At 61.9% G+C, this 56,108-nt stretch carries 59 protein-coding genes (2 of these 59 running past the window's edge); 35 read left to right on the top strand and 24 right to left on the bottom strand.

What is annotated here, in order from left to right; all coding sequences use genetic code 11:
- From ASU23_RS17085 to ASU23_RS17075, 3 genes are all read right to left on the bottom strand, one after another.
- Nucleotides 1-687, bottom strand: the 5' portion of a protein-coding gene (locus tag ASU23_RS17085; protein ID WP_058038325.1) for an ABC transporter ATP-binding protein. It extends 120 nt beyond the left edge of the window; the window shows 687 of its 807 coding nt (coding positions 1-687); the start codon lies at nt 685-687; the stop codon falls past the left edge of the window.
- 15 nt (nt 688-702) lie between these two features.
- Nucleotides 703-1,407 carry a FadR/GntR family transcriptional regulator gene (locus ASU23_RS17080; RefSeq protein WP_003943086.1) on the bottom strand — a complete coding sequence of 235 codons (705 nt, stop codon included), beginning with the start codon at nt 1,405-1,407 and terminating at the stop codon, nt 703-705.
- Between the two features lie 102 nt (nt 1,408-1,509).
- Nucleotides 1,510-2,070: a QsdR family transcriptional regulator gene (locus tag ASU23_RS17075; RefSeq protein ID WP_003943195.1), complete on the bottom strand. Its 561-nt coding sequence runs from the start codon at nt 2,068-2,070 to the stop codon at nt 1,510-1,512.
- A 157-nt stretch (nt 2,071-2,227) separates the two neighbouring features.
- Between ASU23_RS17075 and ASU23_RS17070 the strand changes: the two genes are divergently transcribed.
- The 6 genes from ASU23_RS17070 to ASU23_RS17045 all read left to right on the top strand — a co-directional run bounded on the left by ASU23_RS17070 (nt 2,228) and on the right by ASU23_RS17045 (nt 8,257).
- The gene (locus ASU23_RS17070) at nt 2,228-3,199 is read left to right on the top strand and encodes a phosphotriesterase (RefSeq protein WP_030536044.1); all 972 of its coding nucleotides are present in this window, start codon (nt 2,228-2,230) and stop codon (nt 3,197-3,199) included.
- Between the two features lie 3 nt (nt 3,200-3,202).
- A complete protein-coding gene (locus ASU23_RS17065) occupies nt 3,203-4,858 on the top strand; it encodes an AMP-binding protein (protein ID WP_058038324.1) in 1,656 nt (551 codons plus the stop codon).
- 250 nt (nt 4,859-5,108) lie between these two features.
- Nucleotides 5,109-6,500 (top strand): MFS transporter, encoded by a 1,392-nt coding sequence (locus tag ASU23_RS17060; RefSeq protein ID WP_058038323.1) that lies wholly within the window; start codon nt 5,109-5,111, stop codon nt 6,498-6,500.
- 68 nt (nt 6,501-6,568) lie between these two features.
- Nucleotides 6,569-7,243 (top strand): TetR/AcrR family transcriptional regulator, encoded by a 675-nt coding sequence (locus ASU23_RS17055; RefSeq protein WP_007730817.1) that lies wholly within the window; start codon nt 6,569-6,571, stop codon nt 7,241-7,243.
- A 38-nt stretch (nt 7,244-7,281) separates the two neighbouring features.
- The gene (locus ASU23_RS17050) at nt 7,282-7,914 is read left to right on the top strand and encodes an HAD family phosphatase (protein WP_042446307.1); all 633 of its coding nucleotides are present in this window, start codon (nt 7,282-7,284) and stop codon (nt 7,912-7,914) included.
- Nucleotides 7,915-7,969: 55 nt separating this feature from the next.
- On the top strand, nt 7,970-8,257 hold the full coding sequence (locus ASU23_RS17045) for a putative quinol monooxygenase (RefSeq protein ID WP_007730819.1): 288 nt from the start codon (nt 7,970-7,972) through the stop codon (nt 8,255-8,257).
- A gap of 52 nt (nt 8,258-8,309) precedes the next feature.
- Here the strand turns inward: ASU23_RS17045 and ASU23_RS17040 are convergent, their stop codons facing one another.
- Nucleotides 8,310-9,812 carry a class I adenylate-forming enzyme family protein gene (locus ASU23_RS17040; RefSeq protein WP_007730820.1) on the bottom strand — a complete coding sequence of 501 codons (1,503 nt, stop codon included), beginning with the start codon at nt 9,810-9,812 and terminating at the stop codon, nt 8,310-8,312.
- Nucleotides 9,813-9,949: 137 nt separating this feature from the next.
- On the opposite strand from ASU23_RS17040, the gene ASU23_RS17035 reads away from it, so the two are divergent.
- Nucleotides 9,950-10,630: a TetR/AcrR family transcriptional regulator gene (locus tag ASU23_RS17035; protein ID WP_007730821.1), complete on the top strand. Its 681-nt coding sequence runs from the start codon at nt 9,950-9,952 to the stop codon at nt 10,628-10,630.
- Nucleotides 10,631-10,703: 73 nt separating this feature from the next.
- On the opposite strand, the gene ASU23_RS17030 is transcribed toward ASU23_RS17035, so the two are convergent.
- Nucleotides 10,704-11,180, bottom strand: coding sequence for a MaoC family dehydratase (locus ASU23_RS17030; RefSeq protein ID WP_003942878.1), 477 nt, complete (start codon nt 11,178-11,180; stop codon nt 10,704-10,706).
- Nucleotides 11,181-11,337: 157 nt separating this feature from the next.
- Between ASU23_RS17030 and ASU23_RS17025 the strand changes: the two genes are divergently transcribed.
- From ASU23_RS17025 to ASU23_RS16970, 12 genes are all read left to right on the top strand, one after another.
- Nucleotides 11,338-12,159 (top strand): SDR family oxidoreductase, encoded by an 822-nt coding sequence (locus tag ASU23_RS17025; protein ID WP_003942864.1) that lies wholly within the window; start codon nt 11,338-11,340, stop codon nt 12,157-12,159.
- Nucleotides 12,156-12,959: an enoyl-CoA hydratase-related protein gene (locus tag ASU23_RS17020; RefSeq protein ID WP_030536038.1), complete on the top strand. Its 804-nt coding sequence runs from the start codon at nt 12,156-12,158 to the stop codon at nt 12,957-12,959. Before ASU23_RS17025 ends, ASU23_RS17020 begins: the two co-directional genes overlap by 4 nt.
- Nucleotides 12,946-14,166: an acyl-CoA dehydrogenase family protein gene (locus ASU23_RS17015; protein WP_019745701.1), complete on the top strand. Its 1,221-nt coding sequence runs from the start codon at nt 12,946-12,948 to the stop codon at nt 14,164-14,166. Before ASU23_RS17020 ends, ASU23_RS17015 begins: the two co-directional genes overlap by 14 nt.
- 1 nt (nt 14,167) lies before the next feature.
- Nucleotides 14,168-14,950, top strand: a complete 783-nt coding sequence (locus ASU23_RS17010) for an SDR family oxidoreductase (protein WP_058038322.1) — start codon at nt 14,168-14,170, stop codon at nt 14,948-14,950.
- Nucleotides 14,943-15,977, top strand: a complete 1,035-nt coding sequence (locus ASU23_RS17005) for a phosphotransferase family protein (RefSeq protein ID WP_039973187.1) — start codon at nt 14,943-14,945, stop codon at nt 15,975-15,977. Before ASU23_RS17010 ends, ASU23_RS17005 begins: the two co-directional genes overlap by 8 nt.
- 45 nt (nt 15,978-16,022) lie before the next feature.
- Complete coding sequence (gene fabG / locus ASU23_RS17000; RefSeq protein ID WP_042446291.1) at nt 16,023-16,781, top strand: 3-oxoacyl-ACP reductase FabG; 759 nt, start codon at nt 16,023-16,025, stop codon at nt 16,779-16,781.
- A 34-nt stretch (nt 16,782-16,815) separates the two neighbouring features.
- Complete coding sequence (locus ASU23_RS16995) at nt 16,816-18,009, top strand: acyl-CoA dehydrogenase family protein (RefSeq protein WP_058038321.1); 1,194 nt, start codon at nt 16,816-16,818, stop codon at nt 18,007-18,009.
- Nucleotides 18,006-19,103 (top strand): acyl-CoA dehydrogenase family protein, encoded by a 1,098-nt coding sequence (locus tag ASU23_RS16990; RefSeq protein WP_058038320.1) that lies wholly within the window; start codon nt 18,006-18,008, stop codon nt 19,101-19,103. Before ASU23_RS16995 ends, ASU23_RS16990 begins: the two co-directional genes overlap by 4 nt.
- A gap of 31 nt (nt 19,104-19,134) precedes the next feature.
- Nucleotides 19,135-20,118 carry an NADPH:quinone oxidoreductase family protein gene (locus ASU23_RS16985; protein WP_003943088.1) on the top strand — a complete coding sequence of 328 codons (984 nt, stop codon included), beginning with the start codon at nt 19,135-19,137 and terminating at the stop codon, nt 20,116-20,118.
- Between the two features lie 79 nt (nt 20,119-20,197).
- Nucleotides 20,198-21,397, top strand: coding sequence for an acetyl-CoA C-acyltransferase (locus ASU23_RS16980; RefSeq protein ID WP_058038319.1), 1,200 nt, complete (start codon nt 20,198-20,200; stop codon nt 21,395-21,397).
- A complete protein-coding gene (locus tag ASU23_RS16975; RefSeq protein WP_003942909.1) occupies nt 21,394-22,179 on the top strand; it encodes a RhlG family 3-oxoacyl-ACP reductase in 786 nt (261 codons plus the stop codon). Before ASU23_RS16980 ends, ASU23_RS16975 begins: the two co-directional genes overlap by 4 nt.
- Before the next feature lie 172 nt (nt 22,180-22,351).
- Complete coding sequence (locus tag ASU23_RS16970) at nt 22,352-23,551, top strand: DUF4185 domain-containing protein (protein WP_058038318.1); 1,200 nt, start codon at nt 22,352-22,354, stop codon at nt 23,549-23,551.
- A 6-nt stretch (nt 23,552-23,557) separates the two neighbouring features.
- Here the strand turns inward: ASU23_RS16970 and ASU23_RS16965 are convergent, their stop codons facing one another.
- The 6 genes from ASU23_RS16965 to ASU23_RS16940 form a co-directional block, all read right to left on the bottom strand.
- Nucleotides 23,558-25,597 (bottom strand): YhgE/Pip domain-containing protein, encoded by a 2,040-nt coding sequence (locus tag ASU23_RS16965; RefSeq protein WP_058038317.1) that lies wholly within the window; start codon nt 25,595-25,597, stop codon nt 23,558-23,560.
- Nucleotides 25,598-25,730: 133 nt separating this feature from the next.
- Nucleotides 25,731-26,327 carry an SRPBCC family protein gene (locus tag ASU23_RS16960; RefSeq protein ID WP_054800568.1) on the bottom strand — a complete coding sequence of 199 codons (597 nt, stop codon included), beginning with the start codon at nt 26,325-26,327 and terminating at the stop codon, nt 25,731-25,733.
- A complete protein-coding gene (locus ASU23_RS16955; protein WP_050655974.1) occupies nt 26,324-26,701 on the bottom strand; it encodes a helix-turn-helix transcriptional regulator in 378 nt (125 codons plus the stop codon). The genes ASU23_RS16960 and ASU23_RS16955 overlap by 4 nt, the downstream gene beginning before the upstream one ends.
- Nucleotides 26,702-26,763: 62 nt before the next feature.
- Complete coding sequence (locus tag ASU23_RS16950) at nt 26,764-27,447, bottom strand: GntR family transcriptional regulator (RefSeq protein ID WP_019745689.1); 684 nt, start codon at nt 27,445-27,447, stop codon at nt 26,764-26,766.
- A gap of 36 nt (nt 27,448-27,483) precedes the next feature.
- Nucleotides 27,484-28,260 carry an aspartate/glutamate racemase family protein gene (locus ASU23_RS16945; protein ID WP_225320168.1) on the bottom strand — a complete coding sequence of 259 codons (777 nt, stop codon included), beginning with the start codon at nt 28,258-28,260 and terminating at the stop codon, nt 27,484-27,486.
- Nucleotides 28,261-28,389: 129 nt separating this feature from the next.
- Complete coding sequence (locus ASU23_RS16940; RefSeq protein WP_030536029.1) at nt 28,390-28,893, bottom strand: PASTA domain-containing protein; 504 nt, start codon at nt 28,891-28,893, stop codon at nt 28,390-28,392.
- Nucleotides 28,894-29,102: 209 nt separating this feature from the next.
- Between ASU23_RS16940 and ASU23_RS16935 the strand changes: the two genes are divergently transcribed.
- The 5 genes from ASU23_RS16935 to ASU23_RS16915 all read left to right on the top strand — a co-directional run bounded on the left by ASU23_RS16935 (nt 29,103) and on the right by ASU23_RS16915 (nt 34,163).
- Entirely contained in the window at nt 29,103-29,729 is a 627-nt protein-coding gene (locus ASU23_RS16935; RefSeq protein ID WP_082661427.1) for a type 1 glutamine amidotransferase, read from the top strand.
- A gap of 119 nt (nt 29,730-29,848) precedes the next feature.
- Nucleotides 29,849-31,018, top strand: coding sequence for a DUF4185 domain-containing protein (locus ASU23_RS16930; RefSeq protein ID WP_050655976.1), 1,170 nt, complete (start codon nt 29,849-29,851; stop codon nt 31,016-31,018).
- A gap of 22 nt (nt 31,019-31,040) precedes the next feature.
- Nucleotides 31,041-32,303 (top strand): response regulator transcription factor family protein, encoded by a 1,263-nt coding sequence (locus tag ASU23_RS16925; protein ID WP_047269429.1) that lies wholly within the window; start codon nt 31,041-31,043, stop codon nt 32,301-32,303.
- 148 nt (nt 32,304-32,451) lie between these two features.
- Nucleotides 32,452-33,540, top strand: coding sequence for an S-(hydroxymethyl)mycothiol dehydrogenase (locus ASU23_RS16920; RefSeq protein ID WP_007730860.1), 1,089 nt, complete (start codon nt 32,452-32,454; stop codon nt 33,538-33,540).
- Nucleotides 33,537-34,163 (top strand): MBL fold metallo-hydrolase, encoded by a 627-nt coding sequence (locus tag ASU23_RS16915; RefSeq protein WP_007730862.1) that lies wholly within the window; start codon nt 33,537-33,539, stop codon nt 34,161-34,163. The genes ASU23_RS16920 and ASU23_RS16915 overlap by 4 nt, the downstream gene beginning before the upstream one ends.
- 49 nt (nt 34,164-34,212) lie before the next feature.
- Here the strand turns inward: ASU23_RS16915 and ASU23_RS16910 are convergent, their stop codons facing one another.
- Nucleotides 34,213-35,205, bottom strand: a complete 993-nt coding sequence (locus ASU23_RS16910; protein ID WP_058038315.1) for a phosphotransferase enzyme family protein — start codon at nt 35,203-35,205, stop codon at nt 34,213-34,215.
- Between the two features lie 82 nt (nt 35,206-35,287).
- Nucleotides 35,288-35,779, bottom strand: coding sequence for an Lrp/AsnC family transcriptional regulator (locus ASU23_RS16905; protein WP_007730865.1), 492 nt, complete (start codon nt 35,777-35,779; stop codon nt 35,288-35,290).
- Between the two features lie 137 nt (nt 35,780-35,916).
- On the opposite strand from ASU23_RS16905, the gene kynB reads away from it, so the two are divergent.
- Genes kynB through ASU23_RS16890 form a run of 3 tightly spaced genes read left to right on the top strand, consistent with a single transcriptional unit; the run spans nt 35,917 to nt 39,396 of the window.
- On the top strand, nt 35,917-36,648 hold the full coding sequence (kynB, locus tag ASU23_RS16900) for an arylformamidase (protein ID WP_058038314.1): 732 nt from the start codon (nt 35,917-35,919) through the stop codon (nt 36,646-36,648).
- The gene (gene kynU / locus ASU23_RS16895) at nt 36,645-37,910 is read left to right on the top strand and encodes a kynureninase (RefSeq protein WP_054187491.1); all 1,266 of its coding nucleotides are present in this window, start codon (nt 36,645-36,647) and stop codon (nt 37,908-37,910) included. Before kynB ends, kynU begins: the two co-directional genes overlap by 4 nt.
- Nucleotides 37,911-37,962: 52 nt before the next feature.
- Nucleotides 37,963-39,396, top strand: coding sequence for an amino acid permease (locus ASU23_RS16890; protein WP_003943087.1), 1,434 nt, complete (start codon nt 37,963-37,965; stop codon nt 39,394-39,396).
- Between the two features lie 13 nt (nt 39,397-39,409).
- Here the strand turns inward: ASU23_RS16890 and ASU23_RS16885 are convergent, their stop codons facing one another.
- Nucleotides 39,410-40,096 (bottom strand): dienelactone hydrolase family protein, encoded by a 687-nt coding sequence (locus ASU23_RS16885; RefSeq protein ID WP_058038313.1) that lies wholly within the window; start codon nt 40,094-40,096, stop codon nt 39,410-39,412.
- A gap of 56 nt (nt 40,097-40,152) precedes the next feature.
- On the opposite strand from ASU23_RS16885, the gene ASU23_RS16880 reads away from it, so the two are divergent.
- The 4 genes from ASU23_RS16880 to ASU23_RS16865 all read left to right on the top strand — a co-directional run bounded on the left by ASU23_RS16880 (nt 40,153) and on the right by ASU23_RS16865 (nt 44,616).
- Complete coding sequence (locus ASU23_RS16880) at nt 40,153-41,097, top strand: D-cysteine desulfhydrase family protein (protein ID WP_058038312.1); 945 nt, start codon at nt 40,153-40,155, stop codon at nt 41,095-41,097.
- Entirely contained in the window at nt 41,094-41,951 is an 858-nt protein-coding gene (locus ASU23_RS16875) for an AraC family transcriptional regulator (RefSeq protein WP_058038311.1), read from the top strand. The genes ASU23_RS16880 and ASU23_RS16875 overlap by 4 nt, the downstream gene beginning before the upstream one ends.
- A gap of 94 nt (nt 41,952-42,045) precedes the next feature.
- Nucleotides 42,046-43,029, top strand: coding sequence for an ABC transporter substrate-binding protein (locus ASU23_RS16870; protein WP_058038310.1), 984 nt, complete (start codon nt 42,046-42,048; stop codon nt 43,027-43,029).
- A 420-nt stretch (nt 43,030-43,449) separates the two neighbouring features.
- Entirely contained in the window at nt 43,450-44,616 is a 1,167-nt protein-coding gene (locus ASU23_RS16865) for an alkane 1-monooxygenase (protein ID WP_054827228.1), read from the top strand.
- A 37-nt stretch (nt 44,617-44,653) separates the two neighbouring features.
- Here ASU23_RS16865 and ASU23_RS16860 read toward each other — a convergent pair whose 3' ends face one another.
- Both ASU23_RS16860 and ASU23_RS16855 read right to left on the bottom strand, forming a co-directional pair.
- Entirely contained in the window at nt 44,654-45,571 is a 918-nt protein-coding gene (locus ASU23_RS16860; protein WP_253741375.1) for a nuclear transport factor 2 family protein, read from the bottom strand.
- Nucleotides 45,572-45,603: 32 nt separating this feature from the next.
- Nucleotides 45,604-46,242: an NAD(P)-dependent oxidoreductase gene (locus tag ASU23_RS16855; RefSeq protein ID WP_054827230.1), complete on the bottom strand. Its 639-nt coding sequence runs from the start codon at nt 46,240-46,242 to the stop codon at nt 45,604-45,606.
- A 167-nt stretch (nt 46,243-46,409) separates the two neighbouring features.
- Here ASU23_RS16855 and ASU23_RS16850 point away from each other — a divergent pair, with 167 nt between their 5' ends.
- The 3 genes from ASU23_RS16850 (at nt 46,410) to ASU23_RS16840 (ending at nt 48,739) form a co-directional block, all read left to right on the top strand.
- Nucleotides 46,410-47,381, top strand: a complete 972-nt coding sequence (locus ASU23_RS16850; protein WP_050655983.1) for a serine/threonine dehydratase — start codon at nt 46,410-46,412, stop codon at nt 47,379-47,381.
- Nucleotides 47,382-47,439: 58 nt separating this feature from the next.
- A complete protein-coding gene (locus ASU23_RS16845; protein ID WP_020971062.1) occupies nt 47,440-47,841 on the top strand; it encodes a hypothetical protein in 402 nt (133 codons plus the stop codon).
- Between the two features lie 61 nt (nt 47,842-47,902).
- Nucleotides 47,903-48,739, top strand: coding sequence for a DUF1206 domain-containing protein (locus ASU23_RS16840; RefSeq protein WP_058038308.1), 837 nt, complete (start codon nt 47,903-47,905; stop codon nt 48,737-48,739).
- A gap of 19 nt (nt 48,740-48,758) precedes the next feature.
- Here the strand turns inward: ASU23_RS16840 and ASU23_RS16835 are convergent, their stop codons facing one another.
- The 3 genes from ASU23_RS16835 to ASU23_RS16825 form a co-directional block, all read right to left on the bottom strand.
- Nucleotides 48,759-50,066: a serine hydrolase gene (locus ASU23_RS16835; protein ID WP_058038307.1), complete on the bottom strand. Its 1,308-nt coding sequence runs from the start codon at nt 50,064-50,066 to the stop codon at nt 48,759-48,761.
- An 82-nt stretch (nt 50,067-50,148) separates the two neighbouring features.
- Nucleotides 50,149-50,886, bottom strand: a complete 738-nt coding sequence (locus ASU23_RS16830; RefSeq protein WP_058038306.1) for an SDR family oxidoreductase — start codon at nt 50,884-50,886, stop codon at nt 50,149-50,151.
- A complete protein-coding gene (locus ASU23_RS16825; protein ID WP_058038305.1) occupies nt 50,883-51,587 on the bottom strand; it encodes a TetR/AcrR family transcriptional regulator in 705 nt (234 codons plus the stop codon). Before ASU23_RS16825 ends, ASU23_RS16830 begins: the two co-directional genes overlap by 4 nt.
- Before the next feature lie 175 nt (nt 51,588-51,762).
- Here ASU23_RS16825 and ASU23_RS16820 point away from each other — a divergent pair, with 175 nt between their 5' ends.
- A complete protein-coding gene (locus ASU23_RS16820) occupies nt 51,763-52,644 on the top strand; it encodes a DUF4190 domain-containing protein (RefSeq protein WP_058038304.1) in 882 nt (293 codons plus the stop codon).
- A gap of 13 nt (nt 52,645-52,657) precedes the next feature.
- On the opposite strand, the gene ASU23_RS16815 is transcribed toward ASU23_RS16820, so the two are convergent.
- The 5 genes from ASU23_RS16815 to ASU23_RS16795 form a co-directional block, all read right to left on the bottom strand.
- On the bottom strand, nt 52,658-53,206 hold the full coding sequence (locus ASU23_RS16815) for an SMI1/KNR4 family protein (RefSeq protein WP_228401412.1): 549 nt from the start codon (nt 53,204-53,206) through the stop codon (nt 52,658-52,660).
- A 99-nt stretch (nt 53,207-53,305) separates the two neighbouring features.
- Nucleotides 53,306-54,667 carry an HNH endonuclease signature motif containing protein gene (locus tag ASU23_RS16810; protein WP_058038303.1) on the bottom strand — a complete coding sequence of 454 codons (1,362 nt, stop codon included), beginning with the start codon at nt 54,665-54,667 and terminating at the stop codon, nt 53,306-53,308.
- A gap of 119 nt (nt 54,668-54,786) precedes the next feature.
- Nucleotides 54,787-55,215, bottom strand: a complete 429-nt coding sequence (locus ASU23_RS16805; protein WP_225320164.1) for a hypothetical protein — start codon at nt 55,213-55,215, stop codon at nt 54,787-54,789.
- Between the two features lie 21 nt (nt 55,216-55,236).
- Entirely contained in the window at nt 55,237-55,905 is a 669-nt protein-coding gene (locus ASU23_RS16800; RefSeq protein WP_007729798.1) for a FadR/GntR family transcriptional regulator, read from the bottom strand.
- 102 nt (nt 55,906-56,007) lie between these two features.
- Nucleotides 56,008-56,108, bottom strand: the 3' end of a protein-coding gene (locus tag ASU23_RS16795) for an MFS transporter (protein ID WP_051649716.1). Its footprint extends 1,105 nt past the window's final position; the window shows 101 of its 1,206 coding nt (coding positions 1,106-1,206); its start codon lies off the right edge, out of view; the stop codon is at nt 56,008-56,010.

The following is a 56,108-nucleotide window of genomic DNA, read 5'->3' as shown; positions in this document are numbered from 1 at the left end:
GCTGGCGGTCACGACGCCGTCCTTGATCAGAAGAGCATGTGTGGTGGTGCTGGGGATCTCCTCGATGTGGTGCGTCACGAGGATGCTGGCAAGTGACGGGTTCTGATTGCGGAGGTCGTCCAGTGCCGACAAGAGTTGTTCGCGTGCAGCAAGATCGAGCCCGGTCGCCGGTTCGTCGAGCAGAAGCAGGCGCGGTTCGACCATGAGTGCGCGGGCGATCAGGGTTCGTCCCCGTTCGCCTTGGGACAAGTTGGGCCACAGCGCGTCTGAACGCGGACTCATTCCGAGTAGATCGATCAGTGCGTCGGCATGAGCCTCTTGCTCCGGCGTCGGTGACCAGCGCGGCATCACCTCGGTGGTGTTGGTGAGGCCGGTGATCACGACGTTGCGGACGGTGATCGGAATTCCGATCGTGTGACGAGGGTTCACGTGCCCGATGTCCATCCGCAGTTCCCTCATGTCGACGCGGCCCAACTTGTGGCCGAGGACGTAAACGGAACCGCGAGTCGGGTGGGCGGTTGCTCCGAGCAGGCTCAGAAGCGTGCTCTTGCCCGCGCCGTTCGCGCCGAGGAGGACCCAGTGTTGTCCGGGTTCGATCGAAATGTTGATGTCTTTCAACAAGTATCGGCCGTCGCGGACGAGATCCACGTGTTCGGTCGACAGAACTGTGCCGGTGGGGTGTTGCACGAGAACTAACCTCTCTTAGGCGTCGAGCACACGCAGTCGTCGTAGGACGGTGTCGATGTTTGCTCGAGTTGCCGCTACCGCGGCTTCTGGGTCGGCGTCTTGAAGGGCCTCGACCAACTGATCATGGGCATGTGAGGTGTCGGGGACGCCGGCCTCGTGGGCCATCATCTCGACGAGGGATTCACGAAGGAGTGGACGCACCGACGTGAAAAGCGAGAGCAGAACTGCGTTTCCGGACAGCCGAACGACTTCGGTGTGGAAGTCGAGGTCGACGTCGACGAACTTCTCGACATCACCCTCGAAATGACTGTGTCGCATGGTCAGCCGACGCCGCAGGCCGTCGAGGTCCTCGGGTTGTACCCGCTCCGCGGCCAGTCTGGCGGCCTCGATCTCGAGTGCGCGACGGACTTCGAAGACCTCGAGGATCCTCGAGCGTCGAAGAAGTTTGGTGAATTCGTCGACGTGCTCGAGTTCGGACGCGGCAGCCACGAAGGTTCCGACGCCGTGTCGGACTTCGAGTAGTCCGTCGCGAGCGAGGAGGCGGATTGCCTCGCGAATCGAGGAACGCCCGACGCCGAGTTCGACGGCGAGGGCCGCCTCGCTCGGTATGCGCTCGGACGGCGCCCACGTTCCATGCATGATTCGCCCGCGCAGCAACTGTTCGAGTTGCGGTACCAGCGGACCACTGCGAAGTGTGAATCCTGTGTGGTCGTCGGACACGGCTTGCCTCTCGGGTGGGTACCGAAAGAGTAACAACTCATCAGACGTCTGAGGACTCGGGTGGCCGGTGTGTCGCCGTAGTGTTCACGCGGTCGAAGCGTGTCAGTTGCGGGTGACGCCGAGGAGCAGTGCGATCAGGTCGAGAGCCGTCTCGATCTCGGCCTTTTCTCGGCCGAGCAGGGGGGCGTAGAGGTGTACGTCGCAGATGCGGACGAGGGCTTCGCCCAGCACTTGCGGCGAGAGCGTGATCGTCAGTTGGCCGGCGTCGACCTGGGACTGCAAGATTTCGGCGGTGATGGAGGCGGAGATCGATTCGATGGAGCCGGGCATCATCGCGAGTTTGATGAACACCATCGGTTCGCGTTTGGTCAGCGCGCGCAGTTCTGTCGACGATTCCACCGATCGCATAACGCGGCCGAAGACGTCGAGAATGTACTCCGGACCTTGCCCCGACGCCTGTGACATCGCCTTTCGGTATGTCCGTTCGGTGGCCTCGGCCAGCACTGTTCCGAGCAGTTCGTCGCGGTTGCCGACCCAGCGGTACAGCGTCGCGCGGCCTACGCCGAGACGTTCGGCGAGCAGTGACATGTCGAGTGGTTCCTCCGCGAGGTACATGCTCGCGGCGGTGTCGATCGCGCGTCGGCGTTCGAGGTCGGTAGGCATCGGGACATTCTCTCCGGTTGTCCGGTACTGCACAATTTCGGCCGTTGAAAAATGGTGAGCCTCGGGGGATCGAGCCTATTGACGAACCTGGCCACGTGAGACACACTAGCTCATTGTCTCATGTTAGTGATGGCGATCACAGTCAGGGGTTCGATCGATGAGTTCAGTACAAACCGTTCGTGGGCCGGTGGATACAGCCGATCTGGGAAAGGTGTTGATGCACGAGCATGTCTTCGTTCTGGGTGAGGAGTTGCGCCAGAACTACCCCGACTACCCCGAACCCTGGGACGAGGAAGTGCGGGTAGCGGACGCAGTAGCAAAGCTGACCGAGGTGAAGTCCCGCGGAATCAGCACGATCGTCGATCCCACAGTGATCGGCCTCGGCCGGTACATTCCGCGAATCGTCCGGATCAACGAGCAGGTCGATCTCAACATCATCGTTGCTACCGGCATCTACACCTACAACGACATTCCCTTCCAATTCCATTACACCGGACCGGGATTGCTGTTCGACGGCCCCGAGCCGATGGTCGAACTGTTCGTCAAGGACATCAGGGAAGGAATCGCCGGAACCGGTGTCCGAGCCTCCTTCCTGAAGTGCGCTATCGAGGAGCCGGGCCTTACCCCCGGCGTCGAGCGGGTCATGCGCGCGGTCGGACAGTCGCAGGTGGAAACGGGAGTGCCGATCACCGTGCACACCAATCCGCACACTGAATCCGGGCTGGTCGCGCAGAAGGTTCTGGCCGAAGAGGGTGCGGATCTGACCAAGGTGGTCATCGGTCACTCCGGCGACACCACCGATCTCGACTATCTGTGTGCGCTGGCCGATGCCGGTTCGCTACTGGGGATGGACCGTTTCGGTCTCGAACCGTTCCTGTCGTTCGAGGATCGTGTCAACACGGTGGTGGAGATGGCCCGTCGCGGTTACGCGGAGAAGATGGTTCTGGCACATGACGCGTCGTGTTTCATCGACTACTTCCCCAGTGCTGCAAGAGAAGCGGCACTTCCGAACTGGAACTACACCCACATCAGTGATGATGTCATTCCGGCGCTGCTCGAACGTGGTGTCACCGAAGACCAGGTCAAGGCGATGCTGGTGGACAACCCACGTCGGTACTTCGAGAGCTGAGATATGACCAACGTGTACGAGAGCAAGCCCTGGCTCGCCAATTACGACGCCGACACTCCGCCGAACGTAGACATCGAGCACGTCGACGCCCTCGCGATGTTCCGTGCTTCGCTGGAGCGCGATCGCACTGCCCCGATCATCAGGTACTTCGACAGGACCGTCAGCTTTGCCGAGCTCGACGAGATGTCGGATGCGCTTGCCGTAGCCCTCGCCAAGGATGGAATCGGGTTCGCAGACAGAGTTTCCTTTGTCCTGCAGAATGTTCCGCAGTTCGTGATCGCGACAGTCGCGGTCTGGAAGCTCGGTGCCGTCGTCGTTCCGGTCAATCCGATGTACCGCGACCGTGAGCTGTCCACCGTACTGGCCGACAGCGGAGCGGCGGCAGTCATCTGTCTCGAGTCCTCGGCCGAGACCGTGGCGACTGCGTCCGAGGGCACCGCAGTGAGACGGGTGATCACCACGTCGGAACTGGATTTTCAGTCGCGCGACGATGAACGGATCTTCGGTTCGGCGTCCAGGATTCGGCACGATGGATTTCCGGATCTACTGGAATTGATCGAGGCTCATCGAGGGCAGAAGCCCGAGAAGGTCGATCTGTCCCCGGAAGACCTTGCCTACCTTCCCTATACGTCAGGGACAACCGGCCCGCCGAAGGGGTCGATGAACACGCACTCAAATGTCGTGTTCGCAGCGCAGATCTATCGGGACTGGCTGGGGTTGCGCCCCGGCGGCGCGATGTTCGCGGTGGCGCCACTGTTCCATATCACCGGGTTGATCGGGCACGTCGCGGCTCCACTCCTAGCCGGCGCGCCCACGATTCTGACCTGCCGATTCCATCCCATCGTTGCAGCGGAGTCAATTTCGGAGCATCGGGCTACCGCGATCATCGGAGCGATCACGGTATTCATCGCGTGGACGGACAGCGCCGCAGTCTCGAAGGAATCTTTGAGCTCTCTCGAGTCGGTGTATTCAGGTGGCGCGCCTATCCCGCACGCGGCGTTGGAAGCGTTCCGGGCGAAGTTCGGTCACTACATTCACAACGGCTACGGGCTGACCGAGACGAACAGCCCGGCAATCGTGGTGCCGAATTCGCGTGAAGCGCCGGTAGATCCGGCGTCGGGGGCCGTTGCTGTCGGCGTACCGGTATCGAATACGTACGCCGAGGTGGTGGACGAGAACGACAAGCCGGTACAGGTCGGGGAGTACGGCGAGATCGTGGTCTCCGGTCCCCAGGTTGCACTCGGATACTGGAACAAGTCGGACGAGACCGCACATGCCATGCCGGACGGGCGTTTTCACACCGGCGACATCGGATTCATGGACGGCGACGGTTGGTTTTACATCGTCGACCGGATGAAGGATCAGATAAATGCGTCGGGCTTCAAAGTGTGGCCACGCGAAGTGGAAGATGTTCTCTACGAACACCCCGCCGTACGAGAGGCTGCTGTCGTCGGTGTCATGGATCCGTATCGCGGCGAAACCGTGAAGGCCTTCGTGTCCTTCAAGGACGGTGCCGAGGCGACCACCGAGGATCTGGTCGAGTTCTGCAAGGAAAGGCTTGCAGCATACAAGTATCCACGCATCGTCGAGGTCATGAATGACCTCCCGAAAACAGTGAGCGGCAAGATTCTTCGTCGTGAACTGCGGGTACCGAACTAGATCTGCCTGACAAACGAATTGCCGGCCGCCGACAAGGTGAGCCGGCCATTCGTCGTGGTGGCTGACGAGCATCGGTAGGGGGTTTAGTCCCCTATGCGGCAATGCATTTCAGTGATTGACATCACTCTTTTTGTATCGCAGACTGATCGCAACGCCACAGAGTTGAAGTTGGTGTCAGTTTCTACTTCTGGCCCGGTTCCGCTTCTCAACTCCCGGCGCGACGAGCGTCCGACCCATCGAGGAGTAACCCATGACGAGATCGGCAGTGGATTCGAACACGCAGGCAGGGGGCCTGTCCGATCAGGAACGGAAGAAGAAGAAAGCGCACCGCAAACTTCTAGGCGCGGGACTGCTCGGCAGTTCCATCGAGTGGTACGACTTCTTCTTGTACGGAACGGCTGCGGCACTGGTCTTTCCGCATGTGTTCTTCCCCGATTCATCCGCACTGATGGGCACATTGCTCTCGTTCAGTACGTTCTGGGCCGGCTTCGTTGCCCGCCCCATCGGCGGTTTGGTCGCCGGACACTTCGGCGACAAGTATGGGCGTAAGCCCGCTGTCGTCACCTGCCTGTTGCTGATGGCCGTCGCGACGTTCCTGATCGGCGCGATCCCGAGTGCGTCGGCAATCGGCGTCGTCGCTCCGATTCTTCTGGTGACACTGCGATTCATCCAAGGTCTCGCCTGCGGTGGCCAGTGGGGCGGAATCGTCCTTCTCCTCACCGAATCCGCGAGTCCCAAGAAGCGCGGATTCTCAGGCACTTTCGGTCAGATGGGTGTCTCGTTCGGTGTAGTGCTGGGCAACCTGGTCTTCCTCGTCGCGACCGCGACCATTTCCAATGATGCATTCCTGAGCTGGGGTTGGCGAGTTCCGTTCTTCGCCAGCGCGCTGCTCTTCCCTGTGGTTCTGTACATCCAGACGAAGGTCGAGGACACGCCGGAATTCCTCGAGTTGCAGGAAGACGCCAAGAAGAACCAAAAGGACGTCGTCGTTCAGGCTCCACTGGCGCAGGCGCTCAAGGATCACTGGCGCAAGATTCTGCTCGGTTGCGGACTTCTGGCCGCCACCAATGCACTGTTCTACATCAGCATCGCCGGCGTGCTCAGCTACGGCACAACCGAACTGGGGTTGAAGCGGAACTCACTGCTCATCATCTCGCTCCTGAGCGCGTTGCTGACAGTCGGCGTGGTGCTGTGGTCCGGGAAGATGTCCGACAAGATCGGTCGTCGTCCGATGATCCTGATCGGCGCCGCGGCGATCGTGGTCTGGGCATTCCCGTACTTCTGGTTGATCAACACCAAGTCCCTGCCGCTGTTCTTCATCGCGGTGACAGTCGGCAGCGTGTTCCAGTCGATGACCTACGGGCCGATCGCTGCGTACATGGGTGAGCTGTTCGCGCCCAACGTGCGTTACTCGGCAGCATCGTTGGCGTACCAGCTGGCGGCGATCACGGTCAGCGGTGGTACTCCGTTCATCATGACGGCACTCATCGCGAAGACCGGGACCACTACATGGGTTGCCGTGTTCGTAGCCCTCATGGGTCTGGTGACCTTCTTCAGTGCCTGGGTGCTGAAAGAGACCAACCCGAAGGAAGTTCGGGATGATCCGAACGCAATTCCGGGCGCGCACCTGTACGCCAAGTAACTCTTTCGGTTTCGAGCAGACGCCCGCTATCGGTCACCGGTAGCGGGCGTCTGACGTATAACTGGAGCATGGCTGCAGCACGCACAGGCTCCGAAGATGCTTCGTCGACAGTGTCACGGGAACTCCCCTCCACTCAGCGTGGTTTGCGTACGCGGCGAGCGTTGATCGATGCGGCCCGCACCGTTTTCGAACGGTCCGGCTATCTGGACTCGCGGCTGATCGACATCACTGTGGAGGCGCAGTGCTCGGCCGGTACCTTCTACACCTACTTCGCGAGCAAAGAAGAGATCTTCGCGGCAGTGATGGAGTTGGCACGCGAAGACATGATGCATCCGGGTATGCCGCACACTCCGAAAGGCGCGGATCCTGCTGAGGTCATCGCGGCGAGTAACCGCGCGTACCTCGAGGCGTACCGACGGAACGCGAAGCTGATGGGACTGCTCGAGCAGGTAGCAAGCATCGATCCGGAGTTCAGGGTTCTCCGCCTCGAGCGTGCTGACGCGTTTGTTCGACGCAACGCGCGCAGTATCGAGAAGCTGCAGAAGGCCGGACTGGCGGACGCGAATCTGGATCCGCTACTGACGTCTCGGGCACTCTCCGGGATGATCAGTCGACTTGCGTTCGGGTACTTCGTATCCCGCGGCGGCGAGGACGGCGCCGCCGGAGTGACCTTCGACGGTCTGCTCGATACCGTCAACCGGTTGTGGATCAACACTTTGCAATTCTCGCTACGCCGAAATTGATGTTGACGCCGGGTTCATGTTTGGTGTCTGATGGAGCAATGACACCCACGCGTACGGCAGTGCTCGTCGATTTCGGTGGAGTTCTCACCTCCAGTGTGCTGCGGGCCTTCGAAGATTTCGGGGCCTCGCTTGGCGGCGACCCACGACTTCCGTTGACCCTGCTCTCCCGCGACGACGTCTCGAAAAAACTGCTCTCCGATCACGAATCCGGAAAGATCGACCAGGAGGCCTTCGAAGCAGGATTCGGGGAACGGCTACGAGCGCACGGCGCCGTCGTGGACAGCGAAGGATTGGTCGACCGTATGCAGGCCGGGCTTGTCCGAGACGAAGAGATGGTGCGACTGATTGCGGACGTCCGAGCGGCGGGTCACCCTGTTGCGCTCGTGTCCAATGCTTTCGGGCGTGATTGCTACGCGGGTTTTGTGCTCGAGGACCTCGCCGACGAAGTGGTGATCTCCTCGGAAGTCGGGATTCGTAAGCCCTCTCGTCAGATCTACACCATCGCGTGTGAGCGGCTGGGTGTAGCGCCCGAAGGCGCCGTGATGATCGACGACCTGCAACAGAACCTCGACGGCGCGGCACGATTGGGGATCGCCGGCATTCTCCACACCGATGCGGAAAGCACTCGCAGTCAGTTGGAATCGACGTTCGGACTACTGCCCATGCAGTGAAACTGTAGGTTCTCGGTAACACTCGAATACTGCTGGAACACTTTTGGAGGAATGAATGATTGCTGTCATCGCGGATATCACTGTCAAAGACGGAAGCGGCGAACAGTTCGAAGCCGTAGTCGCCGAACTTGCCGAGAAGGTGCGCACGGAAGAGCCCGGAACGGTTCTGTATCAACTGATCCGCTCGAAGACGGATACGAATTCGTACAAGTTCATGGAGCTGTATCAAGACAGTGCTGCGATCAAGGCCCATGGATCGTCCGAGCATTTCCAGGCCGCGGGAAAGGCGATGGCGCCCTTCCTCGCAGGCGCCCCGCAGATCGAGTACTTCGACGCACTCTGAGCGCATGGACAGGTGAACCCCGGCGAAATCTCGCCGGGGTTCACCTGTGTTTTCAGTTCTGCTTCTGGGCGAGGAGTTCGGTGCGGTCGATCGATCGCTTGAGGATCTTTCCCGTCGAACCCTTCGGGAGCGCGTCGATGAACTGGACCACCCGCGGAATCTTGTAGGCGGACAGACGTTCCCGAGCCCACGAGGTGACGTCATCTGCTTCGAGGTCGGAGCCTGGGCGCACGGCCACCACCGCCGCAACCTCCTCGCCGTAGTAGTCGTCGGGTATACCGATCACCGCGGCCTCGATGATGTCGGGGTGCTGGTAGAGCACCTCTTCGACCTCGCCTGGATAGACGTTGTATCCACCGCGGATGATGAGGTCCTTGACGCGGTCGACGATGCGAAGGTCACCGTCGGCGTCGGTCTCGCCGAGGTCTCCGGTGCGGAACCATCCGTCGTCGGACAGGACGGCGGCCGTGTCGGCCGGGCGCTTCCAGTAGCCCTTCATGACCGTCGGTCCTTTGATGAATACCTCGCCCACTGTGCCTGCCTGGCAGACATTTCCGTCGTGATCACGGACCTCGACCTCGGTGCGCGGTACGGCGCGGCCGGTGTATCCGATCTTTGCGACGCGGTCGATGCTGTTGAAAGTTCCGAATGCGCTCGTCTCGGTCAGGCCGTAGCCCTCGAGGATTGTGCAGTTGAACCGTGCTTCGAAGGCGCGAGCGACTTCACCGGGAAGTGATGCGCCACCGGAGATTGCGATCCGCAGTTGTTCGAAGTCGGAGCTGTCCACGTCGGCTGCGGCGTGCAGCATGGCATTCCACATGGTGGGGACGCCCGCCATGATGGTGAGCTTGTCCCGACGCACCAGGTCGAGCATGGCGGCCGGGTCGAACCGGGCGAGCAGGGACAGTGATCCGCCGCCGGTGAAGGTTGCCATCATGACCGAACCCTGGCCGAAGATGTGAAAGAGCGGCAGTCCGGTACCGGTGCGGTCCGAGGGATTTCCGCGGCTGCTCTCGGCGCCGATCTCACCGGCAGACAACAGATTCCCGACTGTCAGCTGAGCGCCCTTCGGACGTCCGGTGGTACCGGAGGTGTAGAGAATCGCCGTGGTGTCCGCTGTGTCGCGGTCGACCACCGTTGCCGGTGGATGGTCGGCCTTCGCCGATTCTTCGGTGAGCGTCCACACCGGGACGCCGCGCGCACTCCCTGCATCCTGAACTGCGGGACCGAGCTGGTGCCAGGCGATCGCCAGCGAAATCTCGGCGTCGTCCAGTACGTACTCGACTTCGGGTTGCGCCGACATCGTGTTGATGGGCACCACGACACAACCTGCAGCCTGAATCCCCATGTACGCCACGATGAATTCAGGCACCGACGGCGCCGCGAGCAGAACCCGGTCGCCGATGCTCAACCCTTCGTCGCGAATGCGGCCGGCAAACGCCAGAGACGCGTCGTGGAGCTGTCGGTATGTCCAATGATTATCCGTGCCGCGAATTGCAATATTTTCCGGAGTGGCTTCCGCGTGACGGGTCACCGGGTCGAGAACGCTAACCATGGTTCTGCCTTTCGGGAGGAATCGACCGATTGTGTGTCCTGGGTCTCACCAGAGCGTACACTTGAATCCGGCGTCAACATCGAGTCTGCTGGGATTGTCCCGAAAATGATGTTGATCGGAAGGATGAGGAGCGCACCGTGCTCGACGACGAATCGCGAATTGCCGCCTTACCGGTGGCTCCGCCCGCGCTGCTCCGGGATCGACCGACCACCGAGCGGGGGACACGCACGCGTGCGGCATTGGTTGCTGCTGCCCGTAAGGTTTTCGAGCGCAGTGGCTATCTCGATGCACGTTTGATCGACATCGCAAAAGAAGCCGGTTGCGCGACGGGATCGTTCTACACGTACTTCGCGAACAAGGAAGAGGTGTTCGCCGCCGTCCTCGAGGTCGCGCGAGACGACATGATGCACCCGGGCATGGGACGCGTTGCGAGCGCGGACGATCCGTACGCCGTGCTCGAGGCAAGTAATCGAGCGTATCTGGCCGCGTATCAACGCAATGCGAAGTTGATGGGGCTCATGGAGCAGGTAGCTCACATCGACCCGGAGTTCCGGAAGTTCCGCAGCGAGCGTGCCAATGCGTTCATACGCCGTAATGCCCGCGGGATTGCAGATCTGCAGTCCCGCGGCATCGCGGACACGACGCTGGATCCGATGACGGCGTCGATTGCTCTGTCCGGCATGGTGAGTCGACTCGCCTACAGTCTGTTCACCCTTCGTGAGGGTGAGGTGGACGGGCGTTCACCGGAGTTCGATCAGATTGTCGCCACTGTGACCGATCTGTGGGCGAACGCTCTGAAGTTCCCCGACCGTCTCTGACGAGGTGGGCCGCCCCGGCTGCATCGATGTTCGAGCGGCCGGGCGTCCCAGTCTCGGTTCAGCTCTTTTCGGTTCAGCTCTTTTCGACGACGCGAGCGACGGATTCGGCGACCACGACGGGCTTGTCGGAACCCTCGCGCTCGACCACCTGGCTCATCTTCACTTGGATTCCGCCGGGCAACTGCTCCGCGGACACGACGGTTGCGCGCATGCGGACCCGGGATCCCACGGGAACGGGAGCGGGGAAGCGAACCTTGTCGTAGCCGTAATTGAGGCTGTGGGCGAAGCCGTCGAAGTGGATGAGTTGGTAGGAGAACTGGGGGCCCAGCGAGAGGCTGAAGAGTCCGTGCGCGATCGTGCTGCCGAGCGGGCTCGATGCGGCTCGTTCCGGGTCGACATGAATCCACTGATGATCGTTTGTGGCTTCGGCGAACGCGTTGATGCGCTCCTGGGTGATGTCGTACCACTCCGTCGGGCCAAGTTCCTGGCCGATGAGCTTCTCGAGCTCGGCGAAGGTGGACGGGCGGACGGGCAATTGGTTTTCAGTCATCGTTATCCCTTTACTCGCAGTTCAGGAGGACGGAACGGGCCGTTCGGGTGACCGTCGCGATTCGACGGTTGAAACTGACGCCGGATTCAACTATACATGAGGGGAGACGTGGATCACTGTCAGCGCGTAGGTATGACGCAAGCGAGAGGAATCGCTCATGAAGGTTGCCCAGAAGGTAGCAATTGTCACCGGTGGCGGCGGGGGAATCGGCGGTGCACTGGCCGAGCGGCTGGCTGCCGAGGGTGCTCGCGTCGTAGTGGCTGACCTGGACGGGGCAGCAGCTTCGGCAGTAGCAGAGGCGATCAACGCGGAGCGTCCCGGAGCGGCCGTGTCTGCCGGTGGCGACGTCTCCGACGAGACGGTCATTGCGGGTCTGATCGCGCAGGCGGAAAAGGAATTCGGCCCGGTCGACCTCTACTTCGCCAATGCCGGCGTTACCGGTGGCATGGGCCTCGACATCAGTGAAGACGTCTGGGACACGACGATCGACGTCAACGTTCGCGCCCACATTCGCGCTGCCAGGCTCCTCGTCCCCGGCTGGACGGAGCGCGGGGAGGGCTACTTCATCAGCACGGCCTCTGCGGCCGGCTTGCTCAGTCAGGTCGGGTCCGCCGCGTACTCGGTGACCAAACATGCCGCGGTCGCGTTTGCCGAGTGGCTCTCGATCACCTACGGAGATCAGGGCGTACGCGTCAGTTGCCTGTGCCCGATGGGCGTCAACACCAAGCTTCTCTACGAAGGTGAGAACTCCGGCGATCCGGTCGGCAAGGCCGCAACCGGAGCCGTGCTTGCGGCAGGCAATGTTCTCGAGCCTGCCGAATGCGCCGAAATCGTTCTTGCGGCAGTGGATGCCGAAGAATTTCTCATCCTTCCGCACAAGAACGTGCTGGACATGTACCGGCAGAAGGGCGCCGACTACGACCGTTGGCTGCGCGGGATGCGCCGGTACCAGGCGTCGCTCCTCGCGGGAACACGATGACCGAGGAACTCGTCCTCTCCGAGCAGAGAGGAGCGGTGCTGGTTCTGACATTCAATCGGCCCCGCGTTCTCAACGCGTGGACCAACGAGCTCGAAGATCAGTACTACGACTTTCTGGCCGTGGCAGACGAAGATCCTAGTGTCCGAGCAATTGTTGTCACCGGCTCCGGCCGAGGATTCTGCTCGGGGGCTGACCTCGGCAATTTGAAGAACGTCGGCGAAGTCTCCGAAAGTGATCTTGTCCGGCCGCGAGACCGTCATTTCCCGACCACCATCCGCAAGCCGCTGATCGCCGCCGTCAACGGCGTCGCTGCCGGGCTCGGAATGGTCGAGGCTCTGTACTGCGACGTTCGTTTCGGTTCGAGCGCAACACGATTCACTACCGCGTTCGCGCGTCGAGGCCTGATTGCGGAGTACGGCATCTCCTGGATGTTGCCCCGCTTGGTCGGGCACAGTCGAGCAGTCGATCTTCTGCTTTCCAGCCGGATGGTGGACGCCGACGAGGCGTACCGCATCGGTCTGGTCGACCACCTGGTCACCGGCGGTGACGTTCTGGATGCGGCGATTGCTTACGCCGAGGACATCGCGGCGAACTGCTCGCCGACGTCCCTCTCCGTCATCAAATCTCAGATGAGTGCCGACGCGCACTCGACCTTCACCGATTCCGCCAGGCGTGCGGAATCGCTGATGCTGAACGCATTTCACGGCCCGGATGTCGTCGAGGGTGTCAACAGCCATCTCGAACATCGAGCCCCCAATTTTCCTTCCCTCTCTGTCAGGAGTTCACATGTCAGTGTTTGAGTTCTCGGATCGCACCAAGAAGTACCAGGCCGAACTGCTCGATTTCATGGACAAGCACGTTTACCCGGCCGAAGCGGTCTACGAAGAGCAGATGCGTGAGTCCGGTAACCCGCACTTTCAGCCGCCGATCATCGACGACTTGAAGAAGGAAGCCAAGGCCCGCGGGCTGTGGAACCTCTTCCATCCCCATCCCGAATGGGGCCCCGGCCTGACCAATCTGGAATACGCACCGCTCGCGGAGATCATGGGCCGCAGCCACCTGGCCTCCGAGGCCACCAACTGCGCCGCTCCGGACACGGGAAACATGGAGGTGCTCACGCTCTTCGGCACCGACGAGCACAAGGAGAAGTACCTCAAGCCGCTTCTCGAAGGCGAAATTCGTTCCGCTTTCGCGATGACCGAGCCCGAGGTTGCCAGCTCCGACGCCACCAACATCCAGCTCCGTATGGACCGTGACGGCGACGAGTACGTGCTGAACGGCCGTAAGTGGTTCGCTTCCAACGCCTTGCACCAGAACTGCAAGGTTCTGATCGTCATGGGTAAGACCGACTTCAATGCCGCCACCCACCGTCAGCAGTCGATGATGGTCGTGCCGATCGATGCTCCCGGCGTCACGATCCTGCGCAACCTGCCGGTTTTCGGCTACCAGGACCGCGAAGGACACGGCGAGATCACTTTCGAGGACGTGCGCGTCCCGGCCAAGGACATTCTCGCCGGTGAGGGTGAAGGATTCGCGATCAGCCAGGCCCGCCTCGGCCCCGGCCGCATCCACCACTGCATGCGTGCAATCGGAATGGCCGAGCGCGCACTGGAACTGATGTGCAAGCGGGCATCCACCCGCATCACCTTCGGGAAGCCCGTCAGTGACAACGCGAATATCCAGGACTGGATCGCCGAGGCTCGTATCGACATCGAGATGGTTCGACTCCTCACACTCAAGGCCGCACACATGATGGACACGGTGGGCAACAAGGAAGCGCGCACCGAGATCGCAGCCATCAAGGTTGCGGCACCGAACATCGCGCTCAAGATCATCGACCGCGCCATCCAGGTTCACGGCGGTGGCGGCGTCACCGACGACTTCCCGCTCGCGATGGCTTACGCCCACATGCGCACCCTTCGCCTGGCCGACGGCCCGGACGAGGTGCACAAGCGCGCCATCGCCAAGCAGGAACTGCGCAAGTACCGCGAAGTCAAGGCGAACTGACATGGCAGGACTGGATCTCACTGGTAAGACGGCAATCGTCACAGGAGCATCGCGGGGCATCGGCCTCGCGACCGCGCAGGCGATTGCGGCGGCGGGCGGAAACGTCGTACTGACTTCGCGCTCACAGGAATCCGCAGATGCGGCTGCCGCGCAGGTGAACGGCAACGCGATCGGCGTCGGCGCTCACGCGACGGACGAGGATGCTGCACGCAAGTGCGTCGAGCAGACGATCGAGCGTTTCGGCAGTCTCGACATCTTGGTGAACAACGCGGGCACCAACCCGTCGTTCGGGCCGATCATCAACCAGGATCACTCGCGCTTCGCCAAGACTTTCGACGTCAACGTGTGGGCTCCAGTCCTGTGGACCGGCCTCGCAGCGCGGGCCTGGATGGGCGAGCACGGTGGTTCCGTGGTCAACACCGCTTCGATCGGCGGCATGGCGTTCGAGGCGGGAATCGGTACGTACAACGCGTCGAAGGCTGCTCTGATCCACATCACCAAGCAGTTGGCGCTCGAGTTGTCACCGAAGATTCGTGTCAACGCCGTTGCGCCGGGAGTGGTGAGAACCAAACTCGCCGAAGCTCTGTGGAAAGAACACGAAGAAGCGGTGTCCGCGTCGACTGCTCTCGGCCGCATCGGTGAACCCGAGGACGTGGCCACTGCCATTGCCTTCCTGGTTTCGGATGCAGCCCAGTGGATCACCGGCGAGATCATGACCATCGACGGTGGCCAGTTGTTGGGTGACGCACTCCCGTTCCGGCAGGGAGCGTCCGTCGGTGGCTAGCGTCGGAGTAGTGGGACTCGATACCGAAGCGGTCACCGGGTGGATCGCAGGCCTGGGGATCGACTTTTCCGGGCCGTTGTCCTTCGATCGAATCGGCTTGGGGCAATCGAATCTCACGTACCTGGTTCGCGATCAGGACGGCAATCGCTGGGTGCTACGACGCCCACCGCTGGGGCATCTGCTGGCCTCGGCTCACGACGTGGCGCGTGAGGCTCGAATCCTGAGCGCTCTCGAATCCACCGACGTGCCATCGCCGCGAGTATTCGGGTTGACCGAGGATCCTGCCGTCACCGAAGTTCCGCTGCTCCTCATGGAATTCGTGGACGGCGAAGTGGTGGACCGAATGCCTCTTGCGGAGGCGTTGTCGGAAGATCGTCGCCGGGCAATCGGAATCTCGCTCGCTCAGACGCTGGCGAAGATACACGCCGTCGACCTCGAGCAGGCAGGTCTCGACGACTTGGCAAGTCACAAGCCCTACGCCGCGCGGCAGCTGAAGCGGTGGGGTGGTCAGTGGGAACAGTCGAAGACGCGGGAATGCCCTGATCTCGACGATCTCACCCGACGCCTGATTGCAGCCCAGCCGGATCACACTGAAACCACGTTGGTGCACGGCGACTTTCACCTACGCAATGTGATCACCTCGGCGAGCAACGGCGAAGTTGTCGCGGCCCTCGACTGGGAACTGTGCACACTCGGTGATCCGTTGGCGGACGTCGGAAGCTTGTTGGCGTACTGGCCGGCGGCTGGTGAGAATACCGGCGGCGATTTCCCGGCGTCGGCACTCCCGGGATTCCCCTCGCGAGAGGAGATCTCCCGGATCTATCTCGAGGCCACCGGACGGGATCCTGCTGCGCTGAAGTTCTGGCACACGTTGGGACTGTGGAAGATTGCCGTGATCGCCGAGGGCGTGATGCGTCGCGCCCGCGACGAACCGCAGAATGCCGCCGAGAGCGGAACTCCCACCGTGGAACGTATTGACGCCTTGGTCGCCAAAGCCAGGGAAATTGCAGATCAGGCCGGGATCTGACGAGATCGTCCGGTGTCCGTCGAATCACGAAAGTATGGAGGGCCAGTGAGCCAGGAACGTAGAACCGCAATTGTCACGGGTGCAGCACGCGGAATCGGTGCGGCAGTAGCGAAGCGACTGTCGGAAGACGGTTTTGCCGTCGCCGTGCTCGACCTCGACGAAGCGGCGTGTGCCGGAACCGTCGACGCGATCAAGGCCGCAGGCGGACAGGCGCTGGCCGTCGGCGCTGACGTCTCCGACGAGGCTTCGGTCGCCGCAGCGGTGGATCGTGTGGCCGCAGACCTGGGTGCACCTACCGTGCTGATCAACAATGCCGGTATCACTCGCGACAACCTTCTGTTCAAGATGAGTGTTGCCGAGTGGGATTCGGTGATGAACGTCCACCTGCGCGGAGCGTTCCTCATGTCGCGTGCGGTGCAGAAGTACATGGTGGAAGCGAAGTTCGGCCGCATCGTGAACCTCTCGAGCACGTCGGCTCTCGGCAACCGCGGACAGGTCAACTACTCCGCTGCGAAGGCCGGAATGCAGGGCTTCACCAAGACATTGGCCTTCGAGCTGGGCAAGTTCGGCGTGACCGCGAACGCTATTGCCCCCGGATTCATCGAAACCGAGATGACCGCCGCAACGGCCGAGCGCATGGGCGTCGGCTTCGAGGACTTCAAGACCGCTGCCGCTTCGCAGATTCCGGTCAATCGCGTCGGACAGCCCGAGGACATCGCGCACACCGCGTCGTTCTTTGTCAGCGAAGGCGCAGGCTTTGTTTCCGGTCAGGTCGTCTACGTCGCCGGTGGACCGAAGGACTGACCGTCCGCTCACCGCTCGAACCGAAGGAATGGGCATGGCTTTCGACGAAGAGGCAGTATCGCGTGATCTCACCGAGAAGGTGAACACGCTTCTCGCGGAGAACGATCCGAACAGCGTGTCGGTATCGGACTTCCTCGGCGCACGATTCGACGCCGGACTGGCGTGGGTTCATTTCCCCGAAGGTCATGGGGGACTCGGTGTACCGCAGAGCTTTCAGCGTCAGGTGAACGCTCAGCTGGAGGCCGCCGGTGCACCGGGCCCGGCCACCGGCAAGAACGGGATCGGACTGGGCATGGCGGCACCGACCATCGCTGCCTTCGGCACCGAGGAGCAGAAGCAGAAGTTCCTGCGCCCGTTGTGGACTGCGGAGACGGTCTACTGCCAGCTGTTCAGTGAACCGGGCGCAGGTTCGGACCTCGCGGCCGTCGCTACCCGCGCCGTCCGCGACGGCGACGACTGGATAGTCAACGGGCAGAAGGTATGGACGTCGGGCGCGCAAAATGCGCAGCTGGCGATTCTCGTGGCCAGGACCGATCCGTCGCGCTCCAAGCATGCGGGTCTGAGCTACTTCATCTGCGACATGACCGACCCGGGCGTCGATGTCCGGCCGCTGCGTCAGATCACCGGCGAGGCCGAATTCAACGAGGTATTCCTCACGGACGTCAGAATTCCGGACGGCAATCGCCTCGGAGCCGAAGGCCAGGGGTGGAAGGTTGCGACCACCACCCTGAACAACGAGCGTGTTGCCATCGGTTCGGGCGCACCGCGTGAGGGAGGCATGATCGGAAAGGTCGCTCAGGCCTGGCGTGACGAGCCCGAGCTGCGTAACCCGGCGATGCACGACGAGTTGATGCGGCTCTGGACCGAATCCGAAGTTGCGCGTCTGACCGGTGAGCGACTGCGCCAGCAGCTCGCCGCCGGCCAGCCCGGCCCCGAAGGCTCGGGAATGAAGCTCGCGTTTGCCGGTTTGGCCCAGCAGATTTCTGGATTCGACCTCGAACTGCACGGCGAAGCCGGTCTGCGCTACGACGACTGGACACTGCGTCGACCGGATTCCGTCGACTTCACCGGGCGTGAACCCGGATACCGGTACCTGCGAGCCAAGGGCAATTCGATCGAGGGCGGAACGTCGGAGATCCTGCGCAACGTCATCGCAGAACGTGTACTCGGGTTGCCGCCCGAGCATCGCGTCGACAAGGACATCGCCTGGAAGGACCTACCCCGATGAGCGCCGATCTGCTGTACTCCGAGACCGAACAAGATCTGCGAGCCAGCGTCAGACGACTGCTGAGCGAGCGGGCCGGCGCCGACACCGTGGTCACGGCGTACGACGACGTGTCCGCCGACTTCACCGGGCTGTGGAAGTCGCTGGCGTCGGAACTCGGTTTGGCGGGACTGCTGGTACCCGAGGAACTGGGCGGGGCAGGTGCGTCGACGCGTGAAGCGGCGGTCGTGATGGAGGAGATCGGACGTGCGGTCGCTCCCGTTCCGTTCTTCACCAGCGCGGTGCTGGCGACGACGGCGTTGCTGAAGGCCGGCGAGACCGAGGTGCTCGGTCAATTGGCAGCGGGGGATTCGACGGCTGCTCTAGTCGTCCCGTTATCCACTGCACCAGGCACTTTCACACCTACTGTCAAGGTAACGGCGAGTGGACTCGTCGGCAGCGTCACGACGGTTGCCGGCGTCGCCGAGTCCGATGTTCTTGTTGTTCCGGTTGCCGGTGAGAGCGGCCTTGAGCTGCACACCGTTCGGATCGCCGACGTTACTGTCACGCCGGTTCTGTCCCTGGACATGACGCGCCGATTGGCGGACGTCGAGTTCTCGGGGTCGTCGTCGGTGCAGGTCGACAGCGGCAACGCGGCGCAAGCGGTTGAGGAAGCGTTGCTCTGCGGAAGCGCACTGCTGGCGTCCGAACAGTTCGCTGTAGCTCAGTGGTGCCTCGAAACGACTCTCGCGTATGTGAAGGAGCGCAAGCAGTTCGGCCGGGCGATCGGTTCGTACCAGGCGATCAAGCACCGCCTCGCCGATCTCTGGCTCGAAGTCAGCTCTTCGGGAGCGGCAGCACGATATGCGGCGGACACCTATGCACGCGGCGACGTCGATGCGGCGATCGCAGCGACGGTGGCCCAGGCATTCTGCAGCGGCGTCGCGGTTCATGCTGCGGAGGAGTGCGTCCAACTTCATGGTGGTATCGGAATGACGTGGGAGTATCCGGCGCACCTGTACCTCAAACGGGCGAAGAGCGATCAGCTGTCGCTGGGAACCGCGTATCAGCATCGGGCACGCCTCGCCGAGTTGGTCGACCTCCCGATCTCGTCCTGAAACTCACCCACTATCTGTCTGGAGAATTGCTGTGAAGGCTTGGCGCGTCAACGAACTCGGTCAACCCCGCGATGTGCTCGCGTTGGAGGAGACCGCGGATCCCACCCCGAATGCGACGGAGATGTTGGTCAAGGTGCTGGCGGCTCCGGCCAACTTCCCCGACGTCCTCATGTGCCGGGGTGAGTACCAGATCAAGCCGCCGCTGCCCTTCACACCCGGTGTCGAACTGTGTGGTGAAGTGGTCTCGGTCGGTGAATCGGTGACCAAATTCGCAGTGGGGGACCGGGTGATCGGTAATCCGAGTCTGCCGTCCGGCGGATTCGCCGAGTACTCGGTACTGGATCAGAACAACACGTTCCCGGCGCCGTCGGCTCTCGACGACGCGGAAGCATCCGCTCTGAGCATCGGCTATCAGACAGCGTGGTTCGCTCTGCATCGCCGCACCCAACTGCTCGAGGGTGAGACGTTGTTGGTCCACGCTGCTGCGGGTGGTGTCGGTAGTGCGGCAGTGCAACTCGGCAAGGCGGCAGGCGCCAAGGTGATCGGTGTCGTCGGCGGCCCGGACAAGGCCGAGTACGCGCGCAAGCTCGGCGCAGACCTCGTCGTAGACCGTCACAGTGAGGACTTCGTGGCAGCGGTCAAGGAGTTCACCGGCGGCAAGGGCGCCGACGTGGTCTTCGATCCGGTCGGCGGCGACGCATACGCGAAGTCCACCAAGTGCATCGCCTTCGAGGGACGGATCGTCATCATTGGCTTCGCCGGTGGCACGATCCCGCAGCCGGCACTCAATCACGCTCTCATCAAGAACTATTCGATCATCGGACTGCACTGGGGGCTGTACAAGGCCTACAACCAGCAGGCCATCGACGACTGCCACGTCGAGCTCACCAGGCTCGCCGATGCCGGCTTGGTCAAACCACTGATCAGTGAGCGGCTGTCGTTGACGGACGTTGCCGACGGTATCGGTCGCCTCGGCGACGGCACCACGGTCGGTCGCGTCGTGTTCCAGCCCTGATTCTTGCTGTGCGCCTTTATTAACCCCCGGCGGTTAATAAAGGCGCACAGCACTTCGTGTTCGACGAAAGGATTCCCCGATGAGGCAAGCTGTCATCGTTTCCACCGCCCGTACCCCGATCGGTAAGGCGTACCGCGGCGCGTTCAACAACACTCAGGCTCAAGAGCTTGCTGCACATGCCATTTGGAATGCAGTTCAGCGCGCGGGCCTCGAGGGCGGCGAGGTCGAGGACGTCATCCTCGGCGCCGCGCTGCAGCAGGGCTCTTCCGGCGGCAACGTCGCGCGGCAAGCGGTACTGCGGGCCGGGCTTCCGGACTCGGTTTCCGGAATGACGATCGACCGTCAGTGCTCGTCCGGTCTCATGGCCATCGCAACCGCAGCCAAGCAGATCGTGGACGACGGAATGCAGATCGCGGTCGGCGGCGGAGTCGAATCGATCTCGTTGGTCCAGAACGATCACATGAACAACTTCCGCGCGGCTGATCCGTGGCTTAAGGAAAACAAGCCGTCGATCTACATGCCGATGCTGCACACGGCCGAGATCGTCGCCGAGCGCTACGGAGTCACCCGCGAGCAGCAGGACGAGTTCGCGCTCGTCTCCCAGCAGCGGACCGCAGCGGCCCAGGACGCAGGTCGGTTCGATCTCGAGATCGTCCCGCTGCCCTCGATCAAGCAGGTGCAGGACAAGGAGACGGGTGAGATCCGCAGCGAGTCCGTGACGCTGACCCGCGACGAAGGCAACCGCGCTTCCACCACGTTGGAAGGGCTGTCGAGTCTGCGACCGGTTCTGGCCGACGGGACTGTCAGTGCTCATTCGTCCATTACTGCGGGCAACTCGTCTCAGCTCTCCGACGGCGCTTCGGCGTCGGTTCTGATGGAGGCAGGCGAGGCGGAACGCCGCGGGTTGGCTCCTCTCGGTATCTACCGTGGCATGGCTGTCGCGGGTTGCGCTCCCGACGAGATGGGCATCGGACCGGTGTTCGCGATTCCGCGTCTGCTGGATCTTCACGGGCTGAAGGTCGACGACATCGATCTCTGGGAACTCAACGAGGCCTTCGCCTCTCAGGCCCTGTACTGCCGCGACAAGCTCGGGATCGATCCCGAGAAGTACAACGTCGACGGCGGCGGTATCTCCGTCGGCCATCCGTACGGAATGACGGGGGCTCGTCTGGTCGGCCATGCTCTTCTTGAAGGAAAACGGCGCGGAGCCAAGCTCGTGGTGGTGACCATGTGCATCGGCGGCGGTATGGGTGCTGCCGGGCTTTTCGAGGTCGCATGAGCTTGATCGAGGGACTGTTCGACGTCAGTGGCAAGACCGTTGTGGTCACCGGTGGATCACGCGGCATCGGATACATGATCGCTCGCGGGTTTGTCGAAGGCGGAGCGACGGTCGTCATTTCGGCCCGAAAAGCCGAAGCCTGTGACGAAGCCGCGCGAGAGCTTTCGGAGTTCGGCACCTGCATCTCGCATCCGGCCGATCTGTCCACGGACGAGGGGATCGAGAGCCTCGTTGCGAAGGTCGCCGAGATTTCGCCGACGCTCGACGTACTGGTCAACAACGCCGGTGCCACGTGGGGAGCTCCCGTCGACGATTTTCCGGCCGCCGGCTTCGACAAGATTTTCGACATCAATGTCAAGGCAATCTTCCTCTTGACGCAGAAGCTATTGCCGCAGTTGCGTTCTGCCGCCACGGCGGAAGATCCCGCGCGCGTGATCAATATCGGATCGATCGACGGACTCGTGGTGTCGGGTTCGGAGAACTTCTCGTACGGAGCCAGTAAGGCTGCGGTGCACATGTTGACGCGCAAGCTCGCGGCAACGCTTGCGGGGGAACAGATCACGGTCAATGCCATTGCGCCGGGCCCGTTCCCGTCGAAGATGATGGCATTCCTCCTCGAGGACGAACAGAGTGCAAAGGCTGTGGCGGACTCGGTCCCGTTGGGCCGGGTCGGAACTCCCCAGGATGCCGCAGGTCTTGCCATCTTCCTGGCTTCACGTGCCGGGGCTTATCTGACCGGCGCGGTGATTCCACTCGACGGCGGTGCGAGCGGAGCGCGCTGACCTACTGACCGATCTCCTCTGTCCCAAAAGGCCTGAAAGTCTGAACTACTATGACTTTCAGGCCTTTTCGCGTCTTTGTCTGATTGGGTTATCTGTGACTGCAGTTGCTAGATTGTCCGAGGTTCGGGGGGGGAACGACGACAACACCAACAATCCCGGCCATGGGGGAGTCATGTTTCGCGCGGGGAGATCGTTGGGGGTGTTCGGGGTAGTTGCTGCTCTGGCAGCTGCTGCCGTCACGGCGGTGGCTTCGCCGGCGATGGCTGCGCCGGGCTGCGTCGGAGTCAGTGGCGTCGGTAGTAGCGGTGGTCCGGCCAATGCGGCGCCGTGGCTCAACGGCAACACCGGAGGGTTGCCAGGTCTGTCCGGTCGTACTACCGCGATCGAAAAGGTCACCGGCACATACAGTCCCAACAAGACAGTTGATCGCTTCAATGTCCTGGGTACCGACCTCGGCATCATGTGGGACAACGGTGCGGGGCAGATTCTGACGGCTTTCGGCGATACCACCGGGCTAAGTCGTAACCCCACCTGCGACGGTTTGGTGGGCGAGTGGCGAAGTAATGTGCTCTTCCGCAGCTCGGATCGGGTACTCGCCGACGGGATGCGCATCGACAGCGCGCCGAAGGACGGTACCGGTCAGGCGCGTGAGATCATCTCCGGTCTGAAGATTCCGGGCGTCGAGGCCTCCAGCATCCCCACGAGCGGCATCGCAGTGAACGGTGTGCAGTATCTGAGCTACATGTCGGTGCGCAACTGGGGCGAGGCCGGGCAGTGGAGTACAAACTACTCACAGATTGCTACCTCCTCGGACAACGGCGAGACGTGGACCACTCGTCCGGAAACTCTGCGCCCCAACATCGGTGGGGTTCTTCCCGCGGGTGTCGCCCCCGTCGCCGGTAGCGAGAACTTCCAGATGAGCTCGATGGTGAAGGACGGCGGGTTCGTCTACAACTACGGAACCCCCGCGGGACGATCCGGCGAGGTTCGACTTTCTCGCGTGCCCGAGGGGGCGATCCTCGATCTTTCCGCCTACGAGTACTGGAACGGAAACGGCTGGATCCTTGCCGATCCCGCTGCGGCCGTACCCGTCATGGACGGCCGCATCGGTGAGGTCTCCGTTCAGTACAACGAGTTCCTCGGCAAGTTCGTGGCGATGTACGCCGACGCGTTCAGTTCGATCGTGATGCGAACCGCTCCCAGTCCGGTCGGTCCGTGGACGGCACCGGAGACACTGGTCAATCTGGTCGAGGTTCCCGGTATCTACGCCGCATACATCCACCCGTGGTCCAGTGGTTCGGATCTGTACTTCCTTGCCACCACGTGGGCCGACTACAACGTCATGTTGATGCGTACGACGCTCGTTCGCTGATCCGGCTCACGCTTGCGTTTGCTGGAGGTACACGATCTCCTCGGTGATCGGCGCGTCGTCATCGGCGTCGGTCGGCGGTTCTTGTCGGCGGCGCCACCAGATGGTGAACAGGACGGCTCCGATCACCAAGGCAGCCAGAGCGATTACCGCCACCCAGAATTTCGGGCCGTAGTATCCGACAAGGACCATGCGCATGGCGTTGCGCGCCCACGTGAGTGGCATCAGAGCGTGCAGCCACTGCAGAACCGTCGGCATCTGTTCGATGGGGTATACCGCGCCGAAGGCGAAGATCTGAATCATCAAGGCGCCCAGAGCGATGAAGGTTCCGTTGACGGCACCGAACACAACGGTGAAGAGCCTGCCCGAGCTGACCGCGGCGGCACCCACCAGGATCATCACTGCGATCATCGCCAGAACACTAGGTGGTTCGACGTTTGCCACGGTCAGTGACACCACCGACAACACGAGCGCCGCGACCAAGGTGACCAGGGCGGGAATGCGGTAGCGGCGCAGCCCCTCACGTACCACGCTGGTGTGCGAGTTCAGTGAACGTCCGCGTCGTGGGCGGACGACGAACCACGTGAGAATTCCGCACAGGAACAGTGCCACCGAGATCACGGCAGGTACGGCTCCCGGCCCGAAACCGGCTGCGGGATAGTTGTTCCGCGCGTCGACGGCAACCGGGGAAGAGAGGAGATTGGCCGTGGTGGCGCGCTCGTCGTCCGTGAACTGCGGTACCTGGGCGGCACCGTCGGACAAACCGGTGGCGAGTTCCGCGCTACCCGCGTCGAGCTCGCCGACGCCGGCCGATAGCTGCCCGAGACCGTCACGGAGCGCAATACTTCCAGTGTCCAACTGCCCCAGCCCGGTGGAGAGTTCCTGTGCACCGGTAGCGAGTTGGCCTGCACCGTCGGACAGTTGGCCCAGGCCGGTGTTGAGTTCACCTGCACCGACCGCGGCGGCAAGGAGCCCACCACGGTAGTCGCTGCTCGGATCGGTGAGTTGGCGCGAGATCTCCCGCGCGCCGTCGCGAAGCTGGCCGAGCTGACCGATCACGTCGTCGTCCGACGGTTGTGCAGTCAGGGAAGCCCGCAGTCCAGCCAGGGCTTCGACGAGTCCGGCGGAGACCGGATCGGCCGAGTTTCGAAGCATCGACGTGAGGGCGTCGATCTGACCGACGACGGCGTCCGAGGACCCCGCGAGGTCGAGTACCGGGGTGGTGACCATGTCGACCACTTCGCTGATCTGTCGGGCGCCTGCGCCGAGTTCGTCGGTGCCCCCGACCAACTGGTTGAGTCCGCTGCTCAGCTCGCCCGAGCCTGCAGCAGCTTCGCCAGCTCCGGCAGCCAGCTCGCCGGCTCCGGCGGCCAGCTCCTTGCCGCCCTGATTTGCTTCGCCCATGCCGGTGGCGAGTTCCTTGCTTCCAGCGTAGAGCTCGTTGGTTCCGGCAAGCGCTTCGGAGGATCCGTCGGACAGCTGTTGCGCTCCTGCTGCTGCTTCACCGAATCCTGTTCCGAGTTCACCCAACCCGACCAGCACCTGGTCGATGGACTGCTCGCCGATCGACTCGGAGACCGCCGAGCGCACCTGAGCGATGATGCTTTCACCGACCGGGCCGGCGACCAGACTGTTGTAATCGTTGTACAAGACGTCGAGTTCGGCCTTGCGGCCCGAACCCGATGCGGCACTGGCCACATCCGCGCTGAAAGTCTTCGGAATGACGACAGAGAAGTAATAGGTGCCGTCGTTGACGCCGTCGGCGGCTTCCTGTTCCGAGACGACCTTCCATGCAACGTCTCCGCTCTCGACGAGTGCGGCAACAACTTCATCGCCGGCTTGCAGACGTGTTCCGTCGAGTTCTGTGCCCGCATCGGCGTTGACGATGGCGACGGGCAAGCGGTTGACCGTGTCGCCCGGATCCCACAGTGCCCACATGTAGAACGCCGCAATCGACAGCGGTGCGATGACGAGGACAGCGAGAACTGTCCGGATGATGTGCGTGCGTCGCGTCGTGGCTGCGTTGTCGACTACGGGTTGTGGCGCCATGTGGAGCTCTCTTCTCGTGGACCGAAGCAGGTGTGGCACGAAAGGAAGCCACCAAAACTGCTGGACATACGTCCAGCTCGGTCACGATACAAAGCAAACGGCCATCCTGTGACCGTTTTCGAAGAATTGGGCGTTATCGGTCGCCGTGCTCTGCCTCGATCTTTGCCCACTCCCACCCTCGGAAGTTGGCCAGACGAAGCTCCTCTGCTTCGTCGAAGGTGTACCACTCGGTGCTCGGCGCATCAGGGAGAGTGCCGCGCAAGTATTCGCCCAGGTAGTGAAGTGGGCCTTCCCAGCCGGTTCCGACGCCGTAGCAGCCGGTGTCAGGGTCGTTGCGGAAGACATCGGCGACGGAGGCGTGCTCCAACTCGAGCCAGGTGGCGTCGGGACCGTCTGCAGTCAGCCGGATCTCGACCTGATCGCTGTATCCGCGATCGCCGGGCGGTGTCCACTGCAGTCGCAGCAGGTGTGGGGCGTCGCAGGCCAGGATCTCGCCACTTGCCTGGCCTTCGAAGGCGTACGAGCCGCCCACCTGGAAGTCTCCGCTCACCGGAAGGAAGAAACGGTTGATGCGGTCAGGGGTCGTGATGGCGTCCCAGACGTCGTCGACCGACGCGTTGTAGCGGCGCTTGAGTACGGCTGTTCGAGCCGAACCTTCGGCGATCTCGCGGTTGCCCATGCTCCGCTCTACCGCGGTGAGGCTGGTGTCCTGGTTCGCGATCTCGGTCATTGTGAGTCTCCTTCGTCGGAAGAATTCGGTTGTGAAGATCTGCTCCGCTTCGAGCCGCGTCGTTTCCCGCGTGCGAGTTCTGTGGCCAATGCGTCGAGAGGACCGCTCCAGAACTGCCGGAATCCGTCGAGCCATTGGTCCACTTCTTGCAATGGCGCGGGCTCGACGGCATAGAGACGCCTGGTGCCTTCGCTGCGGACGGTGGCGAATCCGTTTTCTCGGAGCACTCGCAGGTGCCCGGACGCGGTCGGTTGCGAGATTCCGAACTCCGCTGCCACGACTTCGGCGATCTGACCCGCCGAGCGCTCGCCGCTGGACAGGAGTTCCATGATTCTTCGCCGAACTGGGTCTCCGAGAACGTCGAACGCATGCACCAGTCATTTATATCGGCAATGGCCAATATAGGCAAGCGCCGAAACTTGTATTCGGGCGTCGGTCAGTCCGAGAGCGCGAACTCGTCGGCGTCGAAGAGTTCACCGATCAGCCCGCCGAGATGGCGTCGATGTTCGGCCGACAGTGTCGCTGCCGCCTCGGCATCGTGGTCTGCGCACAGCTCGATCAGCTTGTTGTGATGGTCGACGGAGTCCTGGCTGCCGAGAAGGCTCGAGAACTTGCGGTAGTAGATGCGGTGAATTTGTGGGTGAACCTGGTGAATCAGCTTCTTCAACAGCGGATTTGCCGCAGCGTCGATGATGACGCTGTGTAGGCGATCGTCTGCGGTCAGGGCTCGGCCTATGTCGTTTCGTTTGACGGCGGCAGCGAAGTCCTTGTTGGCCGAACGCATCGCCCCGATCATCTCGTCGGTGAGATTCGGTACAGCGGTGACGACGGCCAGTTGGTCGAGAGCTTCGATGACTGCGAGTGTTGCCTCGACGTCGCCGCGGTCGAGGGTGGTGATGCGCGTGTACGCACCAGGTTTCGCTTCCACGAGTCCGGTGTCGACCAGCCTTGCGAGTGCTTCGCGGACTGGAGTTCTGCTCAGTCCCAGATACTCGGCGAGTTCGCTGTCCTTGATCTTCGAGCCCGGCGCCAGTTCACCGGTGACGATCGCTTCGCGAATGCGTTCGAGAGCGATGTCGCTCATTCGTGCTCGCTCAACCGGTTTACCGCCACGCAACATACTGGATATCGTACTCTGCAGCCTCCCTGCTGCAGGTCAGCCCGAAACGACCATCGAAGGGTGTCTCCGGGCATCCGCAACCCGCCGGAGCAGAGCGCGGGCGAGAATTGTTGCCGGATCGATGATCTGACAGGTTGTGGCGTCGGCGGGCAGTCCGAGCGGAATCTCGGTGCACCCGGCCACGACGACCTGCGCGCCCGATTCGACGAGAAGATCAGCGGCCCTGACGAGCTTGTCGGTGGTCTCGTCTCCGACGTTGCCGCTCTTGATTGCTCGGATCGCCGGCATCACCAGTTCGTCCTGGATCGCAGGTCCGGGCACCAGGACGTCGATCGAGTATTCCGACAGCCATTGTTGATACAACCCGGTGCGGACCGTCCCCGTGGTGGCCAATAGTCCGACGGATGTGACGGCGGGTGAGAGCGTCCGGATGTGCCGAGCGACTTCGTCGATCATGTGGACGACGGGAAGTCCCAGTTGGGACGAGATGGCGGGCAGGAAGGCGTGGGCGGTATTGCATGGGATGGCGAGCGTCGTCGCGCCCGACTCTCGGAGAACGCGCGCACCGCGGATCAGCCACGGAGTGGGGTCAGGGCCGTTCTCGGTGAGTGCCAATGTCCGGTCGGGAACGGTGGGATCGGCCCAGATGACAACTTTGGGGTGCTCCTGATCCGTCGAACCTGGTGTCAGCGCAACGAGTTTGGAGTAGAAGTCGGCAGTAGCGGCGGGCCCCATGCCTCCGAGTATTCCGATGACGGGGTCGCTCATGGACGCCGGAGAGCTGGCGCTCTGCCGTATTCGTGGCACCTTCATGCTGCAATCCAACCTTTCGCATCCAATATATTGGATACTCGTAATGTTGACTACAGTGAAGGAGGTCGGAGGTAGTTGTCAAGTAAGGCGCAGTGTTCCCGGAATTGCGAAGTTCGAGAACTCAGCCGATCAGCAGGGGTTCGGTTCGCCGATCTTCACGGCCGAGAGCACGGCTTCGATTTCCCCGAAAGGACTTCCGGCAGAGGGTGTCTGATCGACGACAATCCAGTTGGAATCGACCAGTTGGCGTCGACCCGCGCCGGTTGCGTCAGCACTTCTGGAGAAGAAGACTCCGGCCGACTGAATGGTGTCCTGTGCGTCTTGAAGATTCATGCACACGACGTTGGGCATGACCGCGGGAGCTGCAGCGGGCGTCACTTCCGCGGCGACTGGGGTCGTGGCCAGTGGAGAATTCGTCGTACCGATCACCGAGGTGGTCAATGGAGCCTGAGTCGTCGTGGGTTGAGTTGTCGAGGTTGCAGTGGTGGTCGCGGTGGATGTTGATTCGGCCTCGCTGTCGGTGCTTGTTCCTGAGCACGCGGCAAGTGACGCCAAGGCGAATGCGCTGAGTCCGATGCGAACGGCAGTTGAGGGCGGGCGAATCGATGTCGAAAAGAGGTGTGGTGCGCGCACAGACGTTCCTTGTCGGTAAAGGGGCGATGAAAGCGGAGATTCGAGCGCAGAGCACATCCGACGCCGTCGATGTGCCTTATGTCGAATAGAACCATAGGCTTTCGGCACCGGATTCGAGAGGAATTGCCTACATGCATTTTCTGGAACTACGACACGCGCAGTGTGAACCCCCAGCGGCGTATTCGCCTGTCCTGGAGAGCTACGGAGACGTGCAGACTGTTCTTCTGGGCACCGACCCGCTTCCGGCACATCGACGGTTCGACGCCGTGATCGTGATGGGCGGGCCGATGGGCGTCGGCGATCAGGGCGAGGTCGAGTGGTTGGCATCCGAGATCGAATACATTCGCGATCTGGTCGAGAGCGACGTCCCGGTGTGGGGAGTGTGTCTGGGTTCGCAGTTGCTCGCCGCGGCGCTGGGTGCTCGCGTCTACACGGGCGCTGTGCCTGAAGTCGGAGTTGAGGAGATCACCTTGACTGTCGAGGGCCGGCAAGATCCCGTGTGGGGAGATCTGCCCTCCACATTTCCTGCAATGCAATGGCATTCGGATACCTTCGACATTCCGAACGGCGCGGTGCGGCTCGCTGGTTCAGCCAAGTATCCGAATCAACTCTTCCGATACAAGCAGAGTTACGCCGTTCAGTTTCACCTCGAAGCGTCCTCCGCGGTGGCGCGCGAGTGGATGGAACTGGCCGAGTACCGCGATTCGCTGCATGCTTCGCTGGGAGCGGACGGTCCGCGCATCTTCATGCAGCAGTTGAGTGCAGCCGAGTCGCAGGGGGTCGAGATTGCCGCAGCCGTGATGGAGAAATGGTTGAAATCCATCTCCACCGAATAAGCCCGTTTTGTCCTGATTGACCGATTTACCTGTTACCTTGTGTTCTCGTGGGTGGATGAACCGATCCGGTCGAGCAACACACCTCGTAGAGTCCGGATCTCCCCCGCGAAAGGGGAGCGATGCGCCGGATGCGGAAGATATCGACAGCAGCAGTGACGTGTGTACTCGCGTCGACCGCGGTCTTGGGGGCGACCCAGGCCAATGCATCCCCGTGGGATTGCAATGTCACCGGGAGCTTGGATCAATCAGGTGGGCCGACCAATCCGATTCCCTGGCTCAACGGCACGGATGGCAAACTGCCGGAATTGCAAGGCCGCACCTCGGCGGTCGAGTACATCACGGGCGCGCTGAGCCCCAACCAAACCGTCGAGCGGTTCAACGTTCTCGGCACGGATCTGGGCATCATGTGGGACAACGGCGCAGGTCAGGTCCTGACAGCTTTCGGTGACACCGTCGGTATCGGATCTGACCCTCTGTGCTCCGGGGTGGTCGGCGACTGGCGCAGCAACGTCCTGTTCCGTAGCTCGGACGGAAATCTGTCCGACGGCATGAACATCGACTCCTCACCGACCGACCGACCGAATCACTCGCGCGAGATCATCGGAAGTCTGAAAGTCACCGGCGTCGAAACCAGCAGCATTCCGACGACGGGTATCTCCGTGGGCGGCGTTCAGTACGTCAACTACATGTCGATACGTTCGTGGGGAGGGTCGGGCGAGTGGGTCACCAACTTCTCGCAGATCGCGTCCTCGCACGACAACGGTGAGACCTGGCAGATCGAACCGGCCTCGTCCCGGCCCAATCTGCCGTTGACAGGTAACGACAACTTCCAGATGGGGTCCTTCGTCAAAGACGGTGGTTACGTCTACAACTTCGGCACCCCCGCCGGACGCTTTGGCGAGGGGCGTCTCTCGCGAGTCAAGGAAGCCTCCATCGCGGACGTCGCGGCGTACGAATACTGGGACGGAAAGGCATGGGTCCCCAACAATCCTGCTGCCGCTGCAGTAGTTCTCGACGGGGATGTCAGCGAACTGTCGGTGCAGTACAACAACTATCTCGGAAAGTTCGTCGCGATGTACTCCAACGAGTGGGGAGCGCTGGTGCTGCGGACGGCCTCGGACCTGACCGGCCCGTGGAGCGCACCGGACGTCGTGATCGGCACCGACGCGGTTCCGGGACTCTACGGCGCGTACATGCACCCCTGGTCGCAGGGGCAGGACCTCTACTTTCTCGCCACCACGTGGTCCGACTACAACGTGATGCTCATGAAGACCACGCTGCACCAGTGAACCGGATGGTTATCGTTGAACGGTGAGCACCACCGACAATGCGCTACTGATCACCGCCCTTCGAGACGTGTTGGTGGGACCACTTCCCGAAATCGGCCGACGATTTTCGACGTTGATCGCGGACATGGCGCCGCACACTTCCCTGGTGATCTTCACCCGTGAATGCACCGGTAGGCCGCGCAAGGTCGCTGGGGATCCAGCCGTCGTCGATCGTGTGACCATCGCCGAACTCGACCGTATCCGTACGGATCTCACTGTCGGACAGATATTTCGGGGAAAATGCGCTATCGCCGGCCGGGATCGTGAAGTGCTTGCGATGCTTGATCGAACCGATACGCTTCTCGTTTTGACACCGCACCCCGTACCGGTGAAGACAGCATCCCTCGAATTGATCCAGGCACTGTTCGCAGTGACTTCAACCGGAATTCAGCTCCAGGTCCGGAACGCGAGCCCGGCATATCTCGCCGAGTCGCGGGCAGCGTCGTCCGAGCGTGCACGCACCGTGGCAGAGATGACGGAGGTGCATGCGGCCACCCTCGAGACGATGCTGGCGACGCTGCGCTCGGCGGATCTCGACGACACACGTGCGCGAACCTCGGCCAGGGAGACTGCGGCCTCGGCTCTGATCGGCCTGCGTTCGGCCGTCGACGTGCACCGCGAGTTGGCCGAAGAGTCGACCACCACCGCTTTTGCGCGGATGCGTGGGGAATTGCGTTCGCTGCTCAAGCATCGGGAAATCGCGTTGGAGTTGGTGGAGCCACCCGTCGACGGGCGTGGGTTACCCGGTGAAGTGGCGCACGGCGCCCGCGCGGTCGTCCGCGGCGCGGTCTTGGCCTTGTCGGATCAGCAGACGCTCTCGCGAATCCGGGTGGCCTGGACCCTCGACGCGGCTTCGCTCTCGATCGACATCCGCGACGACGGTGGTGGTGAAGCCGACGTGATCGACGTGGAACGCCAATTACGTTCGAGGGTAGAGACTTTGGGTGGAACCGTCGAATCCGAGTCGACGCCCGGGTGGGGGAACCGGATCAGCGCAACCATCCCGCTCGACGCGCCCGTCGCCCTACCGAACCGCGACGTCCTGACGGAACTGGCTCCGCGGGAGTTCGAGGTACTCGAGCATCTGGTGGCCGGACGGCGCAACAAGGCGATCTCGGAGCGCCTCGGCGTCAGCGAGAGCACAGTCAAGTTTCATGTTGCCGGGGTCCTGCGGAAATTGGGCGTCGAGAGTCGGGGTGCGGCGGCCGCCGCGGGCGCCGAGGCCGGCGTGAAGCCTGCACCCTAGTCCTTTCGGCCAGGTCGGTCAGTCCGTTCGACCAGGGTTGCGGGCACCTGCTTCGGGCTAACCTTTCAACGAGTGCACATATCGCAATGTGAAAACACGGCGCCATGTGACGACACGTCCTCAATCGCACGAAGCCAGGAGCAAAGCCATGCCACAGCAGGTACGCGGCGTCATCGCCCGATCCAAGGGTGCCCCCGTCGAAATCGTCCCCATCACGATTCCCGATCCCGGCGCCAACGAGGTAGTGGTCGCCATTGCAGCGTGCGGTGTGTGCCACACCGACCTGACCTACCGCGACGGCGGAATCAACGACGAGTACCCGTTCCTGCTCGGGCACGAGGCGTCGGGCATCGTCGAGAGCGTCGGCCCCGGTGTCACTCACGTCGAGGTGGGCGACTTCGTCGTGCTCAACTGGCGTGCAGTATGCGGGCAGTGTCGTGCGTGTAAGCGTGGCCGCCCGCAGTACTGCTTCGACACGTTCAACGCCGAGCAGAAGATGACGCTCGAAGACGGCACCGAACTGACGCCGGCACTCGGCATCGGCGCATTCGCAGACAAGACGCTCGTTCACGAAGGCCAGTGCACCAAGGTCGACGCCTCGGCCGATCCGGCTGTCGTCGGACTGCTCGGTTGCGGCGTCATGGCCGGCATGGGTGCCGCGATGAACACCGGCAACGTCGGACGCGGTGATTCGGTGGCTGTGATCGGGTGTGGCGGCGTCGGCGACGCAGCGATCATGGGTTCACGCCTGGCCGGTGCCAATACCATCATCGCCATCGACCGGGATCCACGAAAGCTGGAGTGGGCCACGGAACTTGGTGCCACGCACACGATCAATGCGACCGAGGTCGACGACGTCGTCGAAGCAGTTCAGGAGCTGACCGGAGGTTTCGGCGCCGACGTGGTTGTCGACGCAGTCGGCCGTCCCGAGACCTGGAAGCAGGCGTTCTACGCCCGCGACCTGGCGGGAACCGTAGTGCTGGTGGGAGTTCCGACGCCGGACATGAAGCTGGAAATGCCGCTGGTGGACTTCTTCTCGCGCGGCGGAGCCCTCAAGTCGTCGTGGTACGGCGACTGCCTGCCCGAGCGTGACTTCCCCGTTCTGGTCGACCTGTACCAGCAGGGGCGTCTGCCGCTCGAGAAGTTCGTCAGCGAGCGCATCAAGCTCGACGAGGTCGAGAAGGCATTCGAGACGATGCACCGCGGCGAGGTTCTCCGTTCGGTGGTGGTCCTGTGACATTGCGAGTCGATCGCGTCGTCACCTCGGGCACGTTCAGCCTCGACGGCGGAACATGGGACGTCGACAACAACATCTGGCTGATCGGTGACGACAACGAAGTGGTGATCGTCGACGCAGCTCACACCGCGCAGCCGATCATCGACGCTGTCGGTGGACGCAAGGTGATCGGAATCGTCTGCACCCACGGCCACAACGACCACGTCACCGTTGCGCCGGAGCTGGCCGAGAAACTCGACGCTCCGATCTACCTGAACCCGGCCGACGATGTCCTCTGGGAGATGACTCACCCCGGGGTGAAGCATCTGAGCTTGGAAGATGATCAGCGTATTGCTGTGGCGGGTACGGACATTCTGGCCATCCACACACCGGGCCATTCCCCGGGGTCGACCTGCCTCTACCTGCCCGAGGCGGGGGAACTGTTCAGCGGCGACACCTTGTTCTCCGGTGGACCCGGCGCAACGGGGCGGTCGTACTCAGACTTCCCGACCATCATCGGGTCCATTCGCGACAAGCTGTTCGCGCTCCCCGCCGAGACCAAGGTTCACACCGGTCACGGCGACGGCACGACGATCGGTACCGAGGCGCCGCATCTCGAAGAATGGATCCGCGCCGGATCCTGATGTGGTCAGAAGCGAAGTGGGGACGCCGGTACCGGCGTCCCCACTTTTGTCACAACGCTGATGCCCAACCGGCGGTGTCGTTCTCACCCGGGATTGCCATCAGGCCGTGCCACAGTTCGAGGATCTCGAACCATTCTGTCTCGGATCGGCTGAGGGGACGGACGGATTCGTAGCCGGCGCGCAGGCTCTGCCGTACCGCGATCGGTGTCGGTCGCCAATCGGTGAACAGGGTGCCCAGATAGACGCTTGCCTTGGCCAGGTCGCTCACCCGGTGCTCGATCACCACGTCGTCGAAGTCGAGTACTCCGGTGGTCCGAGAGTTTCGAGTCAAGATGTTGGCTGCACGGAAGTCGTTGTGTACCAGTTGAGTTTGGTCATCGAGCTCGGACGCACGCGCCAGGAGGCCCACGAGCCTACGCGTTGCCTCAGGCGCGAACCCGCGGTCGAAATTCTCGAGCCAACCACCGATGCGCTCCTTCAACCCGGTGCTGCGCGACGAGAAAACCGATCCGTCGACATGGGTGGCGCCGAGCGTTCGGTGTATTTCTGCCAGACATGCTCCTGCCGAACGGACCGCCGCGCGGTCTTGCACGTCCAACCAATCTCCCGCCAACTCCGGCAGTACGGTGAATGACACTGCGCACGAAGGCCCTTCCAGTGTTTCCCAGGCCAGCAGTGTTTCCCGGACCAGCAGTGTTTCCCGGTCCAATCCGTTCAGGGACGTAATTGGTGACGGAACGGGCACGCCCTGCGCGGCGAGTGCGCTCAGTAGGCGCGTCGACGCCTCCAGGTTCGCGAAGCGCTCTGTGGCGCGCGACCACTTCACCACCAGCCCACCGCGGTCGCTCGCAACCCACACAATCGCGTTCTGGTCACTGATCGCCATTCGCGAGCATTCGAGGGCCGTCAATCCCCAAGTCTGCTCGAGTACCGCCGAGACCCAATGGGTGGCTGCGCCGAAGCTGTTGAATCCGAATCGCTGCTTCAGAGCGGCTTCCGACTCCACCGACTCCCAGAGCATGGACAACCCGAGTGGCAACATGCCGTTCGACTCTAGTGGGGGAAGTTCGAATCGAGGTGTCGATCTCGGAAGCACCCGAAGACGCCTTGGCGACAGCTGCAGTTCAGCCGCCTTGACTCAGTTCGCTGAAGATCAGGTTGGTCTGGGTATTGGCGATGGCCGGATCGTTGAGGTGCGCGCTGACGAAATCGCGAAGCCGAGTGGGGGATTCACACGACACGTGCACCAGGAGATCACGGTCCCCACTCATCAGGAACACTCGCTGAACGGAATCCAATCCGCTCAGGTGCTCGGCAATTTCCGTCATCCGACTTCTGGCGTGGGAGTGAATCAGAATCGACACCATCGCCGAGATCTCGAGGCCGAGTAGCTCGAGGTCTATGTCTGCGTGAAACCCCTTGATGACGCCCGATTCGCGTAGAGCGCGCATCCGCGCCAGAGCGGTCGACGGCGCTATCCCGACCTTCTCGGCGAGTGCGTTGTTGGGGATGCGTGCATCCCGGACGAGTTCGCGGAGAATCGCCGTATCGACGTCGTCGAGCCGAACATGATTCGGCCGAGCTGCGGCAGCTGCCCGTTCGATCGCATTTATCATCCGATTTCTCCCTGCCGTCGCGAAAATATTCAGCATCTATTGACCGCGCCCGTCGATGATCCTAGCTTTTGCCAAACACATCGAATTATCAAACGGTCGAGATCTACACAGTCGACTGTTGCGACGAAGGGGTCTGGATGCTTCCGAGGATCGGCCGACACGCGGGCGACGGACACACGGGCGACTGGAGGGCGCGGTTGATCGACATCAGCCCGCCGATCTCCGAATCGACGCCCGTGTGGCCAGGCGATACCGCCTTCACCCGCGCTGTCACGTCCGACCTCGGCGGCAGTGACGCCGTCACCATCAACCGAATCACCACCACTCCGCATATCGGTGCTCACGCCGATGCGCCGGCGCACACTCGCATCGACGGTGCGCCCATCGGTTCCGTTCCCCTCGAGCCCTATCTCGGTGAGGCCCTGGTGGTCGACATGACGGGGGTCGACGGTGCCGCCTGCATCAAGCCCGTCGAAGAGACGGTGGAGCGACTCGGCGGCCATCTGCCGCAACGGCTGATTCTGAGGACGTACCCGAAGTACCCGCGCGAGTGGGACAACGACTTCGCCGGTGTATCTCCGGAGCTGACCCACTGGTTCGCCGACCGCGGTGGAGTTCTGATCGGAATCGACGGCGCCTCGTTCGATCCGATGGACAGCAAGACCATGGACGGGCACCACGCGGCAAGCGATCGTGGCGTCGCGATCCTTGAAGGACTTTGCCTCGACGACGTCGACGAAGGCTACTACGAGTTGATCGCACTGCCGCTGAAGTTCCTCGACCTCGATGCCAGCCCGGTACGGGCCGTGCTCCGGACTCTGCCTTCATCACCCTCAACGCCGACACATGCAGGAGAAGAATCGTCATGACATCGACAACCACACTTTCGTTGGAAGACTGCGTCAAGGCCGACGCAGTGGATCCCCTGAGGGAGTTCCGCCGCGAGTTCGCGATTCCGGAGGGCGTTCTCTACTTCGACGGAAACTCGCTCGGCGCGCGTCCCATTGCCGCGCAGGAATGCGCCGCGAGAGTGATCGGCGACGAGTGGGGCAACGGCTTGGTTCGCAGTTGGAACGAGGCTGGATGGTTCGACCTCCCGGTCCGCCTCGGTGACAAACTTGCCCCGTTGCTGGGAGCAGGTGAAGGCGAAGTGGTAGTGACGGATTCGACGTCGATCAACCTGTTCAAGGCATTGGCCTCTGCGCTGTCCATCGCGGCTGCTCAGGATCCCAGCCGGAAGGTGATCGTCTCCGAGCGCGACAATTTCCCCACTGACCTCTACATTGCGGAGGGCATCATCTCGCTGCTCGATCAGGGATACGAACTACGCCTGATCGACCAACCGGGCGACCTCACCGAAGCAGTAGGACCGGACACCGCCGTAGTGATGTTGTCGCACGTCAACTACCGCACCGGAAACCTGTATGCGATGACGGAAGTCACTGCAGCAGTGCAGGAACGTGGCGCCCTCATGATCTGGGATCTCGCACACTCGGCCGGCGCCGTCACTGTCGATCTGAGCGGTGCCGACGCCGACTTCGCGGTGGGGTGTACGTACAAGTACCTCAACGGTGGTCCGGGTTCACCTGCATTCATCTGGGTCAACCGTCGCCATCAGAACACCGGAATCCAGCCGCTGTCCGGGTGGTGGGGGCACGCGCGACCATTTGCGATGGAGTCGGCCTACGAACCCGGCGCAGGAATACGACGGTTTCTGAGTGGTACTCAACCCATCACGTCGTTGTCACTCGTCGAGTGTGGTCTCGACGTCATGCTCAAAGCTGACATGGCCGACATCCGCAGCAAGTCGCTCGCGCTGGCCGATCTCTTCATCAGCCTCGTCGAGGAGCGTTGCGCTGCTTACGGTTTGGAGTTGATCACGCCGCGCGAACACGAGAGTCGTGGATCGCACGTGAGTTTTGTTCATCCCGAGGGCTATTCCATCATGAAGGCTCTCATCGCGCGGGGCGTCATCGGCGACTACCGCGAACCCGGAGTGCTGAGGTTCGGTATCACTCCGCTCTATCTCGGATACGCCGACGTGTGGAACGCCGTCGACGTGTTGCGAGACATCCTCGAGAACAAGTCCTGGGATCGCCCCGAATTCCGCGAGCGCGACGCAGTCACCTGATTCTTCCAAGTTTCCGCGGACCGGGAGGTACCGCCTTTCGCAAGGAGCTTTCATGAGTGATTTCAAAAACATTCAGCAGCGAGAATCAGGTCTCAAACGCGAACTCGGCCCCAAGCAGATGAGCATGATCGCGCTCGGCGGTGCAATCGGCACCGGACTCTTCCTCGGCAGTAAGTTCGCCATCGGATTTGCCGGCCCGAGCGTCATCATCAGTTACGCGATCGGCGGGTTGATCGCCCTCCTGCTGATGGGTGCCCTCGCCGAAATGACTGTTGCACATGCGACATCAGGTTCGTTCGGTGCGTACGCAGAGTTCTACGTCGGACCGTTGATCGGCTTCCTCGTTCGCTATCTCTACTGGTCGTGCATCGTCCTCGCGGTCGGTACCGAGGTCACCGCGATCGGTGAATACATGCAGTTCTGGTTCGCCGACGTACCGTCATGGCTGTGGATCGTGTTGTTCTCCGGAGTGCTGATCGGCGTGAACATGTTCAACGTCAAGGCCTTCGGAACGATGGAGTACTGGTTCTCGACTATCAAGGTCTTCGCGATCGTGGCGTTCATCGTGATGGCAGCGTACGTAGTGTTCGGTAGCGGGAACCCGGACTACGGATTTCACAACTACACGGCCGGTGGCGGATTCTTCCCGAATGGTTTGTCCGGCATGTGGTTTGCCGTGATCGTATCGATCTTCAGCTACTTGAGCATCGAGATGATCGCCATTGCAGCCGGTGAGGCGGAAAACCCCGCGGTGGCGGTGAAGAAGGCGTTCCGTGTGACGATCGTCCGACTGTTCGTCTTCTACATCGCAACGCTTGCCCTGATTCTGGCAATCGCTCCGATGGACAAGATCTTGAGCGGCGGAAGTCCCTTCGTCACGGTGATGCAGGTTGTGAAGATTCCGGGCGCAGACAGTGTGCTGAACTTCGTGGTGATCATCGCCGCGCTGTCCGCGATGAACAGTCAGCTGTACGTGTCTTCGCGAATGATGTTCTCGCTCTCCCGTGCTGGTGACGCGCCGGCCATTCTCGGCAAGGTCAGGGCCAACGGCTCACCGGTCAATGCCTTGCTGCTGTCGACGTCGGGTATCGCCGTCGCAACCATCGTCTACGTGCTCTTTCCCGAGCAGGCATTCACCTTGATGATCTCGCTGTCGATGTTCGGGGCGATGGCGACGTGGCTGCTGATCTTCGTGACGCACTGGTTCTTTCGCAAGCGGATGGCAAGCGAAGGACGAACCCTCTCGTTCACGATTCCGTTCTTCCCGGTGGGGACGATACTGGGTGGTGTCCTCATGGTCGCGATCCTCGTCACGACATTGTGGGTCGAGGATTTCAAGATGACCTTGGTGTTCGGGGTGCCGTTTGTTCTTGCCGTGATCGGCATCTACTACTTCACCCGATCACGTCGGGCGCAGAGTCGAGCGGTAACGGCTGAACAGGTTCAGGACGAGATCACCGGCACGGTGGTCAAGCGGGTGCCCTGACTTACATTGGCAATCACAGGGTTTCGGCGAAAAACTCCATAGTGCGGGTCCAGGCGAGGGCAGCAGAATCCGGGGCGTAGTGGCTGGCCGAAGTGTCGTTGTTGAACGCGTGGCCGGCGTCGGCATAGCGGTACACCCGGGCGAGATCGGACGCGGTTGCGCGCAATTGCTCGACGCTCTCGGGTGGGATACTCGGATCCAAGTCGCCGTAATGGCCGAGCCATGGGACCTGCAGGTGCGCAGCGAGTTCGGTGCCTGCGGCAATCCCATCCCATCGGGCTTCTGCAACGCCGCCACCGTAGTACGTGACAGCGGAATCGACGAGGGGTACGGCGGCACACCACAGGGATGCGCTGCCGCCCATGCAGAATCCGAGGGAGCCGACTTTCTCTGCTCCCTCGGATCGGCTGTAGTCGACGGCGGCACGTACGTCGTGGCCGATGCTTGTGCTGTCGAGTGCCATGAGCGCATCCTTCGCGGACGGGAAGTCGGTGAAGGAGGTCTGTGCGCCGCGGTGGTAGAGATGCGGGGCGACGGCAAGGTAGCCGGCATCGGCGAGGCGTTCGAGGATGCTCTCGATGTGTTGGTTCACGCCCCACGCTTCTTGGAGAACTACTACCGCATGTCTCGGTTCACTCGGCGAATCCGGTCGGCTGACGGTCAGCGGTACATCACGTGTGGTCGTCGTGAAAGTTCCCATGTCCCGACTGTATGCGAGCCCAGCCTGTAGGTGCACGGTCGAACTAGACTCGTCAAATGTTGAGTTCCGCCGTTCCGCCGATCAGCTTGGGCAGTTGGCCGACGCCCGTCGAACCTCTGGCGCGTTGCGCGCAGGCACTCGGATTGGGGCCGGAAGATCTGTGGATCAAACGTGACGACGTCACCGGCCTGGGCGGCGGCGGCAACAAGATCCGAAAGCTGCAGTACACCTGCGCTCAGGCTTTGGCCGTCGGCGCGACGACTCTGATCACTACCGGTGCACCGCAAAGCAATCACGCTCGATTGACTGCATCCGCAGCAGCCCGTTTGGGATTGCGTTGTGTGCTGGTGCTCGGTGGTGCCGAGCCGGAATCCGCGCAGGGAAATCTCGTTCTGGATGCACTCGCGGGCGCTGAGATCGTCTGGGCCGGTGGGGACACGGCATCCGCGGTCGGCGCCGCAGCGCAGGCCGTTGCTGACTCGGGCGGAGTTCCTTTTGTCATTCCCTTCGGTGGTACCAGCGCGGTGGCCGCGCAGGGTTACGTCGACTGCGCACGCGAGATCGAGCAGCAACTCTCCGGCGTCGATCGCGTCGTGGTTGCTCTCGGATCGGGCGGAACGATGGCTGGACTTGTCGCGCATCTGGGCGTCGACAGAGTTGTGGGCGTTGATGTCGGGGCTGTTGCCGATCCAGTGTCGACTGTCGCTGGGTTATTGGACGAGATGCCTGGTCCGGCCATGCGAGCCGCAGATCTTCAGATCCTGCGAAACCAAGTTGGACAAGGATATTCGACGCTCACGGAAGCATCAGCCGGCGCGATCCGATGTTTGGCTCGTACGGAGGGCATCTTCCTCGACCCGACGTACACCGGCCGAGCCTTTGCGGGATTGATCCAACTCGTGAAGGACAAAGCCATCACGGCGGGATCAAAAACGGTCTTCCTGCACACCGGTGGGTTGCCTGGCCTGTTCGGACATCCCGAACTGTCGACGCTGCGGTGAGCGAGCAGATCGACTACCCGCTCAGCAGTCCGCTCGACGAACTGTCCGAGTGGCAACGCGTCGTTCGACCGCTGCGCGTCAGTGCCGACGGGTACTTGCGGTTGGCGACCAATCGGCTGGCCGTCGATTCGGACTACACCTGGGAGATGCACCGCCACAGCGATCACGAATTGCTGTGGGCGATCGACGGTGTTCTCGAGGTCCGTACTCCGGAGACTGTGTACACGGTGCCGAGCGGAGTCAGTCTGTGGATCCCGTCCCTTGTTCCCCACGAGGTGACAGCGCGCAGCGGCACAGAATTGTCGTGCACGTGGTTGGTGGCATCCGATGTGACCGGGTTGGATCGTGTGGTGGCCTTGTCCACCCCTCCACTGCTCGAACAAGTACTCGATCACCTCACCCGAGACGACTTGACGGACGCGGCTCGTCGACGAGCCGAGGCGTTTGCCATCGACCTCGTCGAACCTGTTCCGCGACTGATTTTCGATGTACCGCTGCCGACGACGCCGTGGCTTCGGCAGATCGCAGATCAGTTGGTCGCCAGCCCGGCCGACACCCGATCGGTCGAGGAGTGGGCCACCGACGCGAAGGTCAGTACGAGGACTCTCACACGAAGGTTTCCGGCCGAGACCGGATTGACCTTCTCGGAATGGCGTATGCGATTGCGGGCTCATCACGCGATGCAACTTCTGGCACTCGGTCGAAGCATCTCGTTTGTGGCGCGGAAGACGGGTTTTCGTTCCGAAAGCGCGTTCGGTGCGGCTTTTCGTCGAACGATGGGCGTGACGCCGGGGGAGTTTGCAAGCCTGATCGATCATCCGCGCGCGCCAATGACCGATTGGCTACAGGACTAGTCCGAACAGCGACTCTAAGTGCCTCGATCGGACTTGTGCCGTGCCGCAGAATGAACTTAGGGTTGGCTAAACAATCACCCTGTAGGAGTTCTGCGTGCGCGCAATTCGATCATTTTCTTTCGGTTCCAGAGTCATTGCAGCGGCGGCGGTTGCCGTCGTAGGTGCGATGGTGGTGACCGGCTGTTCCTCGTCGTCGGCCGACTCCGAGCATGCGGACGTCCGGACCGTCGCGTCGGCGTACGGGGACATCGAGGTTCCGGTTTCACCTGAGCGCGTCGTCGCCGCGTCGTACGACACTCCTTGGCAGCTCATGTCCCTCGGAGTGAAACCGGCTGCTGTGCAGGACTACGGCAAGTGGATCAGTGAATTCACGCCGGAGCAGCAGGCCTTCGTCGACGGGCTCCCGACCATCGGGCCTTTCGGGGAAATGAACTTCGAAGCGATCGCTGCGGCGGATCCCGACATCATTGTCGGCGACGCCGACGAGGTGGACCAAGCGGCGTTCGACCGTCTGTCCGGCATTGCACCCACCGTCATCGTCAAGGGAGAGAGCCGAGGCGACTGGAAGAAGATCACCACCGAGCTTGCTGAGGCAATTGGCAAGACCGACGTGCTCGAGTCGACGCGGACTGCTTACGAAGAGAATCTCGAACGTGTCCGTGGCGAGTACGCCGACGTGATCGCGACCAACAAGTGGATTCACATTTCACTCGGAGACGCGCCCGGCGCTTTCTCGGTTCAGCAGCCCACCGGTGCGATCGGCAATTTGGTGGTCAACGAACTCGGATTGGCGTACGGGCCCGGTGTTCCGACCAATTACACCGATGCCGGATACGCGTCCTATCCGATGGAGCAGTTGGCCGACATCCTGAACGGCGTGACGGTCGTGCTGTATCCGCTGAACGCGGACGGGTCGACCAGTGCGGCGGTTCAGGCGGTCCTCGACGACAACCTCTTCACGAGGCTGCCGGCGGCGCAGGCCGGGCACGTCTTCGGATTGCAGTCGAGCGTCACAGACTTCGTGACCGCGAACGGTTGGCTGAACGAAGTGAAAACGAAGGTGTTTGCAACGCTCTGACGCTTGCTCACCTTTTCACTGCGTGCCCGCAACTGACCAGTTGAGGGCGCGCAGTCTTTTTGGTCGCCACTACGAGCGGAAATCCTGTCCTCTGCTTATGATTTCTGTCACTGCCGGTTACCGTTACTTCGACGAGGGCGACGCGGTTCGACCTTGCCTTGGCAGGGATCATCGATCCTCGGCGACGTGCGGAGGTGGTCGCCATCCCCGCAGATCCGTGGGGTATTTTGTCCGTATCTACTGTCGGGGTGAGCAGTGATGTGCGGGGGAGTTTTTGGTGAGTACAAGCGCTCGTGCCGTCTTTCGAGCAGGGCGCTCTGGATTTCGGGACCATACCCGTCCGGACGTTAGTTCTGGTTTGCTGAGCGTGAACGGTGCGTGGGGCGAATCGTTCGAGGGGACGAAAGGCGAGATCGGCGAATGACAGCGACTTCCGACGCACGGCGTACCGAATCGAACGCTGTCCAGAACACCGACTCGCCGTCCGGCGAAAATCCGCGCTGGCGCGACCGCAAGAGGTACCTGTGGCCGCTCGGATTGCTGATTCCACTCAGCCCGTTCCTCTCCTGGTTTCTCGTCGACAACCTTCGTCTCGGATTGTTCTGGGCGACCGGCGCGTGGCTACTGGTCATCGTCATCCCGATCATCGACATGTTGGCCGGTGAAGACGGCGAAAGTCCGCCGGACGATGCGATCCCACGACTGCAGAAAGACCGCTACTACCGCTGGTGCACTTACGCGTTCCTCCCCTTGCAATACGCCGGTCTGGTCTTCGCCTGCTGGTGCTGGATCAACGCTCCGATGGGAATCGCGGAGAAGATCGCGATGTCGTTCACGGTGGGCGTCGTCGCCGGCGTCGGTATCAACGCGGCCCACGAGCTCGGCCACAAGAGCGAGAAGATCGAACAGTGGCTCGCGAAAGTGGCGCTTGCGCAATCTCTCTACGGGCACTTCTACGTGGAACATAATTTCGGCCACCATGTGCGTGTAGCGACTCCGCAGGACCCGGCCAGCTCGCGGTTCGGTGAGAGCTTCTGGAGGTTCTTGCCACGAAGTGTGTTCGGCGGCCTGCGTTCTGCCTGGCGGATCGAGAGCGCTCGACTCCAGCGGAAAGGCAAACGAACCTGGAGCTTCGAGAACAATATTCTCAACGCTTGGGCGATGAGCGTTGTCCTTTTCGCGACGCTGATCGGTATCTTCGGTTGGGAGGTCGCGCCCTGGCTCCTGCTGCAGGCAGTTGCCGGATTCACCTTCCTCGAAGCCGCGAACTACCTCGAGCATTACGGCCTGCTGCGTGGCAAGCGTGCCGACGGCTCGTACGTTCGCTGCAGCCCCGCTGACAGTTGGAACAGCGATCACGTCGTGAGCAATCTGTTTCTCTACCAACTGCAGCGGCACAGCGATCACCACGCCAACCCGAAGCTGCGGTACCAAAGTCTGCGTAGCGCGGCCGAAGCGCCGCAACTTCCGGCCGGCTACGCAGTGATGATCGTGATCGCGTGGATTCCACCGCTGTGGCGCCGGGTGATGGATCAGAGATTGTTGGACTACTACGACGGCGACACAGAACGAATCAACGTCGGCTGATCACGTAGCCCTCTCTGAACTGTTCGGAGTTGTCGTCTCAGCGACCGCCGTCCCACACGGTGTTGCCGCTTGCAGTCGTCGACGGGTAGTCCTGGACGGCGTCCCAATGCTCGACGATTTTGCCGTTCTCGTCGAATCGGAAGATGTCCATCGAGCCGCTGCCGGCCGTTCCCTCACCGGACGAAGCGAAGGTCTGAATAAAGACGAAGTCGCCCTCGGCTACCGTCCGTGGAAACTTGGTGGCCTTGTCTTCGGTAACGGGTTCGATCCCGGCCAGTGCGGTGACAAATGCGTCCTTGCCGTCAGCGAACGAGGGGTTGTGCTGCGTGTAGGTCGGACCGACCAGCTGGTCGGCAGCCTCGGCGGCTTTGCCTTCGTTGAAGGCGAGCTGCAGGAACGTCAACGCGTTGGCCGTGTTGCGCTCCAAGACTTCTGACGACTTGGACGGCGACGAGGTGGGTCCGTCGAACATCGTGTTCGGATTCGCGGACGTTTCCGGCACGTCTTGAATGGCATCCCAGTGTTCGACGATCTTACCGTTGTCGACGCGGAAGATGTCGAATACCGCCTGGCCGCGGTCGCCGGGTGCAGACGTGGTGTGGGACTGGAGGGCAACCAGATCGCCCTCGGCGAAAACGCGAGTGATCTCGGCATGCAATCCGGGTGTGGCCTCGACGTAACCGCCTATGCCGCTGACAAATCCGGCTGCCCCATCGGCGGCGGTGGGGTTGTGCTGGATGTAGACGTCGCCAAGGTACCGGTCGGCGGCTTGCTGTACCTGACGGCCGTTGAACGCCAGTTCGTAGAAGTCCGTGACGACGGTCCTGTTGGATTCGAGTTGATCGCCCTGTTCGGCAACAACGCTCGTGGACGTCGTAGAACTGCTGGGCGTTGCGGATTCCGCGTCGTTGGAGCACGCAGTGAGCAGGAGTGCGGCGGCAGCGGGAACAGTCATCCAGGCTGCGCGCCTACGAAGGTTGCTCATATTCAGTGTGCGACGGTGAAACGCTGGCGACGGTGTGCCGGAGTCTCGATCTCGTCGACAAAAGCGTGTGCGTAGTCTTCGCCCGCGATGGCGGAGTTGCCCTCGGCGTCCGTCAGAAGGATGTCGCCACCCACCTGGAAGGATCCCTTCGGAGCGACGCCGGCATGGGCGCCGAATGCTGCGGCCGGGCTCACGTAGAACCAGTCGACATTGCTGTCGGTCGCGCGGAGCGCATCGAGGACGTCGGCGTGAGCGAGTGCCTCACCCTTGTATGCGTCCGGGAAGTCGGGGGTGTCGACGACGCGCGGCCCACCCTCGGAGACCAACAGGCTGCCGGCGCCACCGACTACGGCAATGCGAGCACCGTTGCGTGCGGCGGCATCTGCGAGGGGAGTGACGGCGTCGAGCAGGCGCTTGCCGTCGATCTCGCGAGCGGGGATGGCAACGACAACGACGTCGTTGTCTGCCGTGATCTGCTCCACGATCGTGTTGTCGTGAACAGAACCCTGCACGACATTCGTGTCGGTTCCGGACTGCGCGCTGCGAGCGACGACGGTTACCTCGTGGCCGCGTGAAGCGGCTTCTTTCGCGATTGCGCTTCCTGCAAAACCGTTTCCACCGAATACTGCGATCTTCGACATGGGGTGTGCCTTTCCTTGATGTCGTCGTTGTGCTTGCAGTAGTAAAATTATTCACCCCGAGGTGCATTGTCTCGGTCAGATGCGGGCATTCCTTGGTGAAAAACAGACATCGTGATGACGATGGGCCGACTGCTTCGGGTCGAAGTTGCGAACCGTAGGGTTGGTACATGACTCTCACCGCCGACAACAATGCAGGTCCAGTGGCAATCGAGCGCTCGGACGTCGAAGCTGCGCGGACTCGTATCGCAGGACTGGCGCGGCGTACTCCGATCTTTCGCACTGCGCTACCGACGCCACAGGGTGAGGTACCGGTTCTGTTCAAGCTCGAGTACCTCCAGCACGGCGGTTCCTTCAAAGTGCGCGGCAGTCTCAATGCAGTGGAACGAGCGGTCGCCGACGGCACCATGCCCGATGCCGGCGTGGTGATCGCGTCTGGCGGCAACGCTGCAATCGGGGCCGCGTGGGCAGCGCGGCGACGAGGACTCACCTGCACAGTGGTGGTACCGGAGACAGCGCCTGATGCCAAGGTGAAGGCTCTCGGAGAGTTGGGTGCAACCGTTCACAAGGTAGGCGACCGGTATGCACTCGCTGCTGCCGCTGCGGCGGACATCGCACGCACCAGCGGTGCGCTCGAACTGCATGCCTACGACCTGCCCGACATCGTCAGTGGGGCCGGCACCATCGCTCTCGAGCTCGAAGACGACGCATCCGGACCGATCACGTATTGCGTTGCAGTCGGCGGCGGCGGATTAGTCTCTGGAATCGTCGCGGCGGCTCGTCCCGAAGATCACGTGGTAGCCGTCGAGCCGACCGGGGCTGCCACCTTGCGCACCTCGCTCGATGCGGGGCGTCCGGTGGATATCGAAGTGAACAGTATCGCCGGAGACTCGTTGGGGGCTACACGAATTGGTGCCATCGCCTGGGAGACACTGCATGAGAGTTCGGTAGACAGTGTTGTGGTCGAAGATGATTCGATCCGGCAAGCGCGGGCATTCCTGTGGCGGGAGTTCCGGATTCTGGTGGAGTTGGGAACCGCGGCAGCATTGGCTCCGGTTCTGAACGGAACGGTGTCGCCGCCGTCCGACGGTGAACTGTGCGTGGTTCTATGCGGAGCCAACACACATCCGACCGACCTGTAATTTCAGCGTATTTGTTTGCCTGCGTGTGAGAAAGTCGCAGGTGGGTACCTCTCGCAGTATGAGTACCAGCAGCATTATCTGGATAATTGTTGCCGTGGTCGTGGTGATAGCGATCGTGGCCGCACTCCTGTGGGTGGCGCGAAACAGGCGTGACGAGCGTCGTCACATCGAGGCAGAACAGATCCGCGAAGACGTCGCAGACAAGTCACTGCAAGTAGGCGAGCGCGAGGCGCGGGCAGAAGAGACAGCAGCCAAAGCGCGCATGGTGCAGGCAGAGGCCGACGCCAAAGCGGCGGAAGCGTCTGCGCTGCAACATCATGCAGCGCAGCATCGGAAAGAGGCGACGAGTTCTCGCGAGGAACTGAACCAGCAACGAGATCATGCAGACACGATCGACCCCAAGGTTCCCAACCCCGAAGAACCGCGGTCGACGCCGGATCAGAACCCTCGAAACCCTTGATCTCGAAACACTTGATGCAGGCGTTCGAGGGAAGCGTCTGCCCGTATATGGTTCGACGATCATGATGAATAAAGAATCGTCACCGCACGACCAGAAGAGCGTTGCGTCCACGGCGGCTGACGTCGCACAGAACAATGTCTTCGAGCGCTTTGCCCGTGCCGGATTCGTCGTCAGCGGTGTGGTTCATCTGCTGATCGGATATATCGCGATCCGCCTTGCTCTCGGTGGATCCGGGTCTGCGGACCAATCGGGTGCGATGGCCGAGTTGGCAGGAAAGCCAGGGGGTGTCTTCGCTCTGTGGGTCGGCGTCGTGGCCTTCCTTGCCATGGCGTTGTGGAGATTGGCCGAAGCTGCGTTGGGAAGCTCGTCGTCGCCGTCCTCTGACGACAAGAAGAAAGAGTTCTTCAACCGCGCAAAGGCTCTGGGCATTTCGCTCGTCTATTTCGGTTTTGCTTTCACTGCATTCGGATTCGCCCGCGGTAGCGGGAAGTCCAGCAGCGGTCAGAGTGCGGGGATCACGGCGCGTTTGATGGAGAACACGCTTGGAACTATCGCATTGGTGATCGGCGCGATCGCGATCATCGCCGTTGGTGTGTACCACGTGTACAAGGGCGCGAGCCAGAACTTCCTCGATGATCTGAAAGGCACACCCAGCAACTTCGTGCGCCGACTCGGAACCGTCGGGTACGTCGCCAAGGGCTTGGCCATCGCTGCAGTCGGCATTCTGGTTCTTCTTGCGGTCAACAGTTCCGAACCCGGCAAGTCCTCCGGACTCGACGGAGCGTTCAAGACGCTGGGCGCGCAGCCGTACGGAGTGGCGCTGCTGATCCTTGCCGGATTGGGCATCATCACCTACGGGCTCTACTGCTTCGTGATGGCACGCTCGACGAAGATGTAGCGCCTGTAGGCAAGTGGGCCTATCCGAATGACCCGGTCTGGAAGCCGACGTCGCTGCCCGACGAACTTCCCGTCGAGCTACCGAATATGGGTCGTCTCGGAACCAGATCATGCATCAGGTTCACGGCTGCAGGGTCGATCATCGCCGCATTTCCACCGTTCGCCAGAATCGTGATCGACCAGCCGCTGTCGGGAACCAGCAGGGTGATGCAGTTGGATCCCGAGCTGTCTCCGTTTTTCTTGGCGAACCGTTGTGGGAAGTTCGGCGTCGGGGGTTGGAGCTGCCACGCCATTCCCATTCCGAATGCAGGATTCTCCGGAGCTTGCGTGTCGATCTGCTCGAGCATCGAGGTCAGGACTGGTTTGAGCGGGTTGTTTCCGTAGCCGAGAGTTGTTGCAGCCCAAATCGACATGTCCTCGGCGGTGCTGACCAGCCCACCCCCTCCTGCGATCGCACCCGTGTTGTTCCACAGAGGCGCTCGTGTGCCGTCGAGGTGGTACGGAACGGCAAGGTCGGTTGCTTTGGTCTCGATCACGGTACCCATCATCCCGAGCGGGTCGGTGATTTCGCGGGCGACTGCCGCCGCGAATGGTGGCTTCTCTTGTCCCGGAATGATTTTGTCGGCCATCAGTGTGCCGAGCAGTCCGAACCCGAAGTCCGAGTACAGCCAGTGGCTACCGGGGGCGAACTCCAAGGCGCCGGCGTCTTGGAGTCCTTTCCAGAGCATATTTCTGGTGTACTTCGCCTTCTCGTCCGTGCACGATCGTGTGGGATCGGCACACCCCGCCGAAAGATTGGGCGGGTCGTCGCTCAGGCCGGAACGGTGGGTGACCAGTTGGCGAAGCGTGATCTCCTCGCCGCCGATGCCTTTCGGCAGCGGGTTGCCATCCGAATACTTGCTCGCCAGGTCGTCCAATCCGACTTCTCCCCGAGAGATCAGTTTCGCCAGTAGTGCAGCGGTGAAGGTCTTGGTCTCCGAGGCGATCTCGAATTGCGTTCGTGGAGTGACTCTCACGCCGTTTTCGACGTCGGCCTGGCCGTAGTGGTACGTAGTGGTGACACTCGCCTTGCGGTTCTTCTCATCCGGTTTGACGATGGCGAAGGCAAGGCCGGGAACGCCGCTGTTCAGCAGTGTCTCTGCGACGTGTTGCACCGCTTGGGCTTCAGCAGGATCGCCGACCCGCGAACCTGGATTGGGTGCCGTGGGGCCGGCGGCGCCGGCGGTCGAGGAGGTCGCGAGGGTTATGACCGCGGTTGCCGCCAGCCCTGCAACGCTGATGAACTGTCGTCGTGACGTCCGGGCGGACCCTCGATCCTGGTTATCCATTGTTTGCACATTACAACCAAAGTCGACTGGTTTGACTGTTTTGTCGGAATTGCCAAGGTGTGCTCCTTAGACGATGGTTTTGCTAAATCACGCCGCCGTTGACGTAGATGACCTGGCCATTGACCCAACGAGCTGGGTCGGCGAGAAACGCGACAGCCTCCGCGATGTCCGCCGGTGTGCCGAGGCGTTCCAGGGGAGCCAGCTTGGACAGGTTCTCCACTGTAGCTTCGTCTTTCCCGTCAAGGAATAGATTGGTGGCCGTGGGGCCTGGGGCTACGGCGTTGACCGTGATATCGCGTCCCCGTAGCTCTTTCGCGAGAACCAGAGTGATCGCGTCGACAGCACCTTTGGTGGCGGCGTACGCGGCATAAGTCGGAAACGCCAGCTTCTTCACGGAGGTGGAGAAATTGATGATCGCACCACCGCGCCGGACACGTCTGGCTGCCTGCTGGTCGACCACGAAGGTCCCTCGGACGTTGGTCCGATGCATCCGATCGAAATCGTCGAAGTTCAGTTCTGCGACGGTGGAGAGGATCATGATTCCGGCTGCGTGAACGACGACGTCGATGCCCCCGAACTCCTCCTCGACCGTATCGAACAGTGCGGCGACTTCACCTTCGTCGGCGACGTCCGCATGCACCGCTATGGCGCGACCGCCCGCAGCGACGATGGCGTCAGCTGTTTCCTGGGCGCGTTGAATGTTTCCTGAATAGTGCACGGCGACAGCCATTCCGTCGGCGGCGAGCTTCTCGGCAGTCGCTCGCCCGATGCCGCCGGAAGCTCCGGTGACGATGGCGACGCGGGTGGTGGTGTCAGTCATGATGTAACTCCTGAACTGGTTTCGGTTGCATCGGACAGCTTGCGAAGCCACTCTCGTAGTAGGCCGACTTCGTTGGCGGAGAGAGAAGTTGAATCTGCGGCGGCCAGTTGGGCGTCGAGAGTAGATGCAACTGTGTTGAGTGAGGTTTCCGGGTGGGCGCCGGATTCGTCGATGATGGACGCGAAGATTCCGTCGCGAACTCGCTGTGACAGCGTCGGATCGGGGTACTGTTCCGGCCTGACGACGAGCATCAGAGCGACGCCCGCATTGGCGGACATCACCATCTGCGTAGCCACGTCGACCGATACGGTCAGAACACCTGCCGCAGCGCATCGTTGGAGAACGGATCGAAGTAGCGCCTGAGCCTGCAGGGCGGTGTCGGCGCTCTGGGCGGAAGGTGAGTGCATCAAGCGGTAGTGAGCGGGATGCGCGAGCGCGAAGGCGGTGTGCGCATCCCAGCCGGCCCGTAGATCGGCAACGGGGTCATCGGAAGGTGTCGCAGCGCGTTTACCTTCGAGGTATTCGAAGAAGCCCGCCTCGACGACGGCTGCGAGCAGTCCGTCCTTGTCGCCGAACTGACGGTAGAGCGCGGGGGCGCCGACGCCGGCCATCTCGCACACGGCGCGGGTGGATATGTCGCCGTTGGGGGAGGTGTTGAGCAGCTCGGTTGCCGCGGCCAGAATCTTTGCTCTCGAGCTCATAAAAACAACGCTAACACAACTATGTAATCGTTGCTATCGCCGGTTTGGTCGTGCGAACGAACTACAGACACAGGCGCCAGAACTTGATCAGATGAGTGAGCCGGTCCGGCCACGGTTCTGTGTGGAGTGACGGCTAGAGCCGTTCTGTTCTCACACTCTGAACGAAGGAATCCTGGTGATCGACTCGGAAACTACTGTTGCGCAAAATAATTCGCATTTCAGTTATCTGGGGTGGATTCTGCGGGTCATCAGTGTCGTGGCGTGCGTTGCGGTTGCAACGGTCGTTGTCTCGCTGACGCTCGGGCCGCCATTCGCGCGGGCCTGGGCACAGTGGGTTGCTCGTCATCTAGGTGGGGACTTCGAGACGGGAGTCGTTGTCGGATTTGTGACTGGGCTTCTAGGCGCCGCTGTGACTTTGTTTGCAGCGCTGATGAGTTCGTTGGCGTGGCGGCGTCGCGGTGGCCCGGCATTGTCGCTTGGTGTCGGTGCCATTGCCATGCTTGCCGTTATTCCTGGCGCAGTGAATTTGAGTATCGCGGTCGGTGCAGCAGGATCCGGTGTGAGGGCGGCGGGGAGGATCCTCGACGTCGACGGGCCGGCGTTTCGTGGAGCCTGGATAGCCGGATCTGTGGCGGGGCTGTTGCTGTATATGGCCGCGGCGCTGCTGATAGGGAGGAGCCTTCGTTCGACGTTCGGGTCTGTCAGGCAGGTGGCGGCACCGCTCCCTGGGGTGGTCGGCTACACCGCCGATGGCCAACCCGTTTTTGCACAAGTGGGCTTCACATCGGACGGGATTCCGGTACTCGCAGATCAACTTGCAGCGCGCTATCCAGCGCGACCAGCGGTCGGCACGAATGCCTTGGCCATCGTCGCACTTGTACTTGGAATCTTCGGTGGAGTTCTTGCTATTCCAGTGGGGCATGTGTCGTTGAACCAGATTCGCCGTTCCGGCGAAAGTGGGCGCGGATTGGCAGTGGCCGGACTCGTTCTCGGCTATCTGTCCCTGGTCGTCGTCGTAGGTTTCGTATTCGTGGCTGTGTCCGCGGCCTATCGATAATTTGGGTCGCGCGTCAGAGTTGGGTGGGCTGGAGTGGCTCGATGTCGGAGGTGCGAGGTCCGAACAGGCCCATAGCCCGGGTGCGAATGGACGGTAGTGCTTCGTGGATGCTCCCGCCGAGGCGGTGGAGAGAGTTGAACGAGCGTGATTCCCAAACCGGAAACTCTCCGTCGGTGTCGCGTGATGCTGTGTCCCACAGGAGGGCGTCACCGTTTTCGCTCCATCCGAAAACCTGCAGCGAGTCGGGGAGTGACCAATCGCCGTCGGGTTCGATCATCCAATCGAACTCGTCATCCTGTCCTTCTCTGTAGACCGAATGAAGATGGGCGGTGAGGTTGCGGGCGCGCCCTTGCCAGCCGTCGGCAAATCCGGGAAGGACGGGCGGATAGATGAGCCAGAGTCCGAAGGTCCGCGCCCAACCTGCGTGCCTGATGAATGCGCGATATGAATCGGGGAAGCCCTGCCGGTCGGGAAATCGATAGGAATCCATAAGGGCAAAATCGATATGCGCGAGCGTCGGTCGGCCGTCTACCGTCAGCGCGTTGGTTCCCTGTGCAAACACACGCTCAACGCTAGCAATAGGGGACACCGTGCCGCCCTTTCCGGCTATCGAAGCACGCCGGAATGGGTCACCGAGGCGTGTGCTCGGTGACCTCCGGGTTCAGAGTCGTGTGGTGGAGCGGCGGGGTTTCCGGTCGGGGTCGATGCCCGGTGGTGGGATGAACCAGGGCAGGTGATCGGTGCCCATTCGGATTTCCCATTTGCCGGTGAATCCGGGTTTTCGGTGCATCAGGGTGTGGTGGGTTCGGCAGAGTAGGACCAGGTTGTCCATGACGGTTGGTCCTCCTTTGGCCCAGTGTTTGATGTGGTGGGCGTCGGTCCAGGCGGGGACGCAGTCGCAGCCGGGGAAGGCGCATCCTTTGTCTCGGGCGATCAGTGCGGTGCGTTGTGCTGCGGTGACAAGCCTTTTGAGTGGGGTGACGTCGAGTGGGGCACCGTTTCCGTCGAGGAGGACGCTGGAGAGCATGCAGTCGCAGGCGATCATGCGGGTGCGGCCGATGCTCAGTGGTCCCATCCAGGGCATGTGGCCGACATCGAGATCTTGTTTGTCGAGATCTTGGAAGTCGAGATCGAGCATGCCGGGATCGTCGTCCTCGGACGGGACAGGTGTTGAGCCATCGCCCGTTGTGGCGCATTCACGGTGGTAGGCCAGGTCTTTGGCGTTGATGTGCACGTTCAGGTGTGGGCGTTGGCCGCCGTCGATGCCGGTGGCAGCGTTGTCGAGGTAGCGCCGGATGAGTTCTGCCATGGCGTCTGCGTTGCGTGTGGCGGCGGGTCGTTTGTCGGGTGTGCCGTCTTCGGCGGGGGTGGGCATGGAGAGGTTGGAGAGGGCGGAGAGAAGCATTTCGCCGGTCACTCCGTCGAAATCGCCTCGGACGGCGACTCTTCCGTTGAGGGTGGGGGAGATGCGCAGTTCGTTGCGGTCGGTGTCTTCGCTTGGTGGTGGGTCGTCGGATTCGAACATGTGCTCGAGGACGCTGAGGGCGTAGCGCAGTTTGACGGTGGTTGCTTCGGTTCCGGATGCTGCGGCGAGGAGTGTGTCGCGGCAGTACGGTAGTGCGGCGTCGGGCATTGCCTTGGGTGGGGATTCGCAGAACGCCACGATCAGTGCTGCGTGCTCGAAAGTGAGGTCACCGGCATCGAATTGGTCTTCGATCTCGGGAAACGACCGTAGCGCTTTTCCCAGGGCTGCGATTCTTCTGCCGGTGGAGATCTGCAGCATGGTGTGGTTCGCGAGCCATTGTCCGGTGCCGCGGTAGCAGAGTACTTGTTCGTCCGGGTTCAACGTCAGGGTGTCGACGGCGGCCACTCGAATGGCTTCCAGGCGAAGGATTTCCGCTGACGCGGTGATGGCGATCTCGCGGACGTCGCTGGGGTGAAGCCGCCACAATCGTCCGCGCACACCCACGGCGGAGCTGTTGACCACGTCGGTGACAGTATCTTCGGTGATGTTGATCGTCATGAGAACCCCCCGTTCCACCTTCCATCATACTCGAACATGCTTTCGAGTCAAGGGCTGTTTCGAGAAGGTGAGGTGGGCCCGGTCGTCGTGATTCTGTTGTTCGAGAACAGGTTCCGTCATTACTCGACTCGTTGGAGGAAGGGGCGAGGCCAGGCGCCGAGTGCGAGAACGGCGAGGATCGTCTGGACTAGTCCGGTGGTGAAGAAGATGCCCTGCAGCGGCGACCAGGCGAGAACGATGGCGATCTCGACGAAGATCCAGATCATCATGGTCAGGCCGGCGGCCGCGTGCAGGCCCCACGTCAGACGGAACCTGTTGTGCTGAGCGAAGAGCGCGGCGGCCTGGATGCCTCCGACGACAACGCCGAGGAGGATTCCGGGCCAGAAATATGAAGGGAAGACGGTTCCCTCGATCCACTCAGGAGGCAGGCCCATCCCGCCGCCGATCGTCAGGCCCGCCATTCCTACGAGCGCAGAGAGCAGGTTTAGCCACGCGATGGCGGACAGACCGATCCGGAGACCCCGTGGAGGGAGCGATGTGGACGTCATGCCTGACAACGATAGAGAGGGTCAGTCGAGCCCGTCCATGTTCCTGCGCGTTGCCGCGCTGGCAGCGTCGGCATCACCCGCGACGATGGCTTCTACTAGATCTCGGTGGGCAGCGCCTTCGTCGTCGATCGATTCGGGGTCTCGCGCCGCGACGTCGGTGATCACGTCCAGGGCCGAGTTGCGGAGCGTTTCGATGAATGAATCGAACACCATCGACAACACGCTGTTGTGCGCAGCATTCACCACGGCGCGATGTAGTTCCATGTCAGCGTCGACAAATTCTGTTGGTGTCGAGGCATTTTCACGGGCTTCGAGTGCTGCGTGTAACAGATCGACGTCGGCCGAAGTTCGGCGCATGGCAGCCAGGCGGCCCGCTTCCACTTCCAGGAGTCTGCGTACTTCGTAGACTTCGCGGCGGTCCGAGCGTTTGAGTTCTCGCTCGAGTTCTGTGACCGGTGTCGAGGACATGACGTAGGTGCCGGACCCTTGATGCGAGTAGAGCTGGCCTGACGCAATCAGTGCGCGAACGGCCTCTCTGCCGGTCGAACGCCCGACTCCGAGGAGTGTGCTCAGATCCTGTTCGTTCGGGATTTTGGTCCCGACCGGCCACTCGCCGTCGCCGATGAGGCGCGCAAGTTCGTCCGCGGCTTTCTGTACCAGCGACTGCTGCTTGATCTGGCGCACTGCCATGTGACTGCTCCTGACTGACTCGGTGAACCGCAATGGAGCGGCTCACCGAGTAATACTTCATGTCCTCCGATGAATCTTCAGACTACGGGGCCGTCTTTCGGTTTATCGAAGGGCGATGACGTCCAGTTCGCGCTCCGTCTCGTCTTCCGGGTCGAGTCGTCGATCGCGCAAGGTGAATGCGATGACGGCGCCGACGAACAGCA

Source organism: Rhodococcus sp. KB6 (assembly GCF_001445685.1).
GTDB lineage: Bacteria > Actinomycetota > Actinomycetes > Mycobacteriales > Mycobacteriaceae > Rhodococcus_F > Rhodococcus_F qingshengii.
Note: the sequence above shows the minus strand (reverse complement) of the source record. Positions and strands in the feature narration are given on the sequence as shown.

Coding starts and splice junctions, on each gene's coding strand:
- ASU23_RS16905 (WP_007730865.1), bottom strand. CDS start 35,779: ATGATAAATGCGATCGAACGGGCAGCTGCCGCAGCTCGGCCGAATCAT.
- ASU23_RS17025 (WP_003942864.1), top strand. CDS start 11,338: ATGAAGGTTGCCCAGAAGGTAGCAATTGTCACCGGTGGCGGCGGGGGA.
- ASU23_RS16945 (WP_225320168.1), bottom strand. CDS start 28,260: ATGAAGGTGCCACGAATACGGCAGAGCGCCAGCTCTCCGGCGTCCATG.
- ASU23_RS17040 (WP_007730820.1), bottom strand. CDS start 9,812: ATGGTTAGCGTTCTCGACCCGGTGACCCGTCACGCGGAAGCCACTCCG.
- ASU23_RS16910 (WP_058038315.1), bottom strand. CDS start 35,205: ATGTTGCCACTCGGGTTGTCCATGCTCTGGGAGTCGGTGGAGTCGGAA.
- ASU23_RS17050 (WP_042446307.1), top strand. CDS start 7,282: ATGACACCCACGCGTACGGCAGTGCTCGTCGATTTCGGTGGAGTTCTC.
- ASU23_RS17065 (WP_058038324.1), top strand. CDS start 3,203: ATGACCAACGTGTACGAGAGCAAGCCCTGGCTCGCCAATTACGACGCC.
- ASU23_RS17020 (WP_030536038.1), top strand. CDS start 12,156: ATGACCGAGGAACTCGTCCTCTCCGAGCAGAGAGGAGCGGTGCTGGTT.
- ASU23_RS16960 (WP_054800568.1), bottom strand. CDS start 26,327: ATGACCGAGATCGCGAACCAGGACACCAGCCTCACCGCGGTAGAGCGG.
- ASU23_RS16890 (WP_003943087.1), top strand. CDS start 37,963: ATGAGTGATTTCAAAAACATTCAGCAGCGAGAATCAGGTCTCAAACGC.
- ASU23_RS16880 (WP_058038312.1), top strand. CDS start 40,153: ATGTTGAGTTCCGCCGTTCCGCCGATCAGCTTGGGCAGTTGGCCGACG.
- ASU23_RS16840 (WP_058038308.1), top strand. CDS start 47,903: ATGATGAATAAAGAATCGTCACCGCACGACCAGAAGAGCGTTGCGTCC.
- ASU23_RS16805 (WP_225320164.1), bottom strand. CDS start 55,215: ATGACGTCCACATCGCTCCCTCCACGGGGTCTCCGGATCGGTCTGTCC.
- ASU23_RS16975 (WP_003942909.1), top strand. CDS start 21,394: ATGAGCTTGATCGAGGGACTGTTCGACGTCAGTGGCAAGACCGTTGTG.
- ASU23_RS17045 (WP_007730819.1), top strand. CDS start 7,970: ATGATTGCTGTCATCGCGGATATCACTGTCAAAGACGGAAGCGGCGAA.
- ASU23_RS16920 (WP_007730860.1), top strand. CDS start 32,452: ATGCCACAGCAGGTACGCGGCGTCATCGCCCGATCCAAGGGTGCCCCC.
- ASU23_RS16835 (WP_058038307.1), bottom strand. CDS start 50,066: ATGGATAACCAGGATCGAGGGTCCGCCCGGACGTCACGACGACAGTTC.
- ASU23_RS17010 (WP_058038322.1), top strand. CDS start 14,168: ATGGCAGGACTGGATCTCACTGGTAAGACGGCAATCGTCACAGGAGCA.
- ASU23_RS17060 (WP_058038323.1), top strand. CDS start 5,109: ATGACGAGATCGGCAGTGGATTCGAACACGCAGGCAGGGGGCCTGTCC.
- kynB (WP_058038314.1), top strand. CDS start 35,917: ATGCTTCCGAGGATCGGCCGACACGCGGGCGACGGACACACGGGCGAC.
- ASU23_RS16855 (WP_054827230.1), bottom strand. CDS start 46,242: ATGTCGAAGATCGCAGTATTCGGTGGAAACGGTTTTGCAGGAAGCGCA.
- ASU23_RS16825 (WP_058038305.1), bottom strand. CDS start 51,587: ATGAGCTCGAGAGCAAAGATTCTGGCCGCGGCAACCGAGCTGCTCAAC.
- ASU23_RS16845 (WP_020971062.1), top strand. CDS start 47,440: ATGAGTACCAGCAGCATTATCTGGATAATTGTTGCCGTGGTCGTGGTG.
- ASU23_RS16995 (WP_058038321.1), top strand. CDS start 16,816: ATGGCTTTCGACGAAGAGGCAGTATCGCGTGATCTCACCGAGAAGGTG.
- ASU23_RS16990 (WP_058038320.1), top strand. CDS start 18,006: ATGAGCGCCGATCTGCTGTACTCCGAGACCGAACAAGATCTGCGAGCC.
- ASU23_RS16965 (WP_058038317.1), bottom strand. CDS start 25,597: ATGGCGCCACAACCCGTAGTCGACAACGCAGCCACGACGCGACGCACG.
- ASU23_RS17015 (WP_019745701.1), top strand. CDS start 12,946: ATGTCAGTGTTTGAGTTCTCGGATCGCACCAAGAAGTACCAGGCCGAA.
- ASU23_RS17055 (WP_007730817.1), top strand. CDS start 6,569: ATGGCTGCAGCACGCACAGGCTCCGAAGATGCTTCGTCGACAGTGTCA.
- ASU23_RS16860 (WP_253741375.1), bottom strand. CDS start 45,571: ATGACTGTTCCCGCTGCCGCCGCACTCCTGCTCACTGCGTGCTCCAAC.
- ASU23_RS17070 (WP_030536044.1), top strand. CDS start 2,228: ATGAGTTCAGTACAAACCGTTCGTGGGCCGGTGGATACAGCCGATCTG.
- ASU23_RS16980 (WP_058038319.1), top strand. CDS start 20,198: ATGAGGCAAGCTGTCATCGTTTCCACCGCCCGTACCCCGATCGGTAAG.
- ASU23_RS16950 (WP_019745689.1), bottom strand. CDS start 27,447: ATGTTGCGTGGCGGTAAACCGGTTGAGCGAGCACGAATGAGCGACATC.
- ASU23_RS16970 (WP_058038318.1), top strand. CDS start 22,352: ATGTTTCGCGCGGGGAGATCGTTGGGGGTGTTCGGGGTAGTTGCTGCT.
- ASU23_RS16865 (WP_054827228.1), top strand. CDS start 43,450: ATGACAGCGACTTCCGACGCACGGCGTACCGAATCGAACGCTGTCCAG.
- ASU23_RS16800 (WP_007729798.1), bottom strand. CDS start 55,905: ATGGCAGTGCGCCAGATCAAGCAGCAGTCGCTGGTACAGAAAGCCGCG.
- ASU23_RS16830 (WP_058038306.1), bottom strand. CDS start 50,886: ATGACTGACACCACCACCCGCGTCGCCATCGTCACCGGAGCTTCCGGC.
- ASU23_RS16810 (WP_058038303.1), bottom strand. CDS start 54,667: ATGACGATCAACATCACCGAAGATACTGTCACCGACGTGGTCAACAGC.
- ASU23_RS16885 (WP_058038313.1), bottom strand. CDS start 40,096: ATGGGAACTTTCACGACGACCACACGTGATGTACCGCTGACCGTCAGC.
- ASU23_RS16850 (WP_050655983.1), top strand. CDS start 46,410: ATGACTCTCACCGCCGACAACAATGCAGGTCCAGTGGCAATCGAGCGC.
- ASU23_RS17075 (WP_003943195.1), bottom strand. CDS start 2,070: ATGCCTACCGACCTCGAACGCCGACGCGCGATCGACACCGCCGCGAGC.
- ASU23_RS17030 (WP_003942878.1), bottom strand. CDS start 11,180: ATGACTGAAAACCAATTGCCCGTCCGCCCGTCCACCTTCGCCGAGCTC.
- ASU23_RS16930 (WP_050655976.1), top strand. CDS start 29,849: ATGCGCCGGATGCGGAAGATATCGACAGCAGCAGTGACGTGTGTACTC.
- kynU (WP_054187491.1), top strand. CDS start 36,645: ATGACATCGACAACCACACTTTCGTTGGAAGACTGCGTCAAGGCCGAC.